47 protein-coding genes and 1 riboswitch (1 of these 48 running past the window's edge) are annotated in these 57,671 nt (G+C 72.8%); of the genes, 19 read left to right on the top strand and 28 right to left on the bottom strand.

Annotated elements, in window-relative coordinates:
- From ACH47X_RS15450 to ACH47X_RS15420, 7 genes are all read right to left on the bottom strand, one after another.
- Positions 1–4,106: the 5' portion of an ExeM/NucH family extracellular endonuclease gene (locus ACH47X_RS15450; RefSeq protein WP_397405488.1), read on the bottom strand. It extends 445 nt beyond the left edge of the window; the window shows 4,106 of its 4,551 coding nt (coding positions 1–4,106); its start codon is at positions 4,104–4,106; its stop codon lies beyond the left edge, outside the window.
- Positions 4,107–4,464: 358 nt separating this feature from the next.
- Entirely contained in the window at positions 4,465–4,881 is a 417-nt protein-coding gene (locus ACH47X_RS15445; RefSeq protein WP_397405487.1) for a sterol carrier family protein, read from the bottom strand.
- A complete protein-coding gene (locus ACH47X_RS15440; protein ID WP_397405486.1) occupies positions 4,881–5,057 on the bottom strand; it encodes a hypothetical protein in 177 nt (58 codons plus the stop codon). Before ACH47X_RS15440 ends, ACH47X_RS15445 begins: the two co-directional genes overlap by 1 nt.
- Positions 5,058–5,082: 25 nt before the next feature.
- Entirely contained in the window at positions 5,083–7,842 is a 2,760-nt protein-coding gene (locus ACH47X_RS15435; protein WP_397405485.1) for an RNB domain-containing ribonuclease, read from the bottom strand.
- 48 nt (positions 7,843–7,890) lie between these two features.
- Positions 7,891–8,853, bottom strand: a complete 963-nt coding sequence (locus tag ACH47X_RS15430; RefSeq protein WP_397405484.1) for an endonuclease/exonuclease/phosphatase family protein — start codon at positions 8,851–8,853, stop codon at positions 7,891–7,893.
- 64 nt (positions 8,854–8,917) lie between these two features.
- Positions 8,918–11,257, bottom strand: a complete 2,340-nt coding sequence (purL, locus tag ACH47X_RS15425; RefSeq protein ID WP_397405483.1) for a phosphoribosylformylglycinamidine synthase subunit PurL — start codon at positions 11,255–11,257, stop codon at positions 8,918–8,920.
- A gap of 131 nt (positions 11,258–11,388) precedes the next feature.
- A complete protein-coding gene (locus tag ACH47X_RS15420) occupies positions 11,389–12,267 on the bottom strand; it encodes a glycoside hydrolase family 16 protein (protein WP_397405482.1) in 879 nt (292 codons plus the stop codon).
- 177 nt (positions 12,268–12,444) lie between these two features.
- Between ACH47X_RS15420 and ACH47X_RS15415 the strand changes: the two genes are divergently transcribed.
- Complete coding sequence (locus ACH47X_RS15415) at positions 12,445–13,359, top strand: EamA family transporter (RefSeq protein ID WP_142032265.1); 915 nt, start codon at positions 12,445–12,447, stop codon at positions 13,357–13,359.
- Here the strand turns inward: ACH47X_RS15415 and ACH47X_RS15410 are convergent.
- The gene (locus ACH47X_RS15410; RefSeq protein WP_397405481.1) at positions 13,341–13,856 is read right to left on the bottom strand and encodes a GNAT family N-acetyltransferase; all 516 of its coding nucleotides are present in this window, start codon (positions 13,854–13,856) and stop codon (positions 13,341–13,343) included. The two genes, ACH47X_RS15415 and ACH47X_RS15410, sit on opposite strands and share 19 nt — an antisense overlap.
- 195 nt (positions 13,857–14,051) lie before the next feature.
- On the opposite strand from ACH47X_RS15410, the gene ACH47X_RS15405 reads away from it, so the two are divergent.
- On the top strand, positions 14,052–15,353 hold the full coding sequence (locus ACH47X_RS15405) for a hypothetical protein (RefSeq protein WP_397405480.1): 1,302 nt from the start codon (positions 14,052–14,054) through the stop codon (positions 15,351–15,353).
- Here the strand turns inward: ACH47X_RS15405 and ACH47X_RS15400 are convergent.
- A complete protein-coding gene (locus tag ACH47X_RS15400) occupies positions 15,319–16,008 on the bottom strand; it encodes a hypothetical protein (RefSeq protein WP_397405479.1) in 690 nt (229 codons plus the stop codon). The two genes, ACH47X_RS15405 and ACH47X_RS15400, sit on opposite strands and share 35 nt — an antisense overlap.
- A gap of 92 nt (positions 16,009–16,100) precedes the next feature.
- On the opposite strand from ACH47X_RS15400, the gene ACH47X_RS15395 reads away from it, so the two are divergent.
- Together ACH47X_RS15395 and ACH47X_RS15390 are read left to right on the top strand one after the other, a co-directional pair.
- Positions 16,101–16,958: a DUF2599 domain-containing protein gene (locus ACH47X_RS15395; RefSeq protein ID WP_397405478.1), complete on the top strand. Its 858-nt coding sequence runs from the start codon at positions 16,101–16,103 to the stop codon at positions 16,956–16,958.
- Between the two features lie 265 nt (positions 16,959–17,223).
- Entirely contained in the window at positions 17,224–17,523 is a 300-nt protein-coding gene (locus ACH47X_RS15390; RefSeq protein WP_397405477.1) for a hypothetical protein, read from the top strand.
- A gap of 109 nt (positions 17,524–17,632) precedes the next feature.
- Here the strand turns inward: ACH47X_RS15390 and ACH47X_RS15385 are convergent, their stop codons facing one another.
- Complete coding sequence (locus ACH47X_RS15385; RefSeq protein ID WP_397405476.1) at positions 17,633–19,771, bottom strand: acyl-CoA dehydrogenase family protein; 2,139 nt, start codon at positions 19,769–19,771, stop codon at positions 17,633–17,635.
- 59 nt (positions 19,772–19,830) lie between these two features.
- Positions 19,831–20,565 carry a TetR/AcrR family transcriptional regulator gene (locus ACH47X_RS15380; protein WP_142032247.1) on the bottom strand — a complete coding sequence of 245 codons (735 nt, stop codon included), beginning with the start codon at positions 20,563–20,565 and terminating at the stop codon, positions 19,831–19,833.
- 185 nt (positions 20,566–20,750) lie between these two features.
- On the opposite strand from ACH47X_RS15380, the gene ACH47X_RS15375 reads away from it, so the two are divergent.
- The 3 genes from ACH47X_RS15375 to ACH47X_RS15365 are packed head-to-tail and all read left to right on the top strand — an operon-like array spanning position 20,751 to position 24,421.
- Positions 20,751–22,073 (top strand): acetyl-CoA C-acetyltransferase, encoded by a 1,323-nt coding sequence (locus ACH47X_RS15375; RefSeq protein WP_397405475.1) that lies wholly within the window; start codon positions 20,751–20,753, stop codon positions 22,071–22,073.
- A gap of 45 nt (positions 22,074–22,118) precedes the next feature.
- Positions 22,119–23,462: a 3-oxoacyl-ACP reductase gene (locus ACH47X_RS15370; RefSeq protein WP_397405474.1), complete on the top strand. Its 1,344-nt coding sequence runs from the start codon at positions 22,119–22,121 to the stop codon at positions 23,460–23,462.
- Positions 23,459–24,421: a MaoC family dehydratase gene (locus ACH47X_RS15365; RefSeq protein ID WP_397405473.1), complete on the top strand. Its 963-nt coding sequence runs from the start codon at positions 23,459–23,461 to the stop codon at positions 24,419–24,421. The genes ACH47X_RS15370 and ACH47X_RS15365 overlap by 4 nt, the downstream gene beginning before the upstream one ends.
- A gap of 284 nt (positions 24,422–24,705) precedes the next feature.
- Here the strand turns inward: ACH47X_RS15365 and ACH47X_RS15360 are convergent, their stop codons facing one another.
- Positions 24,706–25,566, bottom strand: a complete 861-nt coding sequence (locus ACH47X_RS15360; protein WP_397405472.1) for a hypothetical protein — start codon at positions 25,564–25,566, stop codon at positions 24,706–24,708.
- Between the two features lie 130 nt (positions 25,567–25,696).
- Here ACH47X_RS15360 and ACH47X_RS15355 point away from each other — a divergent pair, with 130 nt between their 5' ends.
- The 3 genes from ACH47X_RS15355 to ACH47X_RS15345 all read left to right on the top strand — a co-directional run bounded on the left by ACH47X_RS15355 (position 25,697) and on the right by ACH47X_RS15345 (position 28,207).
- Complete coding sequence (locus ACH47X_RS15355; protein ID WP_397405471.1) at positions 25,697–26,692, top strand: helix-turn-helix domain-containing protein; 996 nt, start codon at positions 25,697–25,699, stop codon at positions 26,690–26,692.
- Between the two features lie 27 nt (positions 26,693–26,719).
- Positions 26,720–27,613, top strand: a complete 894-nt coding sequence (locus tag ACH47X_RS15350; protein WP_397405470.1) for an LLM class flavin-dependent oxidoreductase — start codon at positions 26,720–26,722, stop codon at positions 27,611–27,613.
- A 228-nt stretch (positions 27,614–27,841) separates the two neighbouring features.
- Positions 27,842–28,207, top strand: a complete 366-nt coding sequence (locus ACH47X_RS15345; protein ID WP_397405469.1) for a hypothetical protein — start codon at positions 27,842–27,844, stop codon at positions 28,205–28,207.
- 84 nt (positions 28,208–28,291) lie between these two features.
- On the opposite strand, the gene ACH47X_RS15340 is transcribed toward ACH47X_RS15345, so the two are convergent.
- Positions 28,292–29,140 (bottom strand): mechanosensitive ion channel family protein, encoded by an 849-nt coding sequence (locus tag ACH47X_RS15340; protein ID WP_397405468.1) that lies wholly within the window; start codon positions 29,138–29,140, stop codon positions 28,292–28,294.
- A gap of 209 nt (positions 29,141–29,349) precedes the next feature.
- Here ACH47X_RS15340 and ACH47X_RS15335 point away from each other — a divergent pair, with 209 nt between their 5' ends.
- A complete protein-coding gene (locus ACH47X_RS15335) occupies positions 29,350–30,843 on the top strand; it encodes an amidase (protein ID WP_397405467.1) in 1,494 nt (497 codons plus the stop codon).
- A gap of 145 nt (positions 30,844–30,988) precedes the next feature.
- On the top strand, positions 30,989–31,585 hold the full coding sequence (locus ACH47X_RS15330) for a hypothetical protein (protein ID WP_397405466.1): 597 nt from the start codon (positions 30,989–30,991) through the stop codon (positions 31,583–31,585).
- 3 nt (positions 31,586–31,588) lie between these two features.
- Here ACH47X_RS15330 and ACH47X_RS15325 read toward each other — a convergent pair whose 3' ends face one another.
- Complete coding sequence (locus tag ACH47X_RS15325; protein WP_397405465.1) at positions 31,589–33,007, bottom strand: aminotransferase class V-fold PLP-dependent enzyme; 1,419 nt, start codon at positions 33,005–33,007, stop codon at positions 31,589–31,591.
- Between the two features lie 31 nt (positions 33,008–33,038).
- Positions 33,039–33,152, bottom strand: a riboswitch (SAM riboswitch).
- Positions 33,153–33,197: 45 nt separating this feature from the next.
- Positions 33,198–33,977, bottom strand: coding sequence for a phosphotransferase (locus tag ACH47X_RS15320; protein ID WP_397405464.1), 780 nt, complete (start codon positions 33,975–33,977; stop codon positions 33,198–33,200).
- A gap of 214 nt (positions 33,978–34,191) precedes the next feature.
- Between ACH47X_RS15320 and ACH47X_RS15315 the strand changes: the two genes are divergently transcribed.
- Positions 34,192–34,641 carry a rhodanese-like domain-containing protein gene (locus ACH47X_RS15315; RefSeq protein ID WP_397405463.1) on the top strand — a complete coding sequence of 150 codons (450 nt, stop codon included), beginning with the start codon at positions 34,192–34,194 and terminating at the stop codon, positions 34,639–34,641.
- Positions 34,638–35,906 carry an O-succinylhomoserine sulfhydrylase gene (locus ACH47X_RS15310; RefSeq protein WP_397405462.1) on the top strand — a complete coding sequence of 423 codons (1,269 nt, stop codon included), beginning with the start codon at positions 34,638–34,640 and terminating at the stop codon, positions 35,904–35,906. The genes ACH47X_RS15315 and ACH47X_RS15310 overlap by 4 nt, the downstream gene beginning before the upstream one ends.
- A 59-nt stretch (positions 35,907–35,965) precedes the next feature.
- On the opposite strand, the gene ACH47X_RS15305 is transcribed toward ACH47X_RS15310, so the two are convergent.
- Positions 35,966–38,443 (bottom strand): glycoside hydrolase family 3 N-terminal domain-containing protein, encoded by a 2,478-nt coding sequence (locus ACH47X_RS15305; protein ID WP_397405461.1) that lies wholly within the window; start codon positions 38,441–38,443, stop codon positions 35,966–35,968.
- Positions 38,444–38,594: 151 nt separating this feature from the next.
- On the opposite strand from ACH47X_RS15305, the gene ACH47X_RS15300 reads away from it, so the two are divergent.
- A complete protein-coding gene (locus ACH47X_RS15300) occupies positions 38,595–39,341 on the top strand; it encodes an MBL fold metallo-hydrolase (protein ID WP_397405652.1) in 747 nt (248 codons plus the stop codon).
- A gap of 21 nt (positions 39,342–39,362) precedes the next feature.
- Here ACH47X_RS15300 and ACH47X_RS15295 read toward each other — a convergent pair whose 3' ends face one another.
- From ACH47X_RS15295 to ACH47X_RS15270, 6 genes are all read right to left on the bottom strand, one after another.
- Positions 39,363–40,538, bottom strand: a complete 1,176-nt coding sequence (locus tag ACH47X_RS15295) for a GNAT family N-acetyltransferase (protein ID WP_397405460.1) — start codon at positions 40,536–40,538, stop codon at positions 39,363–39,365.
- Positions 40,539–40,565: 27 nt separating this feature from the next.
- Entirely contained in the window at positions 40,566–41,312 is a 747-nt protein-coding gene (gene purQ, locus ACH47X_RS15290) for a phosphoribosylformylglycinamidine synthase subunit PurQ (protein WP_397405459.1), read from the bottom strand.
- Entirely contained in the window at positions 41,312–41,599 is a 288-nt protein-coding gene (purS, locus tag ACH47X_RS15285; RefSeq protein WP_036962638.1) for a phosphoribosylformylglycinamidine synthase subunit PurS, read from the bottom strand. The genes purQ and purS overlap by 1 nt, the downstream gene beginning before the upstream one ends.
- A 228-nt stretch (positions 41,600–41,827) precedes the next feature.
- Positions 41,828–42,586, bottom strand: a complete 759-nt coding sequence (locus tag ACH47X_RS15280) for an alpha/beta hydrolase family protein (RefSeq protein WP_397405458.1) — start codon at positions 42,584–42,586, stop codon at positions 41,828–41,830.
- Positions 42,587–42,763: 177 nt separating this feature from the next.
- The gene (locus ACH47X_RS15275) at positions 42,764–44,116 is read right to left on the bottom strand and encodes a glycoside hydrolase family 6 protein (protein WP_397405457.1); all 1,353 of its coding nucleotides are present in this window, start codon (positions 44,114–44,116) and stop codon (positions 42,764–42,766) included.
- Between the two features lie 202 nt (positions 44,117–44,318).
- The gene (locus ACH47X_RS15270; RefSeq protein WP_397405456.1) at positions 44,319–45,413 is read right to left on the bottom strand and encodes a LacI family DNA-binding transcriptional regulator; all 1,095 of its coding nucleotides are present in this window, start codon (positions 45,411–45,413) and stop codon (positions 44,319–44,321) included.
- Between the two features lie 96 nt (positions 45,414–45,509).
- Here ACH47X_RS15270 and ACH47X_RS15265 point away from each other — a divergent pair, with 96 nt between their 5' ends.
- Positions 45,510–47,894, top strand: a complete 2,385-nt coding sequence (locus ACH47X_RS15265) for a substrate-binding domain-containing protein (protein ID WP_397405455.1) — start codon at positions 45,510–45,512, stop codon at positions 47,892–47,894.
- A 21-nt stretch (positions 47,895–47,915) separates the two neighbouring features.
- Here the strand turns inward: ACH47X_RS15265 and purD are convergent, their stop codons facing one another.
- From purD to ACH47X_RS15250, 3 genes are all read right to left on the bottom strand, one after another.
- Entirely contained in the window at positions 47,916–49,205 is a 1,290-nt protein-coding gene (gene purD / locus ACH47X_RS15260; RefSeq protein WP_397405454.1) for a phosphoribosylamine--glycine ligase, read from the bottom strand.
- 32 nt (positions 49,206–49,237) lie between these two features.
- The gene (locus ACH47X_RS15255) at positions 49,238–50,530 is read right to left on the bottom strand and encodes an adenylosuccinate synthase (RefSeq protein ID WP_142032192.1); all 1,293 of its coding nucleotides are present in this window, start codon (positions 50,528–50,530) and stop codon (positions 49,238–49,240) included.
- A gap of 76 nt (positions 50,531–50,606) precedes the next feature.
- Positions 50,607–51,050: a DUF3151 domain-containing protein gene (locus tag ACH47X_RS15250; RefSeq protein WP_397405453.1), complete on the bottom strand. Its 444-nt coding sequence runs from the start codon at positions 51,048–51,050 to the stop codon at positions 50,607–50,609.
- Between the two features lie 161 nt (positions 51,051–51,211).
- On the opposite strand from ACH47X_RS15250, the gene ACH47X_RS15245 reads away from it, so the two are divergent.
- Complete coding sequence (locus ACH47X_RS15245; protein ID WP_397405452.1) at positions 51,212–51,616, top strand: STAS domain-containing protein; 405 nt, start codon at positions 51,212–51,214, stop codon at positions 51,614–51,616.
- A gap of 79 nt (positions 51,617–51,695) precedes the next feature.
- On the opposite strand, the gene ACH47X_RS15240 is transcribed toward ACH47X_RS15245, so the two are convergent.
- On the bottom strand, positions 51,696–53,975 hold the full coding sequence (locus tag ACH47X_RS15240) for a SpoIIE family protein phosphatase (RefSeq protein ID WP_397405451.1): 2,280 nt from the start codon (positions 53,973–53,975) through the stop codon (positions 51,696–51,698).
- Between ACH47X_RS15240 and ACH47X_RS15235 the strand changes: the two genes are divergently transcribed.
- Together ACH47X_RS15235 and ACH47X_RS15230 are read left to right on the top strand one after the other, a co-directional pair.
- Positions 53,962–54,300 (top strand): hypothetical protein, encoded by a 339-nt coding sequence (locus ACH47X_RS15235; RefSeq protein ID WP_397405450.1) that lies wholly within the window; start codon positions 53,962–53,964, stop codon positions 54,298–54,300. The two genes, ACH47X_RS15240 and ACH47X_RS15235, sit on opposite strands and share 14 nt — an antisense overlap.
- 83 nt (positions 54,301–54,383) lie before the next feature.
- Positions 54,384–54,863, top strand: coding sequence for an STAS domain-containing protein (locus ACH47X_RS15230; protein WP_020015711.1), 480 nt, complete (start codon positions 54,384–54,386; stop codon positions 54,861–54,863).
- A 95-nt stretch (positions 54,864–54,958) separates the two neighbouring features.
- On the opposite strand, the gene fbaA is transcribed toward ACH47X_RS15230, so the two are convergent.
- Both fbaA and ACH47X_RS15220 read right to left on the bottom strand, forming a co-directional pair.
- A complete protein-coding gene (gene fbaA, locus ACH47X_RS15225; RefSeq protein WP_020015710.1) occupies positions 54,959–55,978 on the bottom strand; it encodes a class II fructose-bisphosphate aldolase in 1,020 nt (339 codons plus the stop codon).
- Positions 55,979–56,173: 195 nt separating this feature from the next.
- Positions 56,174–57,415, bottom strand: a complete 1,242-nt coding sequence (locus ACH47X_RS15220; protein ID WP_397405449.1) for an MFS transporter — start codon at positions 57,413–57,415, stop codon at positions 56,174–56,176.
- Positions 57,416–57,671: the final 256 nt, after the last annotated feature.

Raw genomic sequence — 57,671 nt, 5'->3', positions numbered from 1 at the left:
GCCGCGGCGACCGTGCGGGTGCGGGCGAAGCTCGGCGTGACCGGGGACGAGTCCTTCAGGTACGTGATCCAGGCGTCGCGGTCCACCAGGCCCGAGTCGCGGCCGTCCGTACCCTCGGTGAAGGCCCGGAAGTTGTCCCCGCCCGAGATCAGGAACGAGAACGTCGCGATGCGGTACTCCGCGGCAGGGTCGACCGGCCGGCCGTCGATCGTGATCGACGAGACGTTGTCGCCCGGCGTCGCGTTCGGGTCGGCCGTGGTCACGGTGTAGGACACGTTGTCCGACAGGCCCAGCGCCAGGTACGGGCGCGAGGGCCGGTTGCCGTTGGCGTCCGTCTGCCACTGCTCCTCGAGCAGCGTGTCGAGCTGTGCCCCGGTGAGCGTGATCGTCCACAGGTTGTTGACGAACGGCAGCACCGCGTTGGCCTCTGCGTAGGTGATGATCCCGTCCTCGCCGAAGTACAGCTCGTTGCGCAGGCCGCCCGGGTTGACGATGCCGATGTCGGCGCCGCCCCGCTCGTCCGCGGCGAGCGAGTCGCGCAGCGAGTTGGCCACGAGGTTGCCGAGCGCCGACTCCGACGCGCGGTCGTCCCGGTTGCCGCCGGCGTAGACGCCGTCGGTGTAGGAGCCGCCCGAGAACGCGGTGGTGACGTCGGCCGTGACCTCGCCGATCGGCTGGGCGCCGATCTCCTCGGCCTTGGCCAGCGCGGCGTCCACGATCGAGTCGACCTCGGCGACCGCCGGGTAGGTCTCGATGAGCTCGGCCGCGGGGGTCGCCGTGCGCGCGACGTTCTCGACCTTGTAGTCGGTCACGTCGAAGGACTCGGTGTCGACCGTGAGCGAGACGTGGCCCAGGAACTCGCCGTAGTTGCCGGTCTGGATGATCGGGCGGGTCTCGCCCTCGGCACCCGGCACCGGCGCGTCCCACGCGTACTGCTTGTGCGTGTGGCCGGTGAAGATGGCCGCGACGCGCGGGTCGGTCTGCTGCACCAGGTCGGCGAACGGACCGCCGGCGGCGATCTCCTCCTCCAGGGTGGCGCCGTCGGGCGTGCCCGCGCTCGCGCCGTCGTGCGCGAGGGCGACCACCACGTCCGCCTCGCCGTTGGCGGCGTCGCCGTCCAGCAGCTCGTCGGTGACGCGGTTGAGCGCCTCGACCGGGTCGCCGAACTCGAGGCCCTCGATGCCCGAGGGCGTGACCAGCGTGGGGGTCTCCTCGGTGACCACGCCGACGAAGCCGACGTCGACGCCGTTCACCGGGACCACCTGGTACTCCGGCAGGGCGGGCTCGCCCGTGGCCTCGTCGTAGACGTTGGCCCCGAGGTAGTCCCAGTCGGCGGCGTCGGCGACGCGGCCGGTGAGGTCGGACATGCCCTGGTCGAACTCGTGGTTGCCCACGGCCGAGGTCTTCAGACCGAGCGCGTTCAGCACGTCGATCGTGGGCTGGTCCTGCTGCAGCGCGGACGCGAACAGCGAGGCGCCGATGTTGTCGCCCGCCGAGACGAACGCCGTGCCCTCGGGGTTCTGCGCCCGGAGCTCCTCCACGGTGCCCGCGAAGTTCACCGTGTTGCTGTCGATGCGGCCGTGGAAGTCGTTGATGGCCACGAGGTCCAGGTCCACCGAGCCGGGCTCGGTGGTGGTCCCACCCAGGTCCAGGCCCACCAGGACGGGGTCGTGGTCGGACGACCGGAACGGCGTCTCGTCGTACAGGATCGTCGCGTTGTAGTTGTAGCGGCTGTACTCGTTCGCCACCGGCTCGTACGCGTTGATGTTCCAGATGTCCGTGCCGGACACGGCCTCGGCGGCCGCCGGGGAGGCGAGCACGTGGTCGAGCGAGCCGACCATGCCGTCGAAGTTGTAGGTGTACTCCCCGGTGGTGGGACCGAGATCGGTGTAACCGGCGTCGGTGAGGACCTGGATCGGGTCCTCCTGCTCGTAGGCGTTGAAGTCGCCGACCAGCAGCACCTTGTCGGTGCCGGCCGCGGTGGCCTGCTCCTCGGCGAAGGCCGCGAGCGAGGTCGCCTGGCGCGTGCGGGACTCGTTCGAGGCGCCCTGGCCGTCGCCCTGGTCCGCGTCGCCCGGCCATGGGCCGGCCGAACCCTTCGACTTGAAGTGGTTGGCGATCACGACGACGTCGTCACCGGCACCGGCGGCACCGCCCGCGGGCTGGAACGTCTGGGCCAGCGGCTGGCGCGCGTTGCCGAACGCCTCGTCACCCACCAGGATCGTCGAGTCGCCGACCGGCTCCGCGGTGGCGGTCCGGTAGATGAAGGCGTTGCGGATGACGTCCTCGGCGTCGGGCACCTCGGCCGGGGAGGCCGCGTAGGCCCACGTGCCGGCGCCCTCGGCCGCGTTCAGGGCGTCGACCAGGTCGGACAGCGCCTGGTCACGCTCGCCACCGAGCGAGGCCGTGTTCTCGATCTCCAGCAGGGCGACCACGTCGGCGTCCAGCGCCGAGATCGCCGCGACGATCTTGGTCTGCTGGCGCTGCAGGTCCTCCTCCTCGGCCGCGCCGCGGGCGTCGCAGCCGCCCGAGACGGTGACGGGGTCACCGGCGCGGTCCGTGTAGTAGGTGCAGCCCGTGAGCTCGTCGCCCGTGGTGGTGAAGTAGTTCAGCACGTTGAACGTGGCGACCTTCAGGTCGCCGCCCACCTCGGCGGGCGCGTCCTCGCGCGTGTTCTCGAACGTGGCCGGCTGCACGGCGTCGGCGACGTCCGGCGTCAGGTGCGACGTCGGCTGGAAGCCCCACGCGTCGAACCGGTAGTCCAGGACGACGGGCCGCGTGAACGTGACGTCCGCGCCCACCCGCAGCGGCGCGCCACCGGTCAGATAGGGCAGCGGCTTCGACTTGTTCGCGGTCGAGTTGTAGTTCGTGGACGAGCCGTCGTCGAGCAGCACGGCGCGCGCCGCGTTGTCCGCGACTTGCGCGTCGTACTCGGCCGACCCGGGCCGCCCTGCCGTGGTGGGCTGCACCAGCGGGCTGTCGCCCGCCGCCAGGCCGACGGTGCCGTAGTAGTTGGTGTCGTAGTTGTCCGTCACCGTGAACTCGCCCTCGGGGGCGAGCAGCATGCCTTCGAGCGCCTCGCGGCCGGCCTCGTCAGCGGGCCAGGCGGTGACGGTCGGCTCGACGGTCGCGGGCTCGTCCAGGACGGTCCAGCCGCCCGCGGACGGCGTGAGCTCCGTGAGGCCGTTGAACTCCGAGACTGTGCCGGTGACCTCCACGTGGTCACCGGCCGAGAGGTCGGCGGCGGCCGCGGCGGAGAACACGAAGACGGCGTCCGACGCGCCCGGCGTCGGGTCCTCGCCGCCGCCGGTGCCGGCGGTCTGCAGGTAGAGGCCGTTGAAGCCGCCCGTCGGGTAGACAGCGGTGACGACGCCCTGCGTCGTGACCGTGTCGCCGTCGAGCGGGCTGGTGTCACCGGTGCCCTGGATCTCGGCGATCGGGACGACCTCGCCGGGCTCGGTCGGCTCCGACGGCTCGGGCTCGGGCTCTGAGCCCTCGCCGTTGGTGGGGGTCACCTCGGTGCTGAACACGAAGTCCGCCGAGTTGTCGCCCGCGTCACCGGTGCGCTCCAGCGAGCCGACCACTCCGGTGCCCTGACCGGCCGGACCCTGGGCGGTCTCGAACGTGTCGGCGGTGCCGTAACCGAGCAGGTCGACGACGCCCGCGGCGCCGTCGGCCGGCACGGCGCCCTTGGCGGGCGTGACGGCGGTGGCCTGCGACGCGAGCGCGATCACGCCCGCCGCACCGCTCGGGTTGAGGTTGCCGACGGCGTCGGGCGTGGGGAGCGCCTCGCCGTTGGCCGCGTTCGACCCGCCCTGGACCAGGTAGTGGCCGCCGGCGGCGATGGTGCCGCTCAGGGCGGTGATCCCCGAGAACGACGCACCCGTCGCGGACTTGTACTGGACCGACCAGCCGTCGACGCTGACAGGCTCGTCCGTCGGGTTGTAGAGCTCCACGAACTTGTTGCGGTACGGCTGGCCGGAGCTGCCGCCGACAAGGTATGCCTCGCTGATGACGACGTGCCCGGAGTCCGGGCCGTCCTCGGCGGCCGCGGGAGCGGCGACTGCCGCCGTCGCGGGCACGGTGAGCGCCGCGGACAGGGCCACTGCGACCGCGGTCGTTCCACGGGGTCGGGGGTGCTGACTCGGGGACCGGAGCGTGCTGGGTCTCACGCTGACTCCTTCTGCAATAGCCGACCGAGGCCGGGCTGGAGTGCACTGCTGCTGGACGTCTTGCTCGGCGGCATCGCCGCGGCCGGGCGCGCATCAGTTGCGCAGGCGGTCCGGCACGAGCGGCACCAACCAATCACTGCCTCGTGAACCGGCGGTTACGGACGGACACCCGCCGGGAAAACTGCGGTCCCGGCGCCGGGTGAAGCCGCCCGCGGCCGAGCCACGAGATCGACGCCGAGGCTAGCGGGTGCCACCGACGTCCACGGTCCGGTACACGCCGACGGCGCAGGGTTCACCCGCCGGCGGCCGGAGGCTCCGGCTCGGCGCCCGACGCGGACGCCGCCCGGCGTCCGGCGGTCAGCGGCAGCAGGTGCGAGATGTCGGAACGGTCGCCCGAAGCGCGCACCCGCCCGTCCGTGACGACGTCCGCCCAGTTCAGGGTGCCCGTGGCCAGGCCGAGCCAGGTCTCCGGGTCGGTCTCGACGACGTTCGGCGGGGTGCCCCGCGTGTGCCGCGGCCCGGCCACGGCCTGCACCGCGCCCGCAGGCGGCACGCGCACCTCCACGGAATTACCGGGCGCGATCTCGGCCAGCTCCTCCAGCGTGAACCGCACGGCCGTCGTCACGTCCTTGCGTTCCGCCTCGCCCCGGGCCCAGACGCCGACGGCGGCGCGCCCGGCCAGCGGGTCGGTCCGGCGCCGCGGGGGCACTACCGCACCGCCAGGAGGTCGCCGAGCCGCGACCGGCCGGACCGCACGAGGCTCGTGAGGACGGTGCCGGGCGCGACCCGCTCCCCGTCGGGCGGCGTACAGGCGGTCAGCCGGGCGGCACCGAGCACGACGGTGCCCCCCGCGCGCAACGTGGTACCGGGAACAGCACTGGTCATGGAGTCAGTATCGCGGACCGGCGCCTCAGTACCGGTAACCGTCGGGCACCCGGCCCTCGACCGCGAGCAGGTCCGCGGCCACGACCATCGGTAGCTCCTGCGAGGACACCGACGGGTACCGGGCGACCTGCACGACGTGCGGCTGCGCACCCGTCCGTACCGCGGGGACCGGCTGCGACAGCGGCCGGCCGGCGGGCGCGTGGCGCGGCCAGGGCTCGGACAGCGGCATCTCGTCCCGGACCTGGGGACGCACCGGACGGCTCATGGGTGGGTACTCCGCGCGACGCGTGCGGCGGGGGACGTCGGCGGACGCGCGCCGTGGGCCGTCGGGCTGCACGCCGGGCTGCACGCCGTGCGAGGGGTCCGTCGGCATCGGCCGAGCCGCGGGCGGCTGCGGCTCCTGCGGCGCGGGTTCCGGACGCGGGCGCGGGTCGGGCCGCGGGGTGGGCCGCGGCCGGGGAACCGGGCTGGGCCGCGGACTCGGACTGGGTTCCGGGCTCTGGCCGGGCCCCGGGCCACGGCCGGGCTCCGGGACCAGCTCCGGGCCGAGCCGCCAGTTCTCGGGTCCTGGCGCCTGCTGCCACGTGTCCGGGCCCGGTTCCGCGCCCTGCCACGACTCGCGGGTCGCCACCGGTTCGGGCCAGCGTTCCTGCTGCTCGCGCGGCCGGAGCTGGGCGGCGGGCAGGAACTGCGGCTCGTAGCTGCGCTCGGCCTCGGACTCGAGCAGGACCTCCGAACGGAAGCGCGCCTCGGATCGCAGCAGCGCGTCGTGGTCGAGGTCCGCGCGCGGACCCGGCTCGGCCGCGCGCGACGCCACCTGTGCCGCGCGCCGGGTGGGCAGGGGCGCGGACCCGCCCGGCGGGAACGCCGGGGCTGGCATCGCCGGGGCAGGCGTCGGCTCGGCGTAGAAGGGTGCCGGAGCGGTGTACGACGGCGCCGGGCCGTCCGGGATCATGCCGCCGACCGCTCCGCCCACAGCTCTGTCCACAGGCTTGTCCACAGGCCTCTCGGTCAGCTCGTCCGCAGCGCCGGCGGCTCGCCGTGCGGCCCGCCTGCCGGACCGGCTGGGGGCGTCGACCGCCCCGGCCGCGCGGCGGCCGCGGGCAGGTTCACCGGCCGCACCGGCCGCGCCGAAGGCACCGCCCGAGGTCGCAGGCCCTGAACCCGCGCCACGCGATCCCGCACCGCCCGACCCCGCCGTCCCGCTCGTACCAGGGGTTCGGTTCGCGCCGGCACCGCCGGCCGCTCCGGCACCACCGGATCCGCTCCCCGCATCCCGCGACCGGCGCGCCGCGCCGTCCGGGAGCCCCGCGAACGGACCGCCGAGCGTGAACGTGACGCGCCGCGCGGCGACGTCGGCCTCGGCGAGCTGGACCCGCACCTCGTCCCCGATCGGGAGCGCCTTGCCGACCACCCGTGCCCGGACGGCCGGGTCGCGCAGCACCACCTCGCCGCGCTGCAGTTCCTTGTCCGGCTGGTCGACGTCGACCACCACGGCGTCGAACTCCTCGCCCAGGCGGTCGGCGAGGAGCGACGCCTCGACGATGTTCACGCACTCGCGCTCGAAGGAGGAGGACCGGCGGCCGGTCTCGGCCATGACGTCGGGCAGCCCGGGGAGGGCCTCCAGCACCCACTCGGGCACGGGTCGTCCGGCGGAGACGGCCAGGCAGACCTCGGCCGCGTACCGGTCCACCAGGCGGCGCAGCGGTGCGGTGACGTGCGCGTAGTCGGCGGCGATCGCGGCGTGCCGCGTGTTCTCCGGCGGCGGTACCGCGGCGCCGTCGGGCCCCCGCATGCCGAACGCGACGTACCCGGCGCCGCGGAAGAGCGTGGTCGCCTCGTTGAGGAAGGCCGCGTGCTCGGGGATGCGCGAGACGAGCGTCGGGACGAGCTTGGCGTAGGGCATGCTGTCCGGCCAGTCGATGCCGAGCGCGCGTGCCGTACGGTGCAGCCGCGCCAGGTCGCGGGGGTCGGCCTCGGGCAGGGTGCGCAGGATGCCCACGCCCGCCTCCCGCATGAGGTGAGCGGCTGCGATGCCCGTGAGCAGCGAGATCTGTGCGTTCCAGTCCTCGACCGGCAGGTTGCGCCGGAACGACAGCGTGTAGGTGCCGTCGTCGCGCCGCTCCACCTCCTGCTCGGGTACGGAGAGCGAGACCCCGCCGCGCGCCAGCTCCAGCGACTGGCGCAGACGGCCGACGTCGGCCAGGAGCTGCAGCGACTCGCTCGCGGTGCCCGCGTCCAGCGTCGACTGCACCTCGGCGTACGTGAGCCGCTCGCGGCTGCGCACGAAGGCCCGCTCCAGCGAGGCGCCCTTGATGATGCCGCGCGCGTCGAGGGTGACCGTCCACAGGACGGCCGGGCGGTCCTCCTCGGGCAGCAGGCTGGCCGCGCCCTCGGAGAGCACCTTCGGGTGCAGCGGGGTGCGGGCGTCGGGACCGTAGACGGTCATGCCGCGCCGGTGCGCCTCCGCGTCCAGGGCACCGCCCGGCGTCACGAACGCGCCGACGTCCGCGATGGCGTAGTGCACCACGTAGCCCTCGCCGGACTGTTCCACGTGCACTGCCTGGTCCAGGTCCTTGGAGCCGGGCGGGTCGATGGTGACGAACTCGATGTCGCGGCGGTCGGCGCGGCCCGTCGAGAAGTCGTTCTCGACCGCCGCGCGCGCCTCTTCGAGCACGTCCTGCGGGAACATCGCGGGCAGGCCGACCTCCGCGCGAAGAGCCGCGAGGGCACCACTCACGTCGTTGGTGGCGGCGGGCGCGAGGCGCATCTGACGGATCGGCACAACTGCGAACATAAGCCGGTTCCGCGCTCACCGCTCGGTGTCGCTGTGCTATTCGACGACGACGGTCGCCACCAGCGCCCGGTGGTCGCTGCCGGGGACCTGCATCGCGACGACGTCGGAGACCGGCATGTCCCGTTCCACGACCACGTGGTCCAGCGCGAAGAGCGGCGGGACGCGGTTGCCCTCCGGCCACGTGACGGCGGGGCCCGCGCCCCACTCACGGGTGGCGTCCACGAACCGCGAGCCGAGCAGGTCCCGGAAGGTCGCGTGGTCATAGGTGGCGTTGAAGTCGCCGGCCAGGATCTGCGGTGCGTCGTCCTCGTGGACGCGCTGCGTGAGCTCGACCAGCTCGGTGCGCCACGTCGTGATCTCGTCCGGCATCGGCGGGTACGGGTGCACCACGGTGACGCGGACGGCGGTGCCGCCCACGTCGACCAGGGCCGACGGCATCGCGAAGCTCGACCCGTGCTGCTGCTGCACGTCCGTCAGCTCGGTCGTGGACCAGAGCCCGCTGCCGCCGGGGCTGTCCTCGGCGGGGACCGTGAAGCTGTGCGCCAGGAGCTCGTCCAGGCCCGCGTCGGTCAGCGCCTGCTCGAAGTCGGGGGTCAGCTCCTGGACCGACAGCACCTCGACGTTCTGGGACCGCACCAGGCTGACGACGCTGTCGGCGTCGGCCTGCCCGTACAGGGCGTTCACGGTCATGACCCGCACGGTGCCGGCGTCGGCCGGGTTGGCGACGTCCGACGTCTCCGGGGGCATGAAGAAGGGCGCCGTCCAGTACAGGAAGCCTGCGAACGAGACCCCGAGCAGCACCGTCAGCACCCAACGGCGCGAGAAAAGCGCCACGATCAGCAGCGGCAGCACCACGAGCGGCGCCCACGGCGTGAACGCGACGAGCTGCGGCAGCGGTGCCACGTTGTCGAACGGGAGCGCCCTGGCCACCGCCACGAGAAGCAGGGGGATCGCGACGACCCAGAGCACGAGGGAGATGAGGCCACGGACAAATCGCACAGCCCGGACCCTACCGCTCCCCCGCCAGGCCCCGGATCAGCGTGCTGATCCGGGGCCGGGCGGCTCAGCCGAAGATGGCCGGGAGGGTCGCCTCGTAGGGCTCGCGGGCCTCGTCCAGCGGGATCTCGAACTGGCCCTCGACCACCACGGCGTCGCCGCCCGTGGTGCCGAGACGGAGCACCGGCACGCCGGCGTCCTCGGCGAGGTGGGTCAGCTCACCCTCGTGCTCCGGGTCCACGGCGACGACGACGCGCCCGGTCGACTCCGAGAACAGAGCCACGAACGGGTCGACCTTGTCGCGGCCCGTGACGCCCTCGAGCGCCACGGACGCGCCCACGCCGAACCGCAGCGAGGACTCGATCAGTGCCTGCACGAGGCCGCCCTCGGACAGGTCGTGCGCGGCGGCCGCGAGACCCGACCGGCGGGCCTCCACGAGCACCGAGGCCAGCGCCTTCTCGGCGGCCAGGTCCACCTGCGGGGGCACGCCGCCGAGGTGCGAGTGCACGACGTCGGCCCAGGCCGAGCCGTCGAGCTCGTCCCGCGTGGTGCCGAGCAGCAGGAGGGAGAGGCCCTCGGTCTGCCAGCCGGACGAGAGCGCGGTGCTCACGTCGTCGAGCACGCCGAGCACGCCCACCACGGGGGTGGGGTGGATGGACGAGTCGATCTGGCCCGGCTCGCCCGTGCCGTTGTAGAGCGAGACGTTGCCGCCGGTCACGGGGACGCCGAGCTCCTGGCAGGCGTCCGCCAGACCCTCGATCGCCTCGACGAGCTGCCACATCGAGTCCGGGTGCTCCGGCGAGCCGAAGTTCAGGCAGTCCGTGACGGCGAGCGGCTCGGCGCCGGTCGTGGCCACGTTGCGGTAGGCCTCCGCCAGCGCCAGCGCGGCACCCGAGCGCGGGTCGAGCTTGCCGTAGCGGCCGTTCGCGTCGGTCGCCAGCGCCACGCCGAGCCCGGTGGACTCGTCGACGCGGACCACGCCGCCGTCGTCGGGCTGTGCGAGCGCGGTGTTGCCCTGGACGAACCGGTCGTACTGGTTGGTGACCCACGCCTTGGAGGCGAGGTTGGGCGAGGCCAGGAGGGTCAGCGCGGTCTCCCGCAGCTCCTCGCCGGACGCCGGACGGGCGAGGCCCGCCGCCGTCGTCGAGTCGGCCTGCAGGCCGTCCTGCCACGCCGGACGCGCGTAGGGCCGCTCGTACACGGGGCCCTCGTGCGCCACGGTCCTGGGGTCGACGTCCACGATCCGCTGGCCGTGGTGGTCGATGGTGAGGCGGCCGGAGTCGTTGACCTCGCCGATGACGGCGGTCTCGACCTCCCACTTGCTCGTGATCGCGAGGAACGCGTCGAGCTGGTCGGGCCGCACGACGGCCATCATGCGCTCCTGCGACTCCGACATGAGGATCTCGCCGGCGTTCAGCGTGGGGTCGCGCAGCAGCACGTCGTCGAGGTCGACGTGCATGCCGCCGTCACCGTTGGAGGCGAGCTCCGAGGTGGCGCAGGAGATGCCGGCGGCGCCGAGGTCCTGGATGCCCTCGACGACCTTGGCCGAGAACAGCTCCAGGCAGCACTCGATGAGCACCTTCTCCATGAAGGGGTCACCCACCTGCACCGACGGGCGCTTGGCGGGGACGCCGTCCTCGAAGGTCTCCGAGGCCAGGATGGAGGCGCCGCCGATGCCGTCGCCGCCCGTGCGGGCGCCGAACAGCACGACCTTGTTGCCGAGGCCGGTGGCATTGGCGAGGTGGATGTCCTCGTGCCGCAGCACGCCGAGGCAGAGCGCGTTGACCAGCGGGTTGCCCTGGTAGGAGCCGTCGAAGACGAGCTCGCCGCCGATGTTCGGCAGGCCGAGGGAGTTGCCGTAGCCACCCACCCCGGAGACGACGCCGTGGACGACGCGCGCCGTGTCCGGGTGGTCGACGGCGCCGAAGCGCAGCTGGTCCATGACCGCCACGGGGCGCGCGCCCATCGAGATGATGTCGCGGACGATGCCGCCCACACCGGTCGCGGCGCCCTGGTAGGGCTCGACGAACGACGGGTGGTTGTGCGACTCGACCTTGAAGGTGACGGCCCAGCCGTCGCCGATGTCGACGACACCTGCGTTCTCACCGATGCCGACGAGGAGGTGCTCCTTCATCTCGTCGGTCACCTTCTCGCCGAACTTGCTCAGGTGCACCTTCGACGACTTGTACGAGCAGTGCTCGCTCCACATCACGGAGTACATCGCGAGCTCGGCCGCGGTGGGGCGGCGGCCCAGGATGTCCTTGATGCGCTGGTACTCGTCCTCCTTGAGTCCGAGCTCGCCGTACGGCTGCACCTCGTCAGGGGTGGCGGCGGCGGCCTCGACCGTGTCCAGTGACGGAACGGCGGGAGTCGGGCGGGAGGGTGCCTGGGACGCGGGCGCGGTCATGTAGTTCCTCGCGTGCGGGGTAGGTTTCTGGGCGCCGGAGCGCCCCGCCAGTCTACGACGTGGGCCCGCCATCACGTGTCAGACGTACAGGCCCCTCCTGTGACCTGTACGTCTGACGCGTGTCAGGGCGGTCAGCCCTGGTCGTAGACGCGGACGTAGTCGACGACCATCTGCTGCGGGAACTGCGTGGTGCCGTCGGGGTAGCCGGGCCAGTTGCCGCCCACCGCGACGTTCAGCAGCATGAAGAACGGCTGGTCGAAGACCCACTGGTTCCCGCCGACGTCGGCCGTGGTGCGGGTCTGGTAGACGTTCCCGTCGACCGACCAGGTGATGCGGCCGGGTTCCCGGTCCACCGCGAACGTGTGGAAGTCGTCGGCGAAGGACCAGCCCTGCGGGTGGGTGTACGCCGCGCCGATCCCGGCGCCGCCGGAGTAGCCGGGGCCGTGGATGGTGCCGTGCACCATGTGCGGTTCGAAGCCGACGTTCTCCATGATGTCGATCTCGCCGGAGTCCGGCCACGGCGTGCCGGAGTCGATCTGGCCGCCGAGCATCCAGAAGGCGGGCCAGATGCCCTGCCCGCGCGGGATCTTGATCCGGGCCTCGACGCGGCCGAAGGTGGGCTCCACCTTCCCCGCGGTGGTCAGGCGTGCCGAGGTGTAGCCGCCGTTCCCGTCCTGGCGGGCCGTGATGACGAGGTTGCCGTTCCCGTCCAGGGCCGAGTTGTCGCGCGAGCTCGTATAGTTCTGGAGCTCGTTGTTGCCCCAGCCGCCGGCTCCCGTCTCCTGGTTCCAGTTGGCCGGGTTCGGGGCGCTGCCTGCGGCGCCGTCGAACTCGTCCGACCAGGTCAGGGCACCCACCGCGGCGGAGACCTCCGGCGCGGCCTGGGCCGCGCCGCCGTCGGGCGCATGCTGGGTGGCCGCGGACGCGACGAGCGAGGCGGACAGGACGAGGGCCGCGGCCGCGGCCGCCGTGACCGTGGTGCGGGTCGTGCGGAATCTGGTGCTACGCATCGGACGCTCCTTCGCGAACGTGTGTCTCCCGTTGCCCGCGACGCTACTTTTCACCCGCTCGGTGGAACAAGATCGGGAAAGTACGTAGTCAGGCCGCGGCCACCGTTCAGCGCCACTGAACGATCGGCCAGTGATACGCGATGGACGTACCGCGTCGGCGCGGCCGACCATGACGCCATGCCCCTGCGCCACTCGCTCCTCGCCGTGCTCGTCATGGCCATCTGGGGCACCAACTTCCTCGCGATCGACGTCGGCGTGGACGACGTGCCGCCGGTGCTCTTCGTCGCGATCCGGTTCGTGGTGGTGCTCGTCCCGGCGATCTTCCTGGTCCCCCGGCCCGCCGTGCCGATGAAGGACGTGCTGGTGGTGGGGCTGTTCCTCAGCCTCGGCCAGTTCGCCCTGATGTACACCGCGATCTGGCTGGACATGCCGCCCGGCCTCGCCTCGCTCGTGCTCCAGGCGCAGGTGGTGCTCACCGTCCTGTTCGCGAGCGTCGCCCTGCGCGAGCGCCCGACCCCGCCGCAGCTCGTCGGCGTGCTGCTCGGCGCGGTCGGCCTGGTGATCGTGGGCCTGGGCCGGTCCGCCGCGACGCCGGGGCTGGCGTTCCTGCTCACGCTCGGCGCCGCGGCGTCCTGGGCGACGGGCAACGTGATCGTGCGGCGGCTGGGGACCGTGACGCAGGCGAGCGGCAGCCGGCCGACGCCGCTGGCCGGCCTGTCCATGACCGTGTGGTCGGCGCTGGTGGTACCCGTGCCGATGTTCGCGCTGGCGCTCGTACTGGACGGGCCGGCGGCCGTCGGCCACTCGCTGTCGCACCCGACCTGGGCCGCCGTGCTGTCCACCCTGTACACCGCATGGCTCGCGAGCCTCGTGGGCTACGGCATCTGGAACACGCTGCTGGCGCGGCACCGGGCGAGCGCGGTAGTGCCCTTCACCATGCTCGTGCCCGTCTTCGGGATGACGGCGGCCTGGCTCGCGCAGGGCGAGGTGCCGAACGCGGCCGAGGTGGGCGGCGGGCTGCTGCTCCTGCTCGGCGTGGCGATCACGTCGGGGCTGCTGCGGCCGCCACGGCGCTACAGCTCCCGTACGTAGCAGAGGAGGTCCACGCCGGGCACCGGGGTCCAGTCGCGGGCGGGGTCGCGCACGAAACCGAGCCGCTCGTAGAGCCGGTGCGAGCCGTGGGCGATCGTGTTGGTCGAGAGCACGACCCGCCGCGCCCCCGGGGCGCCGTCACGTCCGCCGTCGCGCGCGGCCCGGTCCAGGCACTCCCGCATCAGCGCGGACCCGGCACCCCGGCCCTGCGCGTCCGGCGCGACGCCGAGCATGCGGATCTCCGCCTCGCCGTCCCCCGCGATGTCGGCCATGGGCCCGCCGCGCGGCACGAAGGTCACGCCGCCCACCACCACGCCGTCGTCCAGCGCCGCGATGATCTCGGCCGCGCCCGCGCGGCCGGCGACGTCGCGCAGGACGCCCGCGTAGAAGGCGGAGTCGGGCGCGTCGAGCTGCCCGTCAGCGGCGAAGGCCGCCTCGACGATCTTGCCGATCGCGTCGTACTCGGAGGGTTCCGCGTCACGTACCTCGATGCTCATGCGCAAACGGTAGGCCCGGGTCCGGGCGTTGCCCCTCCACAGGCCACGTTCACCGCGAAGTTCTCGCACAGCAGTTCGGCGAATACGTCACGCGAGGACTGCCCTCGCGGGTGAAACCGACCTACCCCTCAAGGGTGAAACAAAGATGTCACGTAGGGGTTCCCGACGTTTACCCGAAAGTGGTTTCATTCGGACATGAAGCTGCTCCGGACTTTCCCGAAGGTTGCCTTCGAGTTCGGGCTGGCCTCGTGGCGCTGGATGGGGCTCCGTGAGCAGACCCCGCGGTTCGCCACCTGCTTCGGCGACATCTTCCTGGAGTCGCTGGACGGCTGGTGGTTCCTGGACACGGTCGAGGGCACCCTGGAGCTCCGCTGGAACTCCGCGGTGACCATGTACGCGGAGCTGGAGTCGCCCGAGGGGCGAGCCACGTACCTCATGGACGACCTGGTCCGCGAAGCCCGCGGCCGCGGCATGCTGCTGGGCGAGGAGGACGTCTACACGTTCAACCCGCACCCCGCGGTGGGCGGCGAGCTGGGCGTGGACGGCCTGAGCACCATGCGCTTCGAGCTCGCGCTGAACTGGGTGGGCCAGATGCACGACAGCGTGCTGCACAGCTCCGGCGAGATCCGGCTGCCCCCGCTGCCCGACGGCGGGCGCCGAGCCGCAGCCGCTCCCGTGAACGAGCCCTGGGACTCGGCCTGGGCGCACGACGAGACCTTCGACGTCCCGTTCGAGCAGTACCTGGCCACGACGACGTTCGCGGCGGTCTCGGCGCCGCGCCGGACCGACGACGGCTACCCGCCGCTGCCGCCGCCGTCCCGCCGGGAGGACCCGCTCGGACAGACGCCTCACGGCGCGCAGGACCATGGGACGTCCGTGTTCGGCAGCGGCACCCTGGACAGCCACGGCTACGTCAGCCCGGGCTACGGCGGTGGCGCGCTGGAGACCGGGTTCGCGCCAGGAGGCGGCAGCAGGCCGCGCGCCGGCGGCCGGCACGGCGGCGCCCCCGCAGACGACACCCCGGCCGGTGGCAGCCAGTTCGGCGGCAGTGGTCAGGCCGGCCCCGTTCCCGGCTACGAGACGCCTGGCGCACCGGAACTGCCCTGGTCGCAGGAGACCGTCCCGGCACAGTCCCCGTGGTCGGGACAGACCGAGGCCGCGCAGCCCTGGCTGGAGCCGCACCAGACCGCGCAGCCGGCCACGCCGCCAGGGGGATACGACGCCGCCCCGTACGACCCGGCCTACCCGGCCGCCCCCGAGCCGTATGGCGCGGCCCCGGCCGCCGAGCAGCCCGTGCAGTACGACGAGCAGCCCTGGGGCCGGTACCAAACCGCTCAGGACCCCGCTCCCGACCCGTTCGGCCAGCCGGCCCCTGTGTGGGACGCACCGGCCTGGGGCGGCCAGCCCCAGGCCCACGCCGGCGGCGGGGGGCACCAGCAGGCCCCGCACACCGACGAAGCCTTCACGGCATGGGACGACCTGTGGGGTAGGCGCTGACGCGCTGACGCCGGGGCCGGTCCGCGACCTGCGGCTCCGCCCTGCGCGCCAGGGGTTCTGCCCGGTGCGCCGACGGGTCCGCCCGCCGCCCCGGACGCAGCCGCCGCTCGCGCTCGGCCCGCGCGACGAGGCTCAGCTCGCCGGGGGTCGTGGTGCGCGCGTGCTTGAGGAGACGGGTCTCCAGCGCCACCCGGTTGCCCCGCCGCAGCCCGTCGGTGTACCCGAGGATGGTCTGCGCGTGGGCGTGCGTGATCTGCCCGCCGCGCAGCGCCGCGAGCGTACGCGGGTGCTCGTGCACCAACGCGCGAGACTCCTCGATGAGCGCGACCGCGGAGCCCTCGGGCACCCGCAGGGCCTTGGCGAGCCGTTCGACGAGCTCGGGCGCCAGGCCGGCGAGATCGTCGGCCTCCACCTCGGGGGCGTCGAACAGTTCGGGCTGGTCGGCCACCCACTCCCGGACGGATTCCATCAGCACGGCGCGGGACGCCGCGAGCGAGGAGAGCAGGGAGTCGATCGCCGCGACGGCGTCGACCGCCTCCGAAAGGTCCGCGAAACCGCTCGCGAACCCCGACTCGCGCGGCACTGCTGCACCACGCGGAGACTGGCCCGGTACGTCGACCGGACCGCGAGTCACCAGCATCTTGTTCGAACGCATGTTCTAACTGTAGGGGGTGAGGTCGGCGCGCGCCACCCGGCACGCCGGACCCAGACCACCGCCCGGCAGCCGGCGGCCCGCACAATGGGCACGTGCTGATCCGTCGAGCCGTCACGCCGCCCCTGGCCGCGTGCGCCACCCTTGCCGCCCTCCTCGCACTGGGCGGCTGCAGCCTGGTCGAGCGCGCGCAGGGCTCGGACGGGACCGCCGACCCGGCGCCCACAGCATCGCAGGCGACACCGACACCCGAGCACAGCACCGCGAAGCCCAGGGGGCGGACCAGCACCATCACCGTCACCGCCGGCGACGTCGTGCTGGAGGTCAGCTCGCGGAAGGCCGCCGAGGTACGGGAGGACGAGCTCGGGCCGGGCACACGCACGGTCACGCTCGACCTGACCCCCGGGCGCACCGCGCGCCTCGCCCTCACCTCCCCCGGGGTGCTCGACGTCGACTCCGACGGCAGCGTCACGGTGCTCGACGGCAACGGCACCGCGGTCGCGGCACTGAGCCCGCCCGAGCCGGCGGAGGACGCCGCGGCAGACGCACCCCGCATCGACGTCACCGAGATCGACGCGACACGGGCCCAGGTGGAGCTCGACGACCGGTCGGTCGGCGCGGGCGCGGACGAGCCGGAGCACACCACGCCGCTGACCCTCACGTTCGTGGTGGGCACGCAGGCGATCGAGGGCATGAGCTGGGGCGAGAACGAGGGCGGCCGGTCCCTCGCGGTCGACCCGGCGGACTGGGCGAGGCGCGCCGGGGAGGCGGGCCTCGACCTGATCCGCACGCAGCTCGTGGCCGCCGAGCCGGAGGCCGACAGCGACACCATGGAACACCAGCTCGTGTGCCACGCCCTGGGCGCGGCGGACAAGGAGACGTGGAACCTGGAGCCGTGGCGGCCCGACGTCGGGCTGATCCTCACGGCCACCGCACACTGCAACCCGGTGTGAGCTGTCGCCGATGCGGCCGTGACCCAGTCGTGACCAGTACCGGAGCCATTCGAGGTGCGGGGACGGACGGGGTGAGGTTTCCTGGAAAGACGGCGAGGCAGGCTCGCCAAACAATCTATGAGCCCCAGCTCAGCCGGGCTCCGGCACCTGTTCCTCGCGCGCCCTCAGCCGCTCGACGAACATCTTCCGGTGGTGCGGCGCCACAGAGTTCCCCCCTGGGGCAGGGCAACTTCTCCTCGGAGACACCTTGGCAGGGAGGCTCCAGATGACCCGCGTCATCATCCTGGGATCATCCGTCGCGGTCGGCGGCGGTGCGCTCCTCGGAATCACACTCGCATACCAGCTCGTACCCCTCGCCGTGCTCGCCGCCCTCATCGGGCTGGCGGGCATTTTCGTCGTGGTCCGGGCCGTCCCCGAACCGGCGCCCGCCACGGGCGCCCCGATCATCCTCAGCGGTCCGCTCGCGCGCCCCGCCGACAACGAGGAGTCCGACACCGAGTCCGAGCCGGTCCCGGTGCAACAGCTCCCGGTGCCCGTGGTGGCCGCGGTCCCGGACGCCGCCTGACCAGATCACCGTCGCCCACCGCGACGGGACACCGACAAGGAGCAACCGCAGCCGCGGCGCACGTCCCGCGAGGGATGTGCGCCGCGGCTGCGGTTGCTCGTCGCGTCGCCTACTGGGCCTGCGCAGCCGCCTTGGCCTTCTTGGCCTCCTGCTTGCGCAGCTCCTTCTCGCTGACCGGCGCCGTGCCGCTCGCCCGCAGCTCGCGGTAGTACGCCCGGGCCTCGTCCTGCCGCTCCTTCTCGGAGCCGTCGGCGATAGGGGCACGCAGGTGCTCCTGGGAGAAGCCCCAGGCGTCGATGACGTCGAGCACGTGCGGGCGCAGGGCCTTCAGCATGCGGTCGATCGTCGCCGTCACGGCCTTGGCCCGGCCCGTCGAGATGCGGCCGTTGGTCAGGTGCCAGTCCAGGTGGCGCTCGATGGTGGTGAGGCCGTAGATGTCACGCAGCAGCGTCAGCACCGTGCGGGTACCCGGGTCGGTCACCTTGCCGATGGCCTTGGTGAATGCGTCCCAGCGGACCAGCTCGGCCCACGCGGCCGCGGACCCGATGAGGTTGACCTGGTTGTCGTCGAAGATCTCCTGTGCCTTGATCGAGTCGGCCTTGAGCGCGGGGCGCATGCCCATCGCGGTGGCCGCGACCATGCCCTCGTAGCGGCCGGCGATCAGCCCGCGCTGGACGTCCGCGTCGAGCAGACGGCCCGCGGACCGGGCCGCGCCGCCGTCGGCCACCGACTGGCCGAGCCGGCGCAGCGGGGTCTTGTGCAGCACGGCGTCCTTGGCCTGCCCGGCCACGATGCCCGCCATGCCCGCCGGGGACTTCGCGGCCCGCGCCATCTTCTTGCCGTGGTCCCCCACCAGGCGCTTGGCCGCGAGCTGCAGCAGCACGTGGTTGTCGCCCTCGAAGGTGGCGTAGATGTCGAGGTCCGCGCGCAGCCCGGTGAACCGGTTCTCGGACAGGAACCCGGCGCCGCCGCAGGCCTCGCGGCACTCCTGCAGGGTGTCGAGGGCGTACCAGGTGGACGTCGCCTTGAGCGCTGCCGCCGTCGTCTCCAGGTCCTCACGCTTGGCGGGGGTGTCCTCGCGTCCCGAGAAGACGTCGTCGAACAGGTCCAGGAGCTCGTCGTGCGCGAAGTGCATCGCGTACGCCTCGGCGATCCGGGGGAAGAGCCGGCGACGGTGCGTCGCGTAGTCGAGGAGGGTCAGCTCGTCGGCGCCGGTCGCGGGCGAGAACTGGCGACGCTGCTCGGCGTACTTCGTGGCGATCGCGAGGCCGATCTTCGCCGCGGTGATCGCCGCGCCGTCGAGCGAGACCCGACCCTGCACGAGGGCCCCGAGCATGGTGAAGAAGCGGCGTCCGGGGCTGTCGATCGACGAGGTGTAGGTACCGTCCGCCGCCACCTGGCCGTACCGGGCCAGGAGGTCCTGGCGGGGCACCCGCACGTCCGTGAAGTGCAGCTTGCCGTTGTCGATGCCGTTCAGGCCACCCTTCTGCCCGTCGTCCTCGCCGCCGACGCCGGGCAGGAACTCCATGGTCTGCGGGTCCCGGATCGGCACGTAGAAGCAGTGCACGCCGTGGTCGACGCCGTTGGTGATCAGCTGCGCGAACACCGTCGCCGCCACACCGTGCCGCGCCGCGTTGCCGAGGTACTGCTTCCACGCCCCGCGGAACGGGGTGTTGATGACGAACTCCTCGGTCTCCGGGTCGTACGTCGCGGTGGTGCCGATGGCGGCGACGTCGGACCCGTGACCCGTCTCGGTCATCGCGAAGGCGCCCGGAACGCTCAGGTCCATGGCGCCCGGCAGCAGGCGGTCCTTCTGCTCCTCCGTGCCGAGGTGGTTGATCGCGGACGCGAACAGCCCCCACTGCACACCCGACTTGATCTGCAGCGACGGGTCAGCGGCGACGAGCTCCTCGAAGCCCACCAGATTCGCGCCCGCCTGGTCCCGACCGCCGAGCCGCTCCGGGAAGGCTCGCAGCACCTGGCCGTACGGCACCATCTGCTTCATCTGCGCGAGGGTGATCTCCCGGTGCTCCTCCTTGGTGATCCCCTCCTGCTTCCACAGCTCGGGGTGCTCGGCCACCATCCGGCGGGCCTCGGACCGCTCCTCGGGCCAGCGCCCGAGCAGCATCCGCTGCAGGGCAGGTACGTCCACTCGGGTGCCCGACGCCGGACGGGTCGCCTCGGGCTGGGGCGCCACGGCCTGCGGGGCCGTCGCCGTGGGGGTCACGGGCTCGGAGGTGGTCGTCATCGGTTCTCCTCGGTGTTCGGCCGGAGGGCCAGGTCTGGTGTCGGGAGGGTGGGTCGGGGTCAGGCGGTCGCGGGCGCCGCGCCGGGCCGGGCCTGGTGCAGCACGCCCACCGGACCGGTCCAGAGCCAGAGCGTCACGCGTTCGGTGAGCTGTTCACGGGTCAGCGGCGTCGACTCGATGTTGCGGTGGCCGAGCCACCACTCACCGGAGCCGCGCACGAAGCCGACGGCGCCGGCGGCCCAGGCCGCCGCGTCGGCCGGAGGGACGTCGGTGGCACGCGCGAACGGCTCGGCGACGAGCTCGATCACGGAGTCGAGGTAGGCACCCAGCGGGTGCAGGTCGGCCGGCGAGGTCGGCGCGGCGTCGTCGGCGGCAGGGGCCGGGGCACGTCGGCCGCGGCGACCGCTCTCGACCGGCGCCGGCTCGTTGCCGCCGATCGCGGTCCGGGTCACGAACCAGTAGACGTTGGGTGAGCTCTCGATCATCTCGAGGTAGACGCGCACCATCTCGCGCAGCGCCATCTCGGGGTTGTCCGCCTGCTGTGCGGCGGCACGCAGCGCGTCGTGCATCTGCATGACCACGGTCTCGGCGACGGCGAGCCGCAGGCCCGCCTTGTCGTCGAAGTACCGGTAGACGATCGACTTGGACGTACCTGCCGCGGCGGCGATCTCGTCCATCGAGACCGCAGGCCCCAGGCGGTGCACGGCCTTGCGCGCGGCGCGGACGAGCTCTGCCCGACGCGCCGTGCGGTGGTCGTCCCAGCGGGTCGAACGACCGTCGACTCCGATGCTCATCGCTCCGCCTCCCCACCTTGACTCGCTAGAGGTCTTGTGATTCGTCTCACGAGACTGAGAGTATCAGGTACTGTGAGTCCTGGGCACCACCCGGGTCGAACTCGGGTCGCGTGCCGCCCTGGTCTCGACAAGGCTCGACCCAACGAAGCCCTCCGCCCGACGACGAACCGAGAAGGAACAGCGACGTGTCCACTACCCCCTCCCCCGTCCCGTCCACGCGCGAGGCCGTGATCATCGGCGGCAACCGCATCCCGTTCTCCCGCGCCGGCAAGAAGTACGTCCGGACCAGCAACCAGGACATGTTCACCGCTGCTCTCGAGGGCCTCGTCGCCCGCTTCGGCCTGCAGGGCGAGCGCCTGGGCGAGGTGGTGGGCGGCGCGGTGCTCAAGCACAGCAAGAACTTCAACCTGATCCGCGAGAGCGTGCTGGGCTCCTCCCTGGCGCCCACGACTCCCGCGTACGACGTGCAGCAGGCGTGCGCCACGGGTCTCGAGGCCGCCATCGCGGTGACGAACAAGATCAAGCTCGGCCAGATCGAGTCCGCCATCGCCGGCGGCACCGACACCGTGTCGGACGCGCCGATCGTCGTCAGCGACCGGCTCCGCGCCGCGCTCCTGGAGGCCAACCACGCCAAGACCACCGGGGCCAAGGTCAAGGCCCTGCTCCAGATCCGCCCGAAGGACCTGGCTCCGGCCACCCCGAGCACGGGAGAGCCGCGCACCCACCTGTCCATGGGCGAGCACCAGGCGATCACGACGGCCAAGTGGGGCATCACGCGCGAGGCGCAGGACGAGATCGCGTACAACTCGCACCAGAACCTCGCCCGCGCATGGGAGGCCGGCTTCTTCGACGACCTGGTCACCCCGTTCAAGGGCCTGACCCGCGACGACAACCTGCGCCCCGACACCTCGCTCGAGAAGCTCGCCAAGCTCAAGCCCGTGTTCGGCGCCAAGCTGGCGGACCCGGCCACCATGACCGCGGGCAACTCCACGCCGCTGACCGACGGCGCGTCCGCCGTCCTGTTCGCGTCGCGCGCCTGGGCGGAGGAGCGGGAGCTGCCGATCCTTGCGAAGTTCGTGGACGCCGAGACGGCGGCCGTCGACTTCGTGCACGGCCACGAGGGCCTGCTCATGGCCCCGGTCGCGGCGGTCCCGCGCCTGCTGGCCCGCAACGGACTCACGCTGGACGACCTCGACTTCCTCGAGATCCACGAGGCGTTCGCCTCCACCGTGCTGACCACGCTCGCCGCGTGGGAGGACGAGGAGTACTGCCGCACGGAGCTCGGGCTGGACGGCGCGTTCGGCAAGGTGGACCGCAGCAAGCTGAACGTGAACGGCTCCTCGCTCGCCGCGGGCCACCCGTTCGCCGCGACCGGCGGCCGCATCATCGCGACGGCGGCCAAGCTGGTCGCCGCGAAGGCCAAGGAGACCGGTCAGCCCGCACGCGCGCTGATCTCCGTCTGCGCTGCCGGTGGGCTGGGCGCGGTGGCCCTCGTCGAGTCCGTGTAAGTCTGGCCGAGCCCGCCCGTACGCCACGCAATCGAAGAGGACATCGTGACCGACAGCTATCTCAACCTGGCCAACGGGACGCTCAAGCCCGTCTTCAAGAAGCTGGGCCTGCCCCAGCCCGCCATCCTCCGGCGCTACCGCCCCGGCAGCCCGCTCACCGTCGGCCCGGTCCTGGTGGTGTCCGACGACGCCTCGGCCGCCGACGCGGACGCCGTCGCCAAGGTCCTGTCCGGCTGGGACGTCGACGTGCGCCGCAACGCGGAGACCGCCGACGGCGAGCGGTTCGGCGCCGTCGTGCTGGTGCTGACCGGTGCCGAGACGCCCGCGGCGGTCTCGGCCCCCGTGCTCACCGTCGCCGGCACGCTGCGGCGGCTGGCGGGCAACGGCCGGGTCGTGAGCATCTCCCGGGCCGTGGCCGACGGCGACGCCCCGGTGCTGGCCGCGACCCGCGGCGGCGTCGAGGGTCTGGTCCGCTCGCTCGGCAAGGAGCTGCGCGGCGGGTCCACGGCCAACGGCATCCAGCTCACGGGTGACGCGGCCGTCGACTCCGCCTCGGCCGTGGCGACGCTGCGGTTCTTCCTGTCGGCCAAGTCGGCGTACGTGGACGGCCAGCTCCTGCCCGTCGGCCCGTCCGACGCCGCGGGGCCGGTGGACTGGGAGGCTCCGCTGGCCGGACAGGTGGCCGTGGTCACCGGCGCCGCGCGGGGCATCGGCGCGGCGATCGCCCGGACGATGGCCCGGGACGGCGCCAGGGTCGTCGTGATCGACGTACCGCCCGCCGGCGAGTCCCTCGCGACCGTCGCGAACGAGATCGGGGGCGTCGCGCTGCAGCTCGACATCACCGCCGACGACGCCGCCGACAAGATCCTGGCCGCGACCAAGCCGCTCGGCGGCCTGGACATCCTGGTGCACAACGCCGGCATCACGCGCGACAAGCTGCTCGCCAACATGACGGCCGACAAGTGGGACCCGGTGATCGCCGTGAACCTCACGGCGCAGCTCCGGATCAACGAGCGCCTGCTCGCGGCCGGCGTCGAGGGGCTCCGGATCGTCTCCCTGGCCTCGACCACCGGCCTCGCCGGCAACCGCGGGCAGACCAACTACGGCTACACGAAGGCGGGAGTCATCGCGAACGCCGCGGCAGGCGCCCCCGTGCTGGCGGCCACCGGCGGCACGACGAACGCCGTCGCGCCCGGCTGGATCGAGACCGAGATGACCGCGAAGGTTCCGGCACTCACCCGCACCGTTGCGCGCCGGATGCCGTCGCTGGGCCAGGGCGGCCTGCCGGTCGACATCGCCGAGGCGATCTCGTTCCTCGCGTCCGGCCCGGCCGCCGGGATCAACGGGCAGACCCTGCGGGTGTGCGGTCAGCACATGGTGGGCAAGTGACCGTGCGACGAACGCAGAGCGCAGTGGTCGCGCCGCAGGCGCCGGCGTCGTACAGCGTGACCGACCTGCCCGAGGTGCCGAGGCTGGGCGGGCTGTTCGCGAAGGGGGTCGCCGGGTCCGCCGGCAAGCGCCCGAAGGGTGAGGTCCGGCTGCCCGAGGTGACGTACCGCGTCGCGCGCGTGGCCACCGCGGGCGAGGCGGCGCACCTGGCGGCCTACCAGGACCTGCTGGGCGAGCCGTCGTCGGACGTGCTGCCCGCCGGGTTCCTGCACGTGCTCGCGTTCCCGGTGGCCACGGCCGTGATGGTGCGCGGCGACTTCCCGCTGCCGCTGCTCGGCATGGTGCACCTGCGGAACGTCGTGCGCGTGCTGCGCCCGGTGCGGCTGGGCGAGACCGTCGAGGTGCGGGCGTGGGCGCAGGACGCCCGCGCGCACCGGCGCGGCGTCCAGGTGGACCTGGTCGCGGAGGTGCTGGTGGACGGCGACCTGGCCTACCAGGGCGTCTCGACCTACCTCGCCAAGGGCTTCACGGCGCCCGACGGCGCGGCCCCGGCCGAGGAATCCCCGCGCGAGGAGTGGACCGCACCCCTGCCGACCGCGCGCTGGAAGCTCGGCGCGGGGACCGGCCGGGCCTACGGGGCCGTGTCGGGCGACCAGAACCCGATCCACACGTCGAACCTGGGCGCCAAGGCGTTCGGGTTCCCGCGGACGATCGCGCACGGGATGTACTCCGCGGCCCGGGCGCTGGCCGAGGTCGGTCCCGCACGCCGCGGGGAGGCGTACGAGTGGACCGTCGAGTTCTTCCGGCCGGTACTGCTGCCCGGGACGGTCGACGTGGCGATCCGGTACGCGACGGACGTCGCCGAGGGCGACGCGGGCGCGGCCTCCGGGTTCGTGTACGACGGCTGGCGGTCCGGCAAGGACACCCGCCACTTCCGGGGCACGGTCCGGCCGCTCTGACGACCGGCCGACGTCGGGCCGCGGCTGTCCGCCGTCGGGCCCGGTGCGGAGCTCCCCTTCGAGGCCTAAGTTTCTTCGTTCTGACGCGACTCAAAGCTAAGAAACTTAGGCCTCGAAGGTGAGGGGTTCGCGCGCCGATCGGTCCGCGGGTCCGTACGCGCAACCACAAGGTGAACGTAGGGTTGGTCGGCTCAAGACGGCTCTTGGAGCGACCGGCCCTACGTTCGGCTGGTGCCGCGCACCGCTCGCGGATGCTCGAAGGGGAGGGGGAGCGAGCGGAGGCCTCACGCCGTCGTGCGGAGCGCCAGCCGAGGCAGCAGCACCTTTTCCCACAGGACGGCGCGCTTGGGCCGGAAGAAGCCCGAGTGCCCGATGCGGCTCAGGCCGTGGTCGGCCGCCCGCATCTCGACGAGCTCGATCTCGGTGCCCGGGAACTCGCGGCTCCAGTACCGGATCGACTCCGGCGTGATCAGCTCGTCGTCCGCGGTCCACAGCGCGGTGACCGGTGTCTCGACCTTCGCGAACCGGTCGCGCAGCTCCGGGTGCTCGCTGAACAGGTAGTCGGGGTGCAGGCACCAGCGGCCCCACTGGCGCATGACGCCGGCGGGCAGGTCGTCCAGGATCCGGAGCCGGCGGCCCGGGTAGTAGCCCGCCACCGCCGTCGCGGCCGGTGCGATGACGCGCCAGAGCAGCGGCGACCAGGTCCGGATGGCGGGCGCGGCCTTGCCCCGCCAGCCCGTGCCGGAGGCCACCATGACGCAGCGGTCCACGCCGACGTCGGCCAGGAAGCCCAGGCTCTGCCCGCCGAACGAGTGGCCGACCCACGTGAGCGGCACACCGGCGACGTCGGCCCGGGTGCGGGCGTGCGCGGCGGCGGCCTCGGCGTCGTGGTACCAGTCGAGGGCCGTGGCCGCGGAGTCCCGCAGCGGTCCGTAGAGGTCCGGCTCCGAGCCGCGGTAGGAGAACGTGAGCACCGCGAGCCCGCGCTCCGCGAGCCAGGCGGCGGTGTGCCGGTAGAACCGCATCGGCATGGCCATGGCGGGTGCGATCGCCACGACGCCGGCCACGTCGCCGTCGGGCAGGAACCAGCGGCCTGCGACCCGCGCGCCACCCTGCGCGAGGAAGCTCACGTCTTCGGTGCTCACGCTCGGGAGGCTACCAATCGGCCCGGCCGCGCCGGTACGCCAGCGAACCGGACAAACTGGGACGTCTCACGGGGCATCCCTGGCGTATCCTCGCCACGGCGCTGTGAAATTCATCCGGCGGGAGGATGCCATGCTCAGTGACGTGCTCGGCCTGACCAAGTCGCAGTCGCTCGCGTACCGCGAGCTCGTGGCGTCCCCCTCGCTCGACGCCGCGGAGCTGGCCCAGCGGCTGGGCTGCGATCCCGGCGACGCGCTCGACGTGCTGCGCACCCTGGAGAACCACGGGCTGGCGGCCCGACAGAGCGCGGACGACTCCCGCTTCCAGGCCGCACCGCCCGAGATAGCGCTGGGCGCGCTGCTGGCCCGCCGCAAGGACGAGATCCGGGCGGCGCAGGTCGAGCTGATCGAGCTGGAGGAGGACTTCCGGCGCTCGTCGGCGCTGCGCCCGGCCACCGACGTGGTGGACGTGGTGCGCGGGGCCGACGCCGTGAAGCACCGCATCATGCAGCTCCAGCTCGGCGCCCGCGAGACCGTCGAGTCGTTCACCAAGCCGCCGGTGTTCGTGATGTCCGCCGAGGACAACACGGCCGAGGACCAGGCCGTGGCGCGCGGCGTCCTGTACCGGGTGGTGGTGGACCGCGTGTTCCTCGACACGGGCATGATGCGCGTCGACGACGTCGCCGAGGCCATCGAGAACGGCGAGGAGGTGCGGTTCTCGGAGCGGGTGCCGATCAAGCTGTTCATCATCGACCGCCGGCTCGCCTTCGTGCCGATCCAGACCGTGGTCGACGCCGAGGACTCCGACCTCACGCCCGACCTGGTGGGTGCGCTGATCATCCACCCGTCGGGCCTGCTCGACGCCCTGATCGCCCTGTTCGACGCCGTGTGGCGGGACGCGACGCCGTTCGCGCGGCCGGGCGAGCAGGCCGGAGCCGCCGACCTCGAGTACCAGGACGCCCGCATCCTCGGGCTGATGCTGGTGGGCCTGACGGACCAGTCGGTGGCCAACCAGCTCGGGCTCTCGCTGCGGACCGTGCAGCGCCGGGTCAAGGTACTGATGGACATCGCCGGGGTCTCCACCCGCATCCAGCTGGGCTGGCACGCCGCACGCAAGGGCTGGATCTGACCGCTCGACCCGTGACAGCGTGTGCCCATGACCACACTGGCGTGCATCATCCGCCCCTCGACCCCGCCGTCCCGCGTCATCCCGCTCGCCCGCGCGATCGAGGCCGCGGGGATCGAGGAGATCTGGCTCTGGGAGGACTGCTTCCAGACCGGCGGCATCTCCGCGGCGAGCGCGATCCTGGCCGCCACCGAACGGGTCCGCGTGGGGATCGGCGTGATGCCGACGCCGCTGCGGAACGTGGCGCTCACCGCGATGGAGGTCGCGACGGTGGACGGCATGTTCCCGGGCCGGCTGATCCCGGGGATCGGCCACGGCGTGCAGTCCTGGATGGGGCAGGTCGGCGCCCGCGCCGCATCGCCCCTGACGCTCATGCGGGAGTATGCGACGACGCTGCGCGCGCTGCTGGCCGGGGAACGCGTGACGACGTCGGGCCGGTACGTGAATCTGGACGACGTGCAGCTGGACTGGCCGCCCGCCGCGCCCGTCGGGGTGCCGGTCGCCGCGACCGGGCCCAAGTCCCTGCGGCTCGCGGGCGAGGTGGGCGACGGCGTGGTGCTGGAGGGCTCGGTGGGCATGGTCGGGCTGCCCGCCGCTCTGGAGCGGGTCGCAGAGGGCCGCGCCGCCGCCGGGCGCAACGGTGAGGCGTTCCGGGTGATCCAGTTCGTGTGCGGCGGAACCGGGCCGGACGCCGCCGCCCGGCTGCGCGCCGAGCTCACCTCCTGGGGCCAGGACGTGGCCGACGACGAGCGACTGGCTGACTACGCGCTCTGGGGCGACGCCCTGGCGCTGGCCGAGGGCGTGCGCCGGCTCGGCGCGGCAGGCGCGGACACGGTGGCGATCCAGCCGACCGAGGACGACCCGGATCTGGTGCGGCTCGCCGAGGTGCTGGGCGAGGCCCGGGAACTGCTGAGCCGGGACTGACGGCGGCAGGGCTGACGGCGGCAGGACCTGGCCGCCGGGGGCTCCCCTTTGAGGCCTAAGTTTCTTCGCTTTCCGGTGCTGGAAAGCGAAGAAACTTAGGCCTCGAAGGGAGTCGCGTCTGGCGGGACACATTCGGCGTCGCCCAAAGGACGTTGAGGCCCGTCCGCGGGTGACGCAGCGTGGACCGGGCCGGAGGGACGAGCCCTCCGGCCACGAAGGAGGTTCACGATGACGAAGTTCGTACGGGTCGCCGCCGCTGGTGCCGCGGCCCTGCTCACGACTGCCGCCGCCGTGCTCGGTGCGGCCACCGCCACCGCCGCCGACCGAGAGTACGGCACGGACGGGACCCGCGTGACGTCGGTCCCGGCGGGCCATCCGGTCCCGGCGGGCCATCCGTGGGACAACGACACGGACGGCACCCGCGTCACGTCCGTCCCGGCCGGGCACCCGTGGTCCAACGGCACGGACGGTCACGACTGGAACAACGGTCACGACTGGAACGACGGCCCGGGCGTGACGTCGGACAACAAGGACTGGTCGGCCGGCACCGACGGGACCCGGGTGACCTCGGTCCAGGACGACCGCGAGTACTGAGCCCGGACAGCACGACGCCGGGGTCGCACCGTGTCTGAGACGGTGCGACCCCGGCGTCGTCGTGGCTGTCCGCGGGTCAGGCGGTCAGAGGTCGCGCGACGGCGGGGCGAACGTACCCGTGGCCGGCGGGGCGGCGGGCGCGCCGTTCGGTTCCGCGGCGGGGGCCGCCGAACCTTCCGAAAGGTTGCCCAGGAAACCCTCGACCCGGGAACGCATGGGGCCGATCAGCGCACCGCCGACACCGACGATCAGAATGCCGGCCACGGTGGCCAGGAATGCCACGAGGACGGGCATTGTCACCGTGGTGCCGATACCGATCTGGTTCACGGCGGCGATAACACCGAGCGCGATGATGAGGAACGAGACCGTCTTCGCCACCAGCGAGCCGTAGGAAACACCCCTCATGGTGTTCAGGAGAAGGTCCTTCACGGCATTCGCGATGGCTCCGGCGATCACCACGATGACGATCGCGACCACGAGGCTCGGGAGCCACGCCACGATCTGGTTGACGATCGCGCTCACCGGGTTGGTGGGTCCGAAGGCGCTCAGCGCGAGCTGCAGCGTGATCAGCAGGATGAAGTAGTAGATGATCTTCGTGAGCAGCGCGATCGGCTCGATGCCCGACCCGGCGAGCAGCCGGTTCGCCCCCGCCCGCTCAAGCACCTTGTTGAAGCCGACGCGCGTCAGGATCATCCCCACGAACCGGGCGATCGCCTTGGCGATGAAGTACCCGATGAGGAATACGACAAGGAACACGAGGAGCTTCGGGATGAAGCTCGCGATCGAGCTGAGCGCATTGGTGAGCGGCGCCAGCCAGTCGACCTGGTTCGGCACGACGAGTGCCGTATTGAAGAATGTCATTGCTCTCCCCCTTCGAGATCTTTTCGGGCACCAAGGGCGCGCATCGTCGGCGCGGCGCAAAGGTGCCAGCACTCCAAGAACATATGCCGCAGAAGCGCATTCTGCGCGGTGGGATTTAGTGCAACCGAACGCAATTCGAACGCAACTTTGAACATCACCGCAGGTCAGGTCGTCGCCCGCCGGCCGACATGTTCATGAATTTGCCTGATTCCCCTGTAGAGCGGGTGAGACATAAGCGACATTCCATCGGGGCTGGAGTGGCGAGCGCCTAGCCTGGCGACATGGATGCCCTGCACGAGCGGACCGCCGTCGAGCTCCGCGACCTCCTTGCCGCCGGAGAGCTCACTCCCACCGAGGTGACCGAGCACTTCCTGAACCGGGTCGACCGGCTGAACCCCCGGGTCGGCGCCTTCGTCACCGTCACCCCCGAACGGGCGCGCAAACGCGCGGCGGAGCTCGAAGAGGCCCGAGCGGCCGGATCGGGCCCGACGCCGGGCGGTCTGTGGGGCCTGCCGACCGGGGACAAGGACCTGTGGAACCGGGCGGGCGTGCCCACCGGCTTCGGGTCGCGCGCCTTCGCGGGTCTGCCGCCGGCCGAGGAGAGCGACGAGATCGTCCGGGTGCTCGACGGCGCGGGCATCGTCAGCCTGGGCAAGACCACCGCGCCCGAGCTGGGCTTCCCGGCCTACACCGAGCCGGTGGGCGCACCGCCCGCGCGCACCCCGTGGGACCTGACCCGCGGGGCCGGGGGCTCCAGCGGCGGCGCGGCCGCGGCGGTGGCGGCGGGCCTGCTGCCGTTCGCCCCCGGGTCCGACGGCGGCGGGTCGATCCGCATCCCGGCGGCGGCCTGCGGCGTCGTGGGGCTCAAGCCCACGCGGGGCCTGCTGCCGGCGGGCAGCGGCGTCGACTCGCTGGGCGGGCTCGTGGTGAACGGCCCGATCGCTCGCACCGTGGCGGACACCGCCCTGCTGCTGGAGGCGATGCTGCCGAGGCGCGCCGGGGGCGACGTCGCGCACCCGTACACGCTGCGGGCGCCGTCGTACGCCGCCGGGGCTTACCTCGCGGCCGCGCAGCGGGCCGGGCTGCCGGCGGACGCCGGCGCGGCGGGCGCGGGTGTCGCGCGGATCGGCGTGACCACGTCGTCGGCCTGGGACGGGTTCTACGACATCGTCGTGTCACCCGAGGCGCGCGCCGCGCTGGACGCCGGGGTCCGTGCCCTGGCCGGGGCCGGGCACGAGATCGACGAGACCGCGCTGGCCGAGGCCCCCGAGTACGGGCCGGCGTTCCGGACCCTGTGGATGGGCGGGGCGTCGGCGGTGCCGATCGACGACCCGGCGACCCTGGACAAGCTGGAGCCGCTGACGCAGTGGCTCATCCGCACGGGCCGCACCGTCCCCGCGCGACAGCTCGCCGAGGCGGTGCGCACCCTCACCGGGTTCGAGCGCTCGCTCGTCGCGCAGGTCAGCGCGTACGACGCCGTCATGACCCCGGCCCTCGCGCTGACGCCGCGACCGATCGGCTGGTACGACGCGGAGGACCCCGAGCGGAACTTCGAGCAGCAGTGCCAGTACACGCCGTGGACGTCGATGCTGAACGTGGCCGGGCTGCCCGCGATCACCGTGCCGACCCACTGGACCGAGCCCACGGCCGACGCGCCCGCCGGGCTGCCGATGGGGGTGCAGATCATCGGCCGGCCGGGCGGCGAGCTCACGCTGCTGGCGCTGGCAGCCCAACTGGAGTCGGCCCTCCCGGGCCCGCGGGCCTTCCCGCTCTGACCTGTCAGAGGCACAGGTCACCGCAGGGGCCTGTGCGTCTGACCCGGGGTTCGGCCGTGGCCGAAGGAGGTTCCGCATCGCCAGGACCCGTGGTTGGGTACCCCTAGTGGGTATCCGCGCACGAGGACACGAGGAGACCGGGACCATGACCGAGGCCTTCGAGGCGGCCGCCCCGGCACGGCGCAGCCGCTGGACCGGGACCTGGCCCACCAACACCGGCTGGGTCGTGCTCGGCGCGCTGACCGGCTTCGGCCTGCTGGTGAGCGGGACGGCGATCGCCGGCGGCACCTGGCAGGACGCCGTGGCCGAGGACCCGACCACCGCCGTCGGCGTCGCGGCGCTCTGCTACCTGGCCGCCGCGGTGACCGGAGTGCGCTGGACGGCGTGGCTGGTCGCGCTGCTGGCATCCGCGATCCCGGTCACGTCCGAGCTGCTGGACACGCCACGCTGGATCGCGTTCGTGCTCGTGGGCCTCGTGCTCACCGGCATCGGGCTGGCCCGGGGCCGCAGCGCGACCTGGCCGCAGGCCGCCGCGATGGCCGGCTTCTTCGGCGTTGCCGCCGTCGCCCTGTTCCTGGAGCCACGCGTCGGACTGGCCCTCGCGGGCCTCGCCCTCGCCGCGCACGCGGGGTGGGACGTGGTGCACTACCGGCGCGACGTGGTGGTCAACCGCTCGCTCGCGCTGTGGTGCATCGGCCTCGACCTCACGATGGGCGGCATCTGCGTGGCGCTGGCGCTGTAGTTGTCAGTCCTCGTCCGGGAGGCAGCCGAACGCCTCGTCGAAGCCGAGCGCGGCCGTCGCCAGCAGGCCCGCCAGGCCCGAGCCCTCGGGCACGGGACGCGGGTCGTCGGTCACGACCCACAGCCCGTCGACGACGTCGTATCCCGCCTGCGGGCCGTCGGCCACCAGGCTGCCGACGGCGGCGATCAGCCGCTCGATCTCCTCGCCGGCGGTGCCGACACCGACCGAGGCACGCACCGCGCCGGCGTCGAATCCGAGGCGGCCGAGCAGCGGGTGCGCGCAGAAGCGCCCGTCCCGCACGCCGATGCCGTGCTCCGCGGACAGGTACGCGGCGACGAGGCCCGGGTCGTACCCGGTCACGGTGAAGGTCACGACGCCCACGGGGTCGACGGCGTCGGCCCAGACCCGCACGACCTCGACACGGTCGATGGCCTCCAGGCCGGACACGAGCCGCTGCCGGAGGGCGTTCTCGTGCGCGACGACCTCGGCAGGGTCCAGCGCGGCGAGCTCCTCGCACGCCGCCGCGAGGGCGACCGCACCGATCACGTTGGGCGAGCCGGCCTCGTGGCGCGCGGGACCCTCGTGCCACTCCGTGCCGCCCACCCGCACGCGGCGGACGGCGCCGCCGCCCGCGAGGTACGGCGTGCCCGCGTCGAGCCAGTCGCGACGGCCCACCAGCACGCCCGCGCCGAACGGGGCGTAGGTCTTGTGCCCGGAGAAGGCGAGGTAGTCGACGCCGGTCGACTCCAGCGAGATGCGGCGGTGCGGCACGAGCTGGGCGCCGTCGAGCACCACCCGTGCGCCGAACTCGTGGGCGACGGCGACGATCTCGGCGATCGGGAGCGACTCCCCCGTCACGTTCGAGGCGCCGGTCAGGGCCAGGAGAGCGAACGGGCGGTCCGCGGCGGCGTCAGCCAGCTCCTCCCGGATCTGGGCGACGGTCGCGGCCACGGTGGCACCGCCGGTCAGCACGGTCGCGCCGGTGGTGCGCTGCCAGGGCAGCAGGTTCGCGTGGTGCTCCACGTCGAGCACCAGCACGCGGCCGGGCTCGCCGTCGGGCTGCGCGGGGACGCAGCCTGCCAGGAGGTTCAGGGAGTCGGTGGTGTTCCGCGTGACGATCGTCAGGTCGTCCTCGCGGGCGCCGACGAACGCGCCGATGGTGCGGCGGGCGGTCTCGTACAGCGCCGTGCTCACCTGCGAGAGGTAGCCGGCGCCGCGGTGCACGCTGGCGTACAGCGGCAGCACCTGGGTGACGCGGTCGGCGACGGCCTGCAACGCCGGGGCCGACGCGGCGACGTCGAGGTTCGCGTACGAGACCTGGGTGCCGTCAACGAGCGGAACGAGCGTGCCGCCGCCGACCACGGGCCGCAGCGGGGCGAGGCCGGTCACCGCGGTGGCACGGCTGATGGTGGGAGCAGACATGGCGTCCTCCAGCACAGTCCTGGGGGAGGTTCCCCCGCGCTTGCCGCGCGCGGGTGCGCGCGGCCTGGTCGTCACCCGGGGCACCCCACCGCGGAGGGAGGGTTGCCGGCCAGCGAGCCGGGGCTTGACGCTGGCGCTCATGACCTGCGGCCATCCTGTGCCGCGGGCAAAAGCCCTGTCAACGCATGTCTCAGATGCTGGTCCCACCTGCTGGGCGAGCCGATCGGGCCGCGAGATCGGCGACGCGGGCCGCGTCCGTGCGGTACATCGCGGCGTGCTCGCGCAGCTCGGCCGGCCCGCCGTCGTCGGCCCTGGCCTCGCTGAACGCGGCGAGGTCCGTCAGGCGCTCGGCCATCGCCCCGAGCACCTCCACGCGTGACCACCCGGCTCCGTACGCATCGACCAGCACGTCCAACCGGACCGGCGGATCCAGGTGGCCGACCTCGTAGGACACCCCGGCGAACGCGTCCGCCGCGAACGGGGCCAGGCGGTACGCGGTGTAGGCCAGGTCCCACAGGCGGGGTCCAGGTGAGGCCGTGTCCACGTCGATGAGGCCGGCGAGCCGGCCCGCGCGGAACACCATGTTGTACGGCGCTGCGTCGTTGTGGCAGATCACCTCGGCCGGCTCGCGAGCGGGTAGCCGCCAGACGGCGCCCGGCGGGTCGATGCCGACGGACGCGTCGTGGAGCCGGCGCAGGAGGCGCCCGGCGTCGCGCAGGTTCGCCTCGGACCAGAGCCACTCCGGGGCCGGCCAGCCCGGGACGTCGCCCGGGAGGAACGAGACGATCTCGCGCCCCCGCTCGTCGAGCCCGAACGGCTCCGGCACCTCCGTGACGCCGCGGTCCCGGACCTGGCGCAGGTACGCGTGGACCGTGGGCGTCCACGGCCCGGCGGAACGCCGCACGGTGTCCCCCACGCGCACGACCTCGGACATGTTCCCACCGGTCAGCGGTTCCTCGTTCCCGGGCATGGTCGTCACCGTACTGAGAATCGGCTTCCCCACCAGATTGGTCGGGTTATCTGTCGAGACACTGTTCCACCCACCGGACACATGTCGTAGGGTTGGCGGCGACCATCCCGAGCGGCCGAGTGACGTGGCACGACGACGCCGCAGCAACCCAGCGTTCCCCGCAGCAGCGGAGGACGGCCGAGGGTGCTACCGCCACGACCGATGGAGGAGCATCATGAGCGACCCCGCGCGCATCGACGTCCGGCCCGCCGAGGGCTACGCCGGCGACATCACGCCCGAGCAGGCCTGGGAGCTGCTGGCCGGCGACCCGTCCGCCGTCCTCGTGGACGTCCGCACCCAGGGCGAGTGGCGCACGATCGGCATCCCCGACACGGCGACGCTCGAGAAGCAGCCCGTGTTCAGCGAGTGGGTGCAGGCCGGGGGTGTGCCGAACCCGCGGTTCCTGGAGGAGCTCCGGGCGGCCGGCGTGACCGACGGGCCGATCGTCTTCCTGTGCCGCTCCGGCCAGCGCTCGATCGCGGCGGCGCGGCTCGCCACGGCATCGGGCATCGCGCCGGCGTACAACGTGCTGGACGGCTTCGAGGGTGCGCCCGGGGCCGACGGCGTCCGTGACCAGCGGGGCTGGAAGGTCGTCGGGCTGCCCTGGACGGCGGGTCCCGCGTGACCGTCACCGGTGCGTTCCCGGCGGACGCGAACCCTGGCGGCTCCGGCCGCAAGCCGCTGCCGGCCGGGGTGCGCCCCGCGACGCTCGCCGTGCGCGGCGGGCACCGGCGCAGCGAGTTCCAGGAGACCAGCGAGGCGCTGTTCCTCACGCAGGGCTACGTCTACGACAACGCGGCCGAGGCCGAGGCCGCCTTCAAGGGCGACGTCGACCGGTTCGTCTACTCGCGCTACGGCAACCCGACCGTGCACACCTTCGAGGAGCGGCTGCGCCAGCTCGAGGGCGCCGAGGCCTGCTACGCGACCGCGAGCGGCATGTCCGCCGTGTTCACGGCGCTGGCCGCGCTCGTGGAGTCGGGATCGCGGATCGTGGCCGCCCGGGCCCTGTTCGGGTCCAGCGTGGTGATCTTCGAGGAGATCTTCAAGAAGTGGGGTGTGCGCACCGACTACGTCGACGGGCACGAGCTGTCGCAGTGGCAGGAGGCCCTGTCCACGCCCGCGGACGTGGTGTTCTTCGAGACGCCCTCGAACCCGATGCAGGACATCGTGGACGTGCGCGCCGTCGTGGACCTGGCGCACGCCGCCGGGGCCGTCGTGGTGCTCGACAACGTGTTCGCCACCCCGCTGCTGCAGCAGCCGCTGGAGCTGGGCGCCGACGTGGTCGTGTACTCCGCGACCAAGCACATCGACGGGCAGGGGCGCGTGCTGGGCGGCGCGATCCTCGGCTCGACCGACTACATCACCGGTCCCGTGCAGACGTTCATCCGCAACACCGGGCCGTCGCTGGCGCCGTTCAACGCCTGGACCCTGCTCAAGGGCCTGGAGACCCTGCCGGTACGGGTCGCGGCGCAGGGGGCCAGCGCCCTCGCCGTCGCACACGCGCTGGAGGAACTGCCGGCGGTGGGTACGGTGCGGTACCCGTTCCTCGACTCGCACCCGCAGGCCGAGCTGGCGCGCTCCCAGATGAGCGGCGGCGGCACCGTGGTGACGTTCGACCTGGCGGTCCCCGAGGGGTCCGACGCCGAGGCCGCGAAGCAGCGCACGTTCCGGTTCCTCGACGCGCTGCGGCTGGTCGACATCTCGAACAACCTGGGCGACGCGAAGTCCCTGATCACCCACCCCGCCACGACCACGCACCGCAAGCTCGGCGCGACCGGCCGGGCCGCCGTCGGCATCGCGGAGACCACGGTTCGGCTCTCGGTGGGCCTGGAGGACGTGCGGGACATCATCGAGGACGTCGAACAGGCCCTCGCCGCGCCGACGGGATAGAACCAGGGCGAGACAGAACTCTGGTTCTGTCTCGCCCCAGTCCTGCCTCGGTGCGGCTCCTATTTCGGCAGTGCCGCCGCGAGGATCTCTCGGGCATGGCTCGTCCGGCCCTCCAGGACGGCGACGTCCGACGTCGCGATCGCGCGCGACGCCGCCGGTGACACGCCGTCCGCCGGGTCGAGCGCGGCGTCCTGCAGCGTGGCCCGCAGGTCGCCGTGGTGACCCCTGCCGCCGGTCGTCAGGCCCCAGCCGAACGGGAAGAGCGGGTCGTAGTCCCGGTCGCCCACGTTGACCACCGGGTCGTCGGCCGACCGCGGCCAGGAGACCGGCAGCCTGCCCGTGAACTTGCGGTCACCGAACAGCACGTCCGCGACGCCGGCACCCTCCGTGCCCGGCAGCCACGACGCGACCAGCGCGTCGATCGAGCCCAGTCGTTCGGTGAGCACCTGTGGCCGCCCCGACACCACGAGGACCACACAGGTCGGGATCTCGGCGCAGACCTTGTCCACGACCGCCGCGTCGCCCGGCTGCAGCGACATCGACTTCTCCTCGCGCGGCACCCCGCCGTCGGCCGGGTCCCAGGCCCACTCGGGCCCGCCCACGTCGCCGAACCCCTCGGCGTACGGGGTCTCGCCCACGACGACGACGCCGACGTCGGCCCCGTCGGTCGGCGCGGACGCGTCCTCGCTGAAGGTGACGTCGTCGGCCGCCGCCCGGATGCCCTCCAGGATCGTGGTGCCCTCGGTGACGTCGCCCGAGAAGCCCTGCCACGTACCGGTCCAGCCGCCGGCCTGGTTGCCCAGGTCGTCGGCGTTACGACCCGCGACGTAGATGCTCTCGTCCTCGTCCAGGGGCAGCGCGCGGCGGTTGTTCTTGAGCAGCACCTGCGACTTCGCGACCGCCTCGCGGGCGATCGCGCGGTGCCCGGCGGACCCGATCTCGTCGGCGTGCGAGCGGTCGGCGAACGGCTCCTCGAACAGCCCCAGCTCGAACTTGGCGGTCAGGATCCGGGACACGGCGTCGTCGATCCGTGCCTCCTTGACCTGGCCGTCGCGCACCGCCGCGACCAGCCGCGTGTGGAACCGCTCGAACTGGGACGGCTCCATGAACATGTCGACGCCCGCGTTCACACTCGTGACGATCTGCCCCGTGGTGGGCGAGTCGTCGGCGAGCGGCGGGATCTGGTGGATGCCCTGCCAGTCGCTGATCACGAAGCCGTCGAAGCCCTGCTTCTGCTTGAGCCACCCCGTGATCAGCTCGCGGTTCGCGTGCATCTTCACCGGGTTGCCGAGTCCGTCGTCGGTCCAGTCGATGCTGGAGAAGCTCGGCATGACCGAGCCCACGCCGGCCCTGAGGGCCGCGGCGTAGGGCGGCAGGTCCACCTTCTCGACGTGGCGCCGGCTCTGCTGCGTGATGCCCTGGTCGATCGTGTAGTCGCCCTCGCCGGTGCCGAAGGTCGTGTCGCCGTCGCCCACGAAGTGCTTGGCGGTCGCGAGCACCGACCGGTTGCTCTCCAGGTCCTTGCCCTGGAACCCGGCCACGGCCGCCGCGCCGAGCACGCTCGCGAGGGCGGGGTGCTCGCCGAACGACTCGTAGGTGCGGCCCCAGCGGTCGTCGCGCACCACGCACACGCACGGCGCGAACGTCCACGGGATGCCGGTCGCGCGGGTCTCCGTGGCGACCATGCGCTCCGCGCGTGCGACGAGCAGCGGGTCGCGCGTGGCACCGAGCCCGATGTTGTGCGGCAGGATCGTGGCGCCGTTCAGGTTGCCGTGCCCGTGCACCGAGTCGACGCCGTAGATCAGCGGGATCTGCAGCCGCGTCGCGAGGGCCTGCGTCTGGAAGCCGTCGACGGCGTCGGCCCACGCCTCCGGCGTGTTCTCGGCCGGCGTCGAGCCTCCGCCGCTGAGCACCGAACCGAGACCGAGCTCGGCGATGACCGCCGGGTCACCCGTCACGTTCCCGCGCTCGGCCTGGGTCATCTGCCCGACCTTCTCGGCGAGCGTCATGCGCTTCAGGAGGTCGGCGACGCGCTTCTTGGTGGACAGGCGCGGGTCGAGGTAGGGCAGGCCGTGCGCCCGCACGACGACGGCGGGCCGGCCTGAGACCTCGGCGTCCCGCGACCGCAGGGTCACGGGGACCGTCTCGGCCGTCTCACCGGCTTCGGACGCGCGGGTCGTGACGTGCAGGGTGCGGACGGTGCCGGACGGCGTCCCGGCGGGGAACTCGAGGGTGCCGGAGCCGGCCACGTAGTCGGCGTCGGCGGTGGCCGTGCCGGAGCCGGTGCTCCAGTCCACGCTGACCGGGGCGGCGAGCGCGGCGTCGTCGGCCGACTCGACGGTGACGGTGACGGTCGCGGTGTCGCCGTCGTCCACGAAGGTGACGGGGCCCGCGCTCACGACGGCGTCGGCGGGCGTGGTGGCCCGGGTGGTCTGGGGAAGAGCGAACAGTGTCGTGGCGGCGAGAGCCGCCACGGCGATGAGTGCCGGTGTTCTGCGGACGCGGTAGTGCTGCGCCGCGCCTGAGATGGCGGACATCTGAGGTATTCCTCTCTTCTTTGGGAGGTGATTTACCGATCACACACCGCACCCCCGCAGGGCACAAGCCGGGTTGACCCCTGGATAGGGTGATTCGGTGGACCCCATTGCCCCCTTTGCGACAGTGCTGCGCGCCGACAACCCCGGCCCGATGACGCTCGACGGAACTCGGTCGTACGTGCTGCGCGGACCCGGGTCGCCGGGCTGCGTGGTCGTGGACCCGGGTCCGGACCTGGCGCCGCACCTCGCCGCGCTGGCCGGCGCCGGACCCGTCGACCTGGTGCTGGTGACCCACCGGCACGCCGACCACACCGGCGGGCTGGCGCGGTTCCGGGAGCTCACGGGCGCGCCGTCACGAGGCGTCCTGCCGGAGTTCTGCGCGGGCGCCGGGCCGCTCACCGACGGCGAGGTGCTGGAAGTCGCCGGCCTCCGCGTCGAGGTGCTGGCCACCCCGGGGCACACGGCGGACTCGGTGTGCCTCGTGGTGTCGGACGGCGCGACCTCCGTGGTGCTCACGGGCGACACGGTGCTGGGCCGCGGGACCACGGTGCTCGCCGAGCCCGACGGGTCGCTGCGCGACTACCTCGCCTCGCTGGACCGGCTGGGCGCGCTCGACCTACCCGACCCCGTGCCAGGCCTGCCAGGGCACGGGCCGGTGCTCCCGGACCTGCGTGCCGCGGTGGGCGCGTACCGCGCGCACCGGACGGAACGGCTGGACCAGGTGCGTGCGGCGCTCACCGCGCTCGGAGTGTCGCTGCCCGACGCCGACGGCCCGCTCCCGGACCCGCTCCTCGACGCCGTGACCGGCGCGGTGTACGCCGACGTCGACCCGTCGGTGCTGCCGGCGGCCCGCTCGTCGGTCCGCGCGCAGCTGGACCACCTGCGCGGGCGGTCGTGACGCAGGAGCCTGGAGGTACGGTCAGAGCGGCTTGCCGAGGAACAGGAGCTGGGCGTCGTCCGAGTCGTAGGGCGGGTACGGCAGCACCGGCCGGTAGCCGAGCTTCCCGTACAGGCGCAGCGCAGTGGGCTGTCGGATGCCCGTGTTGAGGTAGGCCGCCAGGCCGCCGCGCCTTCGGGCCACCTCCTCGAGGTGCCCGACCAGGGCCGAGGCGACGCCCGCGCGGCGCACCGACGGGTCGACGAACACGCTCTGCAGCTCGAACCCGCGGGACTCGCCCGCCTCCGCGACGGCCGCGATACCGCCGACGCCGCGCAGCGGGTCGGCCGTGAGGTGCTCGGGGCCCACCGGCGACGCCGCGAGAGTGGCGCAGCCGACGGGCCGGCCGTCCAGCGTGGCGAGGACCGTCACCAGCGCGGTGCGCCCCCGATCGACGTCGACGACGTCGTGGCCGCCACGGGCCTCGACGACCCGTGCCAGCTGCGGGTAGAGCGGCTCGAGGTAGGCCCACATGGCACGCCGCAGGGCGGCGGCGTCGGGATCGTCCCAGGGGACCTCCCGGAGCACCGGGGCGGACGCCGGGGCCTGCGGGCTCTCGACAGGCTCGACCAGCGAGGCCTCGACCAGGGGGGCCGTGCCCGCCGGGGCCGCGTCGGGCACCAGCCACTTGCCGAAGCAGCGCGAGCCCGGCTCGTCCGAGAACACGCCGAACGACTCGACCGGGTCGTAACCCAGGCGCAGGTACAGCCCCAGCGACTCGGGCTGCATGAGCCCGCTCTCCAGGATGAGGTGTCGCACGCCGGCGGCGCGGGCGGCGTCCTCGGCGACGGTCATCAGCGTCCGGGACAACCCGCGGCCGCGGAAGCGGGGCGCCACGTACACGCGCTTGACCTCGGCGGTCCCGTCGGGGTGCAGGCCGCCCTGGTAGTCGTCCCGGCCGGACAGGTCACGCAGCGCGGCGTGCCCGGCCGGCTCGCCGTCGACCCGCAGCAGCAGGGTCGCGAAGACGTTCGACGGGTCCACCTGGTCCCGCGCGTCCGGCACCGGGGCGCCGTCGGCGTCCGTCGTCGACGGCCGCCCGGGCTGCGCGTAGCGCAGGTCGATCTCCTGCTGCTGGTCCGCGCGGAGGCGGACGGCGTCCACGTGGCCCCAGCCGACCGTCTCGACGGTCAGGCCCGCGAGAACCTCAGCGACCATGACCGCCCGCCCGGACCTGACCAGTGGTCACGCGTGGACCAGCGAGGACAGCACCGACGTGAAGAACGTCAGGCCGTCCACACCGGCGCGCGGACCCTCGGCGGACGCCGGGCCGAAACCGGGCTCCACCGCGTGCTCCGGGTGGGGCATGAGACCCACCACGTTGCCGCGCTCGTTCGTGATGCCCGCGATGTCGCGGCGCGAACCGTTCGGGTTCCAGCCGTCGTAGCGGAAGACCACGCGGCCCTCGCCCTCGAGCTCGTCGAGCGTGCGCTCGTCGGCCACGAACTGGCCGTCCTGGTTCTTCAGCGGGATGGTGATCCGCTGCCCGCGGCGGAACTCGTTGGTCCATGCCGTGTGCGCGTTCTCGACGACCAGCGACTGCTCCCGGCACACGAAGTGCAGGTGGTCGTTCTTGACCATCGAGCCCGGCAGCAGGTGCGCCTCGGTGAGGACCTGGAAGCCGTTGCAGATGCCGAGCACCGGCATGCCGCCCTTGGCGGCGTCGACCACGGCCGCCATGGCGGGCGCGAACCGGCTGATCGCGCCGGCGCGCAGGTAGTCGCCGTACGAGAAGCCGCCGGGCAGCACCACGGCGTCGACGTCCTGCAGCGACTCGTCGGCGTGCCAGATCGAGACCGCCTCGGCGCCGGCCAGGCGCACGGCACGCGCCGCGTCCCGGTCGTCCAGCGTGCCGGGGAACGTGATGACGCCGATGCGGGCCTCGGCGATGCCGGCCGCGGTGGCGACGGGCGCCGGCTCGGTCGCGGACATCAGGCGTTCACCGGGGTGCCGGTCGCCTCACCCGGGACCGCGGCGGCGTCGGCGACCGAGACCACGTCCTCGATCACCGGGTTGGACAGCAGGGTGGCCGCGGCCTCCCGGGCGGCGGCGAGGATCTCCGGCGTGACCTCACCGTCCACCTCGAGCTCGAACCGCTTGCCCTGACGCACACCGGAGAACTGGGTGAAGCCGAGGCGCGGCAGCGCTCCGACGACAGCCTTGCCCTGGGGGTCCAGGATCTCGGGCTTGGGCATGACCTCGACGACGACGCGTCCCACGAAGGCTCCTTGAAGGTGAGGGAATTCCGGGAAGAGTCTACTTGCGCCGCGGGGTGCCCCGCTGTGCGTGGACAGTGACCTGCGCCCGGGTCCGCCGCCGCACGCGACGAGAGCACGCTCACCGCGCCCTCCTCATCGCCTCGTCGACCGGCGGGAACGCAGTGCCCGCCCGCGTCATCGCAGGTCAGGAGTACAGCAGTGCGCACGTCGGTCGGCCAAGCCCTCTGGTCACGCGGTGAGGTACTGGTCCGCCCAGGCGCTGATGATGCGCGCGGCACGCTTGGCCTGGCCGGGCGCGGTGAGCAGGTGGTCCGCACCCTCCAGCGACACGAACGAGCGCGGGTGCCGGGCCTCGCGGAAGATCTCCCCCGCGTTCGAGATGTCCACCGTGGAATCGGTCGGCGAGTGCATCACCAGCAGCGGGGAGCCGAGCTCCCGGATCTTCGAGCGCAGCTCGGCCCGGCGCACGTCCTCCACGAAGTGCCGCTTGAGCGTGAGCGCGCGGCCGCCCACCATCCACTGGGCGTGCCCGTCGTCGAACACCCGGCCCAGGACGGCGTCGTAGTTGTGCTCCGCGTGCCGCGGCTGGACGGGGGCGCCGATAGTCGCGACCGCCTGCACGCCCGGGACGTCGGCACCGGCGGCGATCACCGCAGCGCCGCCGAAGGAGTGCCCCACCAGGAGGTGCACCGGCATGTCCTGGTCGGCCATGAACTCGGCGGCGCGCACGGTGTCGGCCACCTTGTGCGTGAACGAGCCGTCGCCCCAGTCCCCCTCGGAGTCGCCCAGACCCAGGTTGTCGAAGCGGAGCATCCCGATGCCCTCGACCGCGAGCTGCTTGCAGATCCGTGCCGCGGCCGGTGAGTCCTTGCCCAGCGTGAACCCGTGGGAGAACACGCCCCAGCCGCGCACCTCGCCATCCGGCCGGTCGATGATGCCCGCGAGGCGCGGCCCCGTGGTGCTCTCGAACGTGACGCGCTCAGCCACGACCACTCCCCTTCTCGACGAAGCGGCGATGTTAACGCCACCCGAGTTTCGCGGAGATGACGCCGACGCGCAGCGAGACGGGGCTGACCGCCTCTCCCCTTCGAGGCCTAAGTTCCTCCGCTCTCGAAGGGCCGAAAGGGGAGAAACTTAGGCCTCGAAGGGGAGAGGCAGCCGGCCCTAGCTGATCGCCGGGTACGCGTTCGCCACGAGCATCTCGAACTGGGCCTGGAACCAGTGCCCCGACAGCGGGGCGTCCGCGAGGGCGCCCGTGAACCGCCCGCCCAGCTCACTGGACTGGTACGTGGGATCGCACATCCGGTCCAGCCGCTTGCCCTCGTCGTTCGGGATCTCCGTGGACGAGCCGTCCGACTCGCCCGGGGGCTTGACCCACACGTAGGCGTCGAGGTGCGACTCGGCGTGGCCGGACGGCGCGACCGTCGGCCGCTCACCGATGCCCGCGCCCGCCGGGTTGCACCACGCGCCGCGGTGGTTGCGACGGTCCACCTTGGACTCGTTGACGTAGGTGTTCAGGTCGGTCGACGTGCTCACCGCCGTCGGACGAGCGGACCCACCCCAGCCGTTGCGGCCGGTGTCGACGAGCATGCCGATGCTCGACGGCGCGCCCTGCGCGACCATCAGGTCGTAGAGGTTCGCGGTCCAGTCGATCTCGTCGAAGTCCGGGTTCCACTCGAACCAGCCCGCAGACTTCACCTGACCGCCGCCGACCTGGAGGTCGGGGTTGGTCAGGAACGTCTCCTCCAGCGGCGTGGTGTTCGCCGTGTTGGTGACGAATCCGGAGACGGCGGCCCACCCGTAGGTGCTGCCCTCGATGACGTTCGCGAACTCCTGCGCCGCGCCGCTGGAGTTGTTGGGCCAGCCCAGCCAGCCCGAGTGCGCGGCGTCGATGTAGGAGTACACGTTGCCGACCTCGTACAGCTCGGAGATCGCGTACTGCACGCCCTCGCGATAGTACGGGGCCGCCGCGACGCAGTCGGCATCGGACTGGTTGGTCACGAGGTTGGGCAGTGAGTCCGGCTCGATCGTCGCGACGATCCGAAGGTTCGCGTACTCCGGCTGGTCCAGCAGCGCGACGATCGGGTCGATGTACTCGGTCTTGTACCGGGTCATCCCCGCCGCGGTGGCGGGCAGCTCGCCGTTCGAGGCGAGGGCGTGGCAGTCGCGGCCGGGCAGGTCGTAGATGACCACGTTGAACACCAGGGGCGAGCCACCGGACTGTGCCACCGCCTGGTCGAGGTGCCACTCGAGGCCGTGCTGCCGCTCGGTACCCTCGATCGCGGCGATGCGGTCCATCCAGACCGACGTCGGCTCGTCGGCGATCGCCCGCATGTCCGCCGCGAGCGCGGCGTCGCCGACCTCGTCGGCTGCCGTCTCGACCAGGGCCGACCAGTCCGGGTTGACGTACTGCTCGGCCCCGACGAACGGGTTGTCCTCGAGCGCGACGGCGGGAGCACTCGGGACGACGACGAGCGCGGGAACCGCGAGCAGGGCGCCCGCTGCCGCTGCCGCCACGGTGCGGGACCTGTGTGGGGACGTGCCGCGTGTGCGGCGAGGTGCTGATGACACGGTGACCTCCGTTGGCCGGACCGAGCGCGCGTCGCGCCGGCCCCGGGGCCGGGGCCGGACGACCGTCCGCGCACCACGGCGGCTCGTTCCGCCGCGGCATGGCGCAACTTTGCCTACCGTTTGGCCGCGGCAGAACCGTCTTAAACGATTAGCCGCCGGGTGGCGGCGCCGTCGAACCGCGCACCACCAGCCGCCCCACCGCCACGGTGCCCGACGGCGGCTCCACCGCCCTCGGGTGCTGTTCCCCACCCGGACCGGACCCGGTGCCGCGCCAGTCGGGACCGGCACCGAGAGCCGCGCGCAGCGCCCGGCCGGTGGCCCGCCCCAGCTCCTCCACGGGATACGGCACGGCGGTGAGCGACGGCGTGGTCAGGTAGCACGCCGGCGAGTCGGTCCCGGCGACCACCGACAGGTCCCACGGCACGCCGAGACCCAGCCGCCGGGCGACGTCGAGCACGAGCCCGGCGGTGGCGTCGTCGTCCGTCACCACCGCCGTGGGGCGGTCCCCTGCGGCGAGCAGCGGGCGCAGCGCCGCCGCCGCGCGCCCGGGGCCGTCGCCCGCGACGGTGCGCAGGCCGATACCGCGCCTGGCCAGCGCCACCTCCAGGGCGGCGGCCCGGCGCGCGGGCGAGACGAGGCGCTCCGACCCCGCGACCATCGCGACCCGCCGGTGCCCCAGCTCGGCCAGGAAGTCGCCCACCTGCTCGAACGCGTCGTCGTCGTCGAGCACCACGTGCTGCCAGGTGGCGGGGGCGCCGTCCGGCGCGGTACCCACCACGACGGCCGGCGCGGGCAGGGAACGCAGGGCGGCGAGTCTCTCGTCGTCCGCCCGGATGCCCGTGACCACGAACGCGGCGTAGCGCCGCTCGGTCCACCAGCGGTCCATGAGCTGCGCGGCCTCGGCCGTGGAGCCGGCCACATGGACGGCGAGCGTGAGGGTGTCGGGACCGATGGTCTGGAGCGCCCCGGTCACCAGGTCGAGCGGGAACGCGGCCCGGGTGCCGAACGGCTGGTCGTGCACCACGACCAGAGCCGCGGCCGCGGGACCGCTGCGCAGCGAGCGAGCCGCGGTGGCAGGCCGCCAGCCGAGCTGGTCCGCCGCGCGGAGCACCCGCTCCCGGGTCGCTGCGGAGACCCCGCGGCGGCCGTTGAGCGTGTACGACACGACGGCGGTCGAGACACCGGCGACCCGTGCGACGTCGACGATGGTCGGTCGGCGCACGGGGGTCGAATAATCGGACACTTCAGGATGGTTCGGTCGCGACGTTGGGACCATAACCACGTAGCATGCACCCTTGGGTGAATTTTGCACAGCGTCGACGAAGACGGGTGTATAAGCATGCTTATCGGAAAGCGCAGGTATGTCATCGGGGTGCTGTCCCCGGTGGTCGGTGGCTACTACTTCGGACGAGTGCTCGCCGGGATCGCGCGCACCGTCCGCCCGGAGGGGCATCGCGTGGTCGCGGTGCAGACCTATCCGGCGGACCTGGAGCGCGAGCAGTTCCCGGACCGCCCGCCCGGCACCGCGGCCGTGAGCCTCGGCCAGCTCGACGGCGTCATCGTCATCACGTCGGCCGTCAACGAGGCCACCCTGCTCCGGATCGAGGCGGACGGCACGCCGGTGGTGCTGGTCAGCGAGCGGACCACCAGCATCGACGCCCCGGTGGTGACTCCGGACAACGAGGGCGGTACGCGCGCCGCGGTGGAGCACCTCATCGCACACGGGCACCGGGAGATCGGGTTCCTCGGGAGCCTGCGCCAGGCCGACATCGTCGAACGTCATGCCGCGTACGTCGCGACGCTCACCGCCCACGGCATCACGCCCCGGCCCGAGTGGCTCTACCGCACGGCGGACAACCAGGAGGCGAGCGCGGCGACCGTGGCGCAGGCCGTCATGAGCGGCCGGGGTCTGCCGACGACGGCGACCGTCGCCGCAACCGACCGCAACGCGATCGGGTTCTCCCGCGTGCTGCGGGCCCGGGGGCTGTCCCTGCCCGGCGACCAGGCGATCGTCGGCTTCGACCACTCCGAGGCAGGCGCCCGCGTGCGCCCCCGGCTCGCGTCCGTGGACCCGCACCACGACCAGGTGGGCGAGCTGGCCGTCTCCCTGCTCCTCGCCCGGATCCGGGGCGAACGCGTCGCGGGCCAGCACCTGTCGCGCTCCACGCTGGTGACCCGCGAGTCCTGCGGCTGCCTCGACGCCCGGGCGGGCACCCTCCTCGAGGGACTGCCCGCGCAGGAGGGCTCGACGGCGTGGCGCCGGTTCGGCGAGGTGGCGCGGGCAACGTTCGACGGCGCCGAGGCGCGCCTCGGCCCGGGGGCCGACCTGGACTCGTGGATGCGCGGCGTGCAGCGGCTGTTCCGCGCCGCGGCTGCGCTGGGCCAGCCACCCACGCAGGCGACACTCACGGGACTCGCCGAGAGCACGCGCGTGCTGCGCCCCCACCCCGAGGCGCTGGAGCAGCTCATCCCCGCGCTGCGGTCGGTCGAGGAGGAGTTCCGGGAGCAGGTGCGCACCGGGCAGGCACCCACGGGTCCCGGCGACGAGCCGGCTCCGCCGGCCAGGCAGGCGGCCGGCCAGGCAGGCACGGCGGGGACGGGCGCAGCGGGGACGGGCGCAGCGGGGACGGGCACGGCGGGGACGGGCGCGGCGGGGGCGGCGGGCGTGCCCCGCGCCCCGAGCCGGGCCGCCCGCGCCCGCGCCGTCACGCGGACCGCGACCGATGTGCTGGTCGCCCTCAGCGCCGGGTGCACCCAGACCCTCCTGGCCCGGTCGGGACAGCTCGAACGGACGATCACCGACCAGTACGAGCTCGACCTCGACCTGTTGCACGCCGACGGGCGCGCGATCCGGGCACTGACCTGGCTACCACGCGGGCACCGCAGCCCCGCCACGCTCGCGCTGTGGACGGACACCGAGGGCGTACCCGTGTCGGCCGGGGCGTCCGGTGCGACATCCGGCCCGCCGTCCGGTCCGGTGGACGCGGCGCGGACCCTGGAGATCGTGGGTACCACCGCCACGTCCCGCCAGGCGACGGCGCTGGTGGGCAGGCGCATGCCGGTGGGCACGTTCCCGCCGCCCGCGCTCTCGGGCGAGGGGGTCGTGTTCGTGGTCCCGGTGACGTTCGGGCAGAGCGACTGGGGCATGCTGGCGATCGGCGGCGGCGTGGACACGCGCGCCACGAGCTCGCGCGACAAGTACGACCACTGGGCGGCGATGGTCGCCGTCGCGCTGGACCGGGAGGACCGGCTGACGTCGCTGCAGCGGCAGCGCGCCGCCCTGGCGGAGGCCGCGGACCGGGAGCGGGCGCTCGTGCTGGACCTGCGCACCGAGGTGGAGCGCAACGCGCTGGTCCAGGACGTCGCCCTGGAGGGCACCTGGGACTGGGACATCGCGACCGGGCAGGTCTTCTACTCACGCACCTGGCGCGCCCTGGTCGGCCTGCCCGACGACGCCGCGTGCACCGGCATCGAGGAGTGGACCGGGCGCGTGCACCCCGAGGACGTGCGGAGCGTGCAGATCGCGATCGCCCGGCAGCTCGCGGGCGCCACCGACCCGCTCGACCTGGAGCACCGCCTGCTCGCCGCGGACGGCCGCGAGATGTGGGTGCGCTGCCGTGCCACCACCGTGACCGACGACGCCGGCGTGCGCGCCCGGATGATCGGCGTGCTGATCGACGTGACCGGCATGCCGGCACGGGAACGGCGCGGCGTGGCGCGGTGAGGCGGCGCGGCGGGCGCCGCCCTACGGGACGGTGACCTCGCCGCGCTCCGCCTTCAGCGCGATGTCCGTCCGGTGGTGCGAACCCTTGAGCTCGATCCGCGCCACGCCCTCGTAGGCGCGCCGGCGGGCGTCCGCCAGGTCGCTGCCCAGCGCCACCACGGACAGCACGCGGCCGCCCGCGCTGACCAGGTCACCGGTCTCGGAACGCCCGGTGCCCGCGTGCAGCACGTGCACGCCGGCGAGCAGCTGGGCCTCCTCGATGCCCGTGATCGGGTCACCCGACCTGGCCGACGCCGGATAGCCCTCCGACGCGACGACCACCGTGACCGAGGCCTCGGGGCGCCAGCGCAGGGGCTCCAGCCCGGCGAGCCGGCCGCGCGCCGAGGCGAGCATCACGTCGGACAACGGCGTCGCGAGGCGGGCCAGCACCGACTGCGTCTCCGGGTCGCCGAACCGGGCGTTGAACTCCACCACGCGGGTACCCCGGCTGGTGAGCGCGAGCCCCACGTAGAGCACGCCGGAGAACGGCGTGCCGCGGCGGGCCATCTCGTCGATCGTGGGCTGGGCCACGCGCGCGACCACCTCGTCCACGAGGCCGGCCGGCGCCCAGTCCAGCGGGGTGTAGGCGCCCATGCCGCCGGTGTTGGGGCCCTCGTCTCCGTTCCCGACGCGCTTGAAGTCCTGCGCGGGGACCAGCGGCACCACCGTGGTGCCGTCGCACACGCAGAACAGGGAGACCTCGGGGCCGTCGAGGTACTCCTCGACCACCACGCGGCCGTTCTCGCCCGCCAGGCACGCCGTGCCGTGGGCCAGTGCCGCCGCGCGGTCGTCGGTGACGACCACGCCCTTGCCGGCCGCGAGGCCGTCGTCCTTCACCACGTACGGGGCGCCGAAGGCGTCCAGCGCGGCCTCGAGCTCGGTGACGTCCGTGCACACGTGCGCCATCGCGGTCGGCACGCCCGCGGCGGCCATGACCTCCTTGGCGAACGACTTGGAGCCCTCCAACCGGGCCGCCTCGCCGGACGGGCCGAACACTGCGATGCCCGCGGCCCGCACGGCGTCCGCGACGCCGGCGACGAGCGGCGCCTCCGGCCCCACGACGACCAGCTCCGCCCCGATCCGCTGGGCCAGCGCCGTCACGGCGGCCCCGTCCAGCGGGTCGACCGGGTGCAGCGTGGCCGCCCCCGCGATACCCGGGTTGCCGGGCGCGGCGTGCAGCTCGTGGGAGGCGACGCCGGAGACGTTCTCCCGGTCGAGCGAGTGGACGATGGCGTGCTCGCGGGCACCGGTGCCGATGACGAGGATCTTCACAGTGGCGGAGGGCTCTCTTGGTGGGTACGGGCTCAGCGGGTGTGGATGAGGTCGTGGACGGGGATGATCTCGTCGCGCTTGGGGCCGACGCCGATCGCGGAGATCCGGGTGCCCGACATCGCCTCGAGCGCGTGGACGTAGGCCTGCGCGTTCTTGGGCAGGTCCTCGAAGGAGCGGGCCTGGGAGATGTCCTCCCACCAGCCGTCGAGCTCCTCGTAGATCGGCTTCGCGTGGTGGAAGGCCGTCTGGTCGGTGGGCATCTCGTCGTAGCGGACGCCGTCGACGTCGTAGGCCACGCAGACCGGGACCTTCTCCATGCCGGTGAGCACGTCGAGCTTGGTGAGCACGATGTCGGTGAGGCCGTTGATGCGCGTCGCGTAGCGGGCGATCACGGCGTCGTACCAGCCGGTGCGCCGCGCACGGCCCGTGGTGACGCCGTACTCCCCGCCCGTCTTGCGCAGGAACTCGCCCTTGTCGTCGAACAGCTCCGTGGGGAACGGCCCCTCGCCCACGCGGGTCGTGTACGCCTTGATGACGCCGATCACCGAGTCGATCCGCGTGGGCCCGACGCCGGAGCCGGTCACCGCGCCGCCCGCCGTCGCGCTCGACGAGGTGACGAACGGGTAGGTGCCGTGGTCGATGTCGAGCATCGTGGCCTGGCCGGCCTCGAACAGGACGTTCTTGCCCGCGTCCAGCGCCTTGTTCAGCTCGACGGCGGTGTCCGTGACCATGGGCCGCAGGCGGTCGGCGTACTGGAGCAGCTCGTCGAGCGTCTCGTCCACCGTGATGGCGCGCCGGTTGTAGACCTTCACGAGCAGGTGGTTCTTCTGGTCCAGCGAGCCCTCGATCTTGGCCCGCAGGATCTTCTCGTCGAACAGGTCCCACATGCGGATGCCGACGCGGTTGGTCTTGTCGGCGTACGCCGGGCCGATGCCCCGGCCGGTGGTGCCGATCCGGCGCTTGCCGAGGAACCGCTCCGTCACCTTGTCGATGGTGCGGTGGTACGGCGCGATGATGTGCGCACTGCCCGAGACGAGCAGGCGGGACACGTCCACGCCGCGCGCGATCAGCGCGTCCAGCTCCTCGAACAGGACCTCGATGTCGACCACCACGCCGTTGGCGATGACCGGCACCACGCCGGGCGACAGGATGCCCGACGGCAGCAGGTGCAGGGCGTACTTCTCGTCGTCGATGACGACCGTGTGCCCCGCGTTGTTACCACCGTTGAACTTGACCACGTAGTCGACGCGGGAGCCCAGGAGGTCCGTCGCCTTTCCCTTGCCCTCATCGCCCCACTGGGCCCCGACGAGCACGACGCCTGGCATGGATCTCCACCTTCTCGAATTCCTAGGGTTGCTCCGCCGGGTGCGCATCGAGGGCGCGGGCGAGCCGCGCCCGAGTCTACTTCGTGGTCGGCACCAGGGCGCGAACCTCGTCCACCGACGTGCCGGAGTCGCCCAGGAACTGGGCGCAACGCTCGGCCTCGTCCTGCTCGCCGATGCGGCTCGCCGCCTCCGAGAGGGCCAGCAGCGCACGCAGGAAGCCCTGGTTGGGCACGTGGGAGGCCGGGATGGGGCCCTGCCCGCGCCAGCCCGACCGGCGCAGCGCGTCCAGCCCGCGGTGGTAGCCCGTGCGAGCGTACGCGTAGGCCTCCACGTTCCCCGCGGCGGTGCCGGACGCGAGCGCTCCCTCGGCCAGGACCGCCCACACCAGGGACGACGCAGGCGCGTCGGCCGCGACCGCCACCGGGTCGTCCCCGCCGGCCAGACGCTCGCGGGCAGCGGGGAAGTCGTCGGAAAGCAGCGTGGGGGCCGGACCCTGCAGCAGGTTCTCGTGGGAGCTCATGGTCGAATTCTCACACCTCGGGGTCATGGGCGAGGCACCTGGCACCGGCGGGGGACAACAGGGCACAAAGAGGTCGCACAGGATTGCCCCTCGCGCCAGCGCAGACGGTGAATTTTGCCTTTCATCCGGTGCGATCGAGCAACAGTCGTTACGCTCGACACATGATCGAGATCGCGACGTCTCCCACGACGACGACGCTCGTGATCGCCGGCGACCTTGACCTCGCCGAACGAGACCAGTTCCCGGAGATCGCGGCGCGCGTGGTCGGCCTGCGCCGACAGCTGCTGGTCATCGACATGTGCCGGGTGACGTTCATGGACTCGACCGGGGCAGCGTTCCTCATCTCGCTGGCCGACGCCGGCCGCAAGCGCGGCGGAGCGACCGTCATCCGCGGGGCCGACGAGCGGGACCTCTTCGTGCTCGAGGTGTGCGGCGCCATGGAGCTCTTCCGGGTGGACGACGAACACTCCTGCGAGCCGTCCGCCCCCGAGTCGGGGTTCGCGGTGCTGACCTCCCGGGACGACGACACCTCACCGTTATCCCACCGCGACGTGTCCACGGCGTAAAACGTTATCCACCGCTCGGCGCGAAGACAGAAGCCGTGGCGAGGTAGCACCGCAGCGCACCACCGGGTGCGCTGCGGTTCTACTTGGGCGGGGTCGGCTGCCGACGGAGCTTGGCCCACACCAGCTTGCCGCTGCCCGACGGGCGCCAGCCCCACTCGGCCAGACGGTCCACGATCTGCATGCCGAACCCGCCCAGGCGGTTGGGGTGCCCGTCCGTCGCGACCGGCGGCGCCGGGTTGTTGTCCTCGACCTCGATGCGCAGGCCGTCGCCCGTGTCGTACAGGCGCAGCGCGATGTGTCCCCAGCCGTGCAGCACGCCGTTGGCCACCAGCTCCGAGACCACCAGCTCGGCCTGCGCCGACTCCTCGATGCCCCAGGCCTGGCAGGTGCGCAGCACGGCGTGCCGCGCACGGCCGATCGACGACGGCTCGCTCGGCAGCATCCAGCGCCGCCAGCGCGGCGAGAGGGCCGTCTCCGTGGCGTCGCCCGCCGGGTCCGGGATGCGGACCACGACGATCGCCACGTCGTCCTCCGGCGCGTCGGCCAGACGGGACAGCAGCTCCTCGCCCACCCCTGCGGCGTCGCGGGCCGTGATGGCCGACGCCGTCTCCAGCAGGGCCTCCAGGCCCAGCCGCAGGGACCGGTCGCGGCGCTCGATGAGGCCGTCGGTGTAGAACAGCAGCGTGTCGCCGGGGCGGAGCCGGGCCTCGCCGGTGGTCCGTTCGCGGGAGCCGAAGCCGACGAGCGCACCGCCGCCGTCGTCGAGCTTGATCACCTCGCCGCCGCGCAGCAGGAGCGGCGGCAGGTGGCCGGCGCGCGAGTAGCCGACCGTCCAGACGTCCGGCTCCTCCTCGCGCTTCAGGGAGGCGTACACCATGCTCGCCGAGCGCGGGATGCCCATGCCCGCCACGAGCTGGTCCACACGCTCGAGCACGCGGCTCGGGGTGGACAGCTCGAACGCGTAGGAGCGCACCACCGAGCGGAGCTGGCCCATCGTGGCGGCCGCCTCGACGTCGTGCCCGACGACGTCGCCGATCACGAGCCCGACCAGGTCCGGCGAGATCTGCAGCACGTCGTACCAGTCGCCGCCCACCTGCGCGTGCTCGGCGTTCGGCGCGTAGTAGGTCCACACGTCGAGGCCGGCGACGTCGGCCTGCTCGGGGAGCATGGCGCGCTGCAGGGTCTCGGCGAGGCGGTGCTCGCGGGCGTACATCCGCGCGTTGTCGATGGCGCTGCCCGCACGGCGGGCCACCACCTCGATCACGGTGCGCAGCGTGTCGGGCTCGTCGGCCTCGACGTAGTCGCCCGGCTCGTCCTCGTCGGGCACGATCACGACGAGGCCGAGCACGTCACGACGCCCGGCGACCGGGTGCACCACCACGGAGTCCGGCGCCTTGCCGAGCTCGTCCGCGAGGCGCAGCGTGAGGTCGCGCTGCAGCCAGCCCGACGCCGAGTGCGGCGCGTGCGGGATGTCCAGGTGCAGCGTGACGGGGCCGTCGAGCACGCCGTCGAGCACGTCCTGGACCGAGTCCACGACCTCGAGGATCGGCATGGGGCCCGTGGTCACCGAGTCGCCGAGCGCGTCCGTCTGCGGACGGCGGCGCTGGGACTTGTCGGCGATGTTGTCGCCCTCGATGTACCGGGCGTGCCGGCGGCCGCGGCCACTCGGCGGGGCGGCGACGTCGACACCGGCCGCGTGCTTGAGGCCGTCGTCGTTCACGTAGAAGCCGGCCCAGCGCACCATGGTCTGGAGCAGCTCGGCGATGTCGCGCAGGGCGTACGGGTACTCGAGGTCGGTCAGGATCTCGGTGGTCTGCGCGATGAGGTCGAGGTCCTCGCGCTGTTGGCGCTCGATCTCCAGGCTGGCGAGCTGGGCGGCGTGCCGCTCCATGTGGTCGGAGACGTCGACGCTGAAGCCGACCCAGTGGGTGATGCGGCCGTCGTGGCCGGCACGGGCCGGGGTGAGGGTGAGCTGGGCCCAGCCGTGGGTGCCCCCGCGCAGGTGGGACCGCACCGTCGCGTGCACCTCCTGGCCCGCGTTGACCAGCTCGGTCATCCGCTCCAGGTCCTGCGGCTCGACGAGCATCTCGCCGAGGCGGCGCACGGTGTAGCCGGCGAAGTCGCTGAACCGCACGCCTGCGTACCGCTCGAACGCCTGGTTGGCCCACAGCATGGGCATGCCGTCCTCGGTGGGGCCGGTCAGGAAGACCGCGATGCCCACGGTCACGGCGGCGCGCAGCACGACGTCGCCGACCGACGGCGGCAGGGTGCGCGGGATGCCGGTGTACGCGCGGGACTCGCGGGCAGGACCGCCGTAGCCGCCGCCGGAGGACGTGGCGGACGGGATGCTCGGCGGCACGCTCGCGGCCGGCGGGGGCGCCGGGCGACCGGTGCCGTGGCCACCGTTCGGCGTGTCGTTGGACGAGGCGTTCACCGGCACGTCGGGAGATGCGTCGGAAGGTGCGCTGGATGCTGCGTTCGTTGATGCGTTCGGCGCGCCGCTGGACCTTTCGTCCCTGATGCCGTTCGATATTCCGTCCTGCGTCGGACCGAGGCCGAAAACGGAAAGACCGGGATGGCGCGGCGGCGGAGAGGACGGAGTCAGACCGGATGAATCGGTCAAAATGCCCTCCCTACGGGATCTGTTGCTCAAGGTGCTGTTCCAGCAGGACATTCAACCGTAGATTGGGACAGTCCGAGATCTGAATCTCAACCTCTATCATCGGACCGATACAGCGTCACGACCACTGCTCCCGGAAGGAGAACCGTGCAGGACGGAACCTACGACCCGCCGCGCGGTCCGCAGGGCGGGAGCCCCCAGGACCCCGGCCACCAGACCCCCGAGATCGGCGACCCGGCGAGCATCCACGTCATCGTGGGCCGCTCACGTGCACGGATCGTGCTCTCCGGGGAGATCGACGCCGACATCGGCGGCGACCTGCACGAGGCGACGGCCGCGGCCGAGGAGTCTCGTCTTCCCGTCGAGATCGACGCGCACCACGTGACCTTCATGGACTCGTCCGGCGTCGCGTTCCTGGCGCGCCTCGCGAGCCGCAGCCCGCACCGCGTGCGTGTGCTGCGGGCTCCTCCGACGGTGCGCTTCCTGCTGGAGGTCACCCGGATCGGCGACCTCCTCGACATCGTGGACGAGGACCCGGGCTTCGAGCTGGACGACGACGGCCCGTCGGGCCCGCCGTCGGGCACCACGCCCGCGCCCGCGGGTGTGGGCGGGCCGCCGGCTTCCTGAGCTGGCCCCATAACTGGATGATCGGCAAAAGGTCAGGTGGTCGGCAGCTCGGGCTGCCGACCACCTGACCTTTTACCGATCAGCGAGCGAGATGCTCACATCTTGTGGCCCGCCGACCGGAGCTGCTGGCAGGCCTCGACGATGCGAGCGGCCATGCCGGCCTCGGCCGTCTTGCCCCAGGCGCGCGGGTCGTAGGCCTTCTTGTTGCCGACCTCGCCGTCCACCTTGAGCACGCCGTCGTAGTTCTTGAAGAAGTGGTCGGCCACCGGACGCGAGAACGCGTACTGGGTGTCGGTGTCGATGTTCATCTTGATGACACCGTTGTCGACGGCCGCGGAGATCTCCTCCGCCGTCGAGCCCGAACCACCGTGGAAGACGAGGTCGAACGGCATCTCCTTGCCGATCTCGGCGCCCACGGCCTTCTGGATGTCGAGCAGGATCTCCGGACGCAGCTTGACGGCGCCCGGCTTGTACACGCCGTGCACGTTGCCGAAGGTCAGGGCCGTCAGGTAGCGGCCGCGCTCGCCGGCGCCCAGGGCCTTGATCGTGGCCAGGCCGTCCTCGGGCGTGGTGTAGAGCTTGTCGTTGATCTCGGCGGTGTGGCCGTCCTCCTCGCCACCGACCACGCCGATCTCGATCTCGAGGATCGTGCGCGCGGCCTGCGACAGCTCGAGCAGCTCGGCGGCGATCACGAGGTTCTCCTCGATCGGCACGGTGGAGCCGTCGAACATGTGCGACTGGAACGTCGGCAGGCCGCCGTTCTTGACCTGCTCCGCCTCGATGGCGAGCAGCGGCTTGACCCAGGAGTCGAGCTTGTCGGCCGTGCAGTGGTCCGTGTGGATGGCGATGTTGACGCCGTAGCCCTTGGCCACCTCGGTGGCGTAGGCCGCCAGCGCGAGGGAGCCCGAGACGCGGTCCTTCACCGTCGAGCCCGAGGCGTACTCGGCGCCGCCCACGGAGACCTGGATGATGCCGTCCGACTCCGCCTCGGCAAAGCCCTGAAGTGCGGCAGTAACGGTCTGCGACGAGGTGATGTTGACCGCGGGGTAGGCGAACTTGCCGGCCTTCGCCCGGTCGATCATCTCGGCGTAGACCTCAGGGGTTGCGATGGGCATCTGCGAAACTCCAAACGAATGGTGAGGTGGGCGGTCGCAAGAGTGTCCAAGGCCGCCCGGGGATGCACCATCGATCTTGCCACGATCCACCAGTGGTCGTGTGCGGTCGTTCGACAGTCGAACGGCCGAAACACTGTGGTTTTCATGTTTCCGGCACCATCGGGCGGGCCCACGGACGACGTCGGGCGCCTCGCGTCACCGGGCGGGCGGCAGCGGCACGGCCTCGGGGTTGCGGCCGCGGATCGGGCTGAAGGACGCGACGGCGACCACGCCGAGGTAGATCACCGCGACGGCGAGCAGCGGCCGCGACGCGCCGAACCGGGCCGCCGAGGCCGTGAGCGCGGCGGCGCCGAGGGGCGCGAGGCTGTGGTGGATGGTCCAGAACGCGGCGGTCACGCGCCCGAGCAGCGCGTCGGGCGTGACCATCTGGCGCAGCGACATCGAGGAGACCGCGGCGAGCATCAGCCCGAACCAGAACGCGAGCACCGCGACCCCGATGACCAGCACGTCCTGGCTCAGGGCCAGGACCGCCGCCGCCGTGCCGCACAGTGTCATGGCGCCCAGCCAGAGCGCGCCGAACCCGAGCTTGCGGCGCAGCCACGCGGACATGGCCGCCGCAACGCACGTGCCGACACCGGCCGCGGCCATCACGTAGCCGACCACGGTCTCGCTCTGCCCCAGGCCGTGCCGCACCTGGTAGATGATCACGTCGGTCAGGCCGAGGGTGACGAACGTGGTGATCGTCAGGAAGACGGTCAGGACCCGGAGCACCGGGTGGCGCCACAGGAACCGGGCGCCCGTGACGAACCCCGTGCGCAGGTCCCGCCCGAGACCTGCCCGGTCCGACGCCGTGGGCGCCGTCCGCGTGAGCCGGACCGCGAGGAGGCCGAGCGCCGAGATGCCGAAGGTGGCGGCGTCGATCGCGATCGCCGCGGTGACGCCGAGCGCCGCCGCGACCAGCCCGGCGAGCGCCGGCCCGCCGATGCTGGCGAGCGAGGCCGTGGCCTGGAGCTTCCCGTTGGCCTCGGCCACCCGGTCGCGGCCCACGAGGTTCGGCACGGCCGTGATGTAGGTGATCTGGAAGAGCTGCCCGAACACCGACGCCACGCCCGCGACGACGAACAGCAGCCACACCTGCGGGTCGATCGCCCAGACCACGGGAACGGCGGCGAACAGGAGCAGGCGCGCCACGTCGCACGCGATCAGCAGCCGGCGTCGGTCGAACCGGTCGACGATCGCCCCGCCCACCAGGCCCATCGAGAGAGACCCCACGGCCATGACGCTCGTCAGGAGGCCCATCTGCACCAGCGAGCCGGTGGCCTCCAGCATGAGCAGCGGGAACGCGATCACCGAGAACGAGTCGCCCAGCACCGAGAAGGTCTGGGTCCCCCAGAAGACGACGAAGTTCCGGTCACGTGCGAGGGATCGCCGGGTCACCCGTCGATCCTGTCGGAGCCGCTTGCGGCGGGCAACGGATTTGGACGCGGCAGTTTGCACCGCAGACTCGGCCCTCTGCTGCGGGACGCGGCAGTTTGCACCGCAGACTCGGCAGTTGGCATCGAGATCGGCTCAGGCCTGAGCCGATCTCGATGCCAACAGCCGAACCGACAGGCCAACTGCCGAACAGGCCCGCGCCACCTGCCGAACACCACATCAGGTCAAGGAACGGTAAGGCCGAAGATTTTCCCCAGGA

Source organism: Promicromonospora kroppenstedtii (assembly GCF_044389675.1).
GTDB lineage: Bacteria > Actinomycetota > Actinomycetes > Actinomycetales > Cellulomonadaceae > Promicromonospora > Promicromonospora kroppenstedtii.
This window is presented reverse-complemented; position numbering and strand designations above follow the sequence as displayed.

What these genes read in the sequence shown, in the direction of transcription:
- ACH47X_RS15440 (WP_397405486.1), bottom strand. Translation starts at nt 5,057, where the DNA reads ATGACCAGTGCTGTTCCCGGTACCACGTTGCGCGCGGGGGGCACCGTC.
- purL (WP_397405483.1), bottom strand. Translation starts at nt 11,257, where the DNA reads ATGACCGCGCCCGCGTCCCAGGCACCCTCCCGCCCGACTCCCGCCGTT.
- ACH47X_RS15420 (WP_397405482.1), bottom strand. Translation starts at nt 12,267, where the DNA reads ATGCGTAGCACCAGATTCCGCACGACCCGCACCACGGTCACGGCGGCC.
- ACH47X_RS15415 (WP_142032265.1), top strand. Translation starts at nt 12,445, where the DNA reads ATGCCCCTGCGCCACTCGCTCCTCGCCGTGCTCGTCATGGCCATCTGG.
- ACH47X_RS15410 (WP_397405481.1), bottom strand. Translation starts at nt 13,856, where the DNA reads ATGAGCATCGAGGTACGTGACGCGGAACCCTCCGAGTACGACGCGATC.
- ACH47X_RS15405 (WP_397405480.1), top strand. Translation starts at nt 14,052, where the DNA reads ATGAAGCTGCTCCGGACTTTCCCGAAGGTTGCCTTCGAGTTCGGGCTG.
- ACH47X_RS15400 (WP_397405479.1), bottom strand. Translation starts at nt 16,008, where the DNA reads ATGCGTTCGAACAAGATGCTGGTGACTCGCGGTCCGGTCGACGTACCG.
- ACH47X_RS15390 (WP_397405477.1), top strand. Translation starts at nt 17,224, where the DNA reads ATGACCCGCGTCATCATCCTGGGATCATCCGTCGCGGTCGGCGGCGGT.
- ACH47X_RS15385 (WP_397405476.1), bottom strand. Translation starts at nt 19,771, where the DNA reads ATGACGACCACCTCCGAGCCCGTGACCCCCACGGCGACGGCCCCGCAG.
- ACH47X_RS15380 (WP_142032247.1), bottom strand. Translation starts at nt 20,565, where the DNA reads ATGAGCATCGGAGTCGACGGTCGTTCGACCCGCTGGGACGACCACCGC.
- ACH47X_RS15355 (WP_397405471.1), top strand. Translation starts at nt 25,697, where the DNA reads ATGCTCAGTGACGTGCTCGGCCTGACCAAGTCGCAGTCGCTCGCGTAC.
- ACH47X_RS15350 (WP_397405470.1), top strand. Translation starts at nt 26,720, where the DNA reads ATGACCACACTGGCGTGCATCATCCGCCCCTCGACCCCGCCGTCCCGC.
- ACH47X_RS15345 (WP_397405469.1), top strand. Translation starts at nt 27,842, where the DNA reads ATGACGAAGTTCGTACGGGTCGCCGCCGCTGGTGCCGCGGCCCTGCTC.
- ACH47X_RS15335 (WP_397405467.1), top strand. Translation starts at nt 29,350, where the DNA reads ATGGATGCCCTGCACGAGCGGACCGCCGTCGAGCTCCGCGACCTCCTT.
- ACH47X_RS15330 (WP_397405466.1), top strand. Translation starts at nt 30,989, where the DNA reads ATGACCGAGGCCTTCGAGGCGGCCGCCCCGGCACGGCGCAGCCGCTGG.
- ACH47X_RS15325 (WP_397405465.1), bottom strand. Translation starts at nt 33,007, where the DNA reads ATGTCTGCTCCCACCATCAGCCGTGCCACCGCGGTGACCGGCCTCGCC.
- ACH47X_RS15320 (WP_397405464.1), bottom strand. Translation starts at nt 33,977, where the DNA reads ATGCCCGGGAACGAGGAACCGCTGACCGGTGGGAACATGTCCGAGGTC.
- ACH47X_RS15315 (WP_397405463.1), top strand. Translation starts at nt 34,192, where the DNA reads ATGAGCGACCCCGCGCGCATCGACGTCCGGCCCGCCGAGGGCTACGCC.
- ACH47X_RS15305 (WP_397405461.1), bottom strand. Translation starts at nt 38,443, where the DNA reads ATGTCCGCCATCTCAGGCGCGGCGCAGCACTACCGCGTCCGCAGAACA.
- ACH47X_RS15300 (WP_397405652.1), top strand. Translation starts at nt 38,595, where the DNA reads ATGACGCTCGACGGAACTCGGTCGTACGTGCTGCGCGGACCCGGGTCG.
- ACH47X_RS15295 (WP_397405460.1), bottom strand. Translation starts at nt 40,538, where the DNA reads ATGGTCGCTGAGGTTCTCGCGGGCCTGACCGTCGAGACGGTCGGCTGG.
- purQ (WP_397405459.1), bottom strand. Translation starts at nt 41,312, where the DNA reads ATGTCCGCGACCGAGCCGGCGCCCGTCGCCACCGCGGCCGGCATCGCC.
- ACH47X_RS15265 (WP_397405455.1), top strand. Translation starts at nt 45,510, where the DNA reads ATGCTTATCGGAAAGCGCAGGTATGTCATCGGGGTGCTGTCCCCGGTG.
- ACH47X_RS15255 (WP_142032192.1), bottom strand. Translation starts at nt 50,530, where the DNA reads ATGCCAGGCGTCGTGCTCGTCGGGGCCCAGTGGGGCGATGAGGGCAAG.
- ACH47X_RS15250 (WP_397405453.1), bottom strand. Translation starts at nt 51,050, where the DNA reads ATGAGCTCCCACGAGAACCTGCTGCAGGGTCCGGCCCCCACGCTGCTT.
- ACH47X_RS15245 (WP_397405452.1), top strand. Translation starts at nt 51,212, where the DNA reads ATGATCGAGATCGCGACGTCTCCCACGACGACGACGCTCGTGATCGCC.
- ACH47X_RS15235 (WP_397405450.1), top strand. Translation starts at nt 53,962, where the DNA reads ATGCTCGGCGGCACGCTCGCGGCCGGCGGGGGCGCCGGGCGACCGGTG.
- fbaA (WP_020015710.1), bottom strand. Translation starts at nt 55,978, where the DNA reads ATGCCCATCGCAACCCCTGAGGTCTACGCCGAGATGATCGACCGGGCG.